The sequence below is a fragment of the Klebsiella sp. CN_Kp113 genome (genome assembly GCF_040064585.1).
Lineage (GTDB): Bacteria > Pseudomonadota > Gammaproteobacteria > Enterobacterales > Enterobacteriaceae > Klebsiella > Klebsiella michiganensis.
This window is the reverse complement of record NZ_JBEAID010000041.1, coordinates 1-50,799: the sequence shown is the minus strand read 5'-3', so window position 1 is coordinate 50,799 and position 50,799 is coordinate 1. Positions and strand designations below refer to the sequence as shown.

At 55.0% G+C, this 50,799-nt stretch carries 49 protein-coding genes and 1 tRNA gene; 22 read left to right on the top strand and 28 right to left on the bottom strand.

The window, feature by feature from the left end; all coding sequences use genetic code 11:
* Positions 1-115 precede the first annotated feature (115 nt).
* Both ABLV30_RS24610 and iolC read right to left on the bottom strand, forming a co-directional pair.
* Entirely contained in the window at positions 116-973 is an 858-nt protein-coding gene (locus ABLV30_RS24610) for a MurR/RpiR family transcriptional regulator (protein WP_004098142.1), read from the bottom strand.
* A gap of 151 nt (positions 974-1,124) precedes the next feature.
* Positions 1,125-3,038: a 5-dehydro-2-deoxygluconokinase gene (gene iolC, locus ABLV30_RS24605; protein ID WP_014227681.1), complete on the bottom strand. Its 1,914-nt coding sequence runs from the start codon at positions 3,036-3,038 to the stop codon at positions 1,125-1,127.
* Between the two features lie 525 nt (positions 3,039-3,563).
* On the opposite strand from iolC, the gene iolD reads away from it, so the two are divergent.
* The 5 genes from iolD to ABLV30_RS24580 all read left to right on the top strand — a co-directional run bounded on the left by iolD (position 3,564) and on the right by ABLV30_RS24580 (position 10,085).
* A complete protein-coding gene (gene iolD / locus ABLV30_RS24600) occupies positions 3,564-5,504 on the top strand; it encodes a 3D-(3,5/4)-trihydroxycyclohexane-1,2-dione acylhydrolase (decyclizing) (protein WP_014227682.1) in 1,941 nt (646 codons plus the stop codon).
* 48 nt (positions 5,505-5,552) lie between these two features.
* A complete protein-coding gene (locus ABLV30_RS24595; protein ID WP_004098145.1) occupies positions 5,553-6,566 on the top strand; it encodes a Gfo/Idh/MocA family oxidoreductase in 1,014 nt (337 codons plus the stop codon).
* A gap of 41 nt (positions 6,567-6,607) precedes the next feature.
* Complete coding sequence (locus ABLV30_RS24590; protein ID WP_004098146.1) at positions 6,608-7,492, top strand: sugar phosphate isomerase/epimerase; 885 nt, start codon at positions 6,608-6,610, stop codon at positions 7,490-7,492.
* A 25-nt stretch (positions 7,493-7,517) separates the two neighbouring features.
* Entirely contained in the window at positions 7,518-8,417 is a 900-nt protein-coding gene (gene iolE / locus ABLV30_RS24585; protein ID WP_004098147.1) for a myo-inosose-2 dehydratase, read from the top strand.
* A gap of 168 nt (positions 8,418-8,585) precedes the next feature.
* Positions 8,586-10,085 carry a sugar porter family MFS transporter gene (locus ABLV30_RS24580; RefSeq protein WP_014837228.1) on the top strand — a complete coding sequence of 500 codons (1,500 nt, stop codon included), beginning with the start codon at positions 8,586-8,588 and terminating at the stop codon, positions 10,083-10,085.
* Between the two features lie 176 nt (positions 10,086-10,261).
* On the opposite strand, the gene ABLV30_RS24575 is transcribed toward ABLV30_RS24580, so the two are convergent.
* The 8 genes from ABLV30_RS24575 to ABLV30_RS24540 all read right to left on the bottom strand — a co-directional run bounded on the left by ABLV30_RS24575 (position 10,262) and on the right by ABLV30_RS24540 (position 18,159).
* Positions 10,262-11,572 (bottom strand): ABC transporter substrate-binding protein, encoded by a 1,311-nt coding sequence (locus ABLV30_RS24575; RefSeq protein WP_064358209.1) that lies wholly within the window; start codon positions 11,570-11,572, stop codon positions 10,262-10,264.
* Complete coding sequence (locus tag ABLV30_RS24570) at positions 11,565-12,638, bottom strand: ABC transporter ATP-binding protein (RefSeq protein ID WP_265800867.1); 1,074 nt, start codon at positions 12,636-12,638, stop codon at positions 11,565-11,567. Before ABLV30_RS24570 ends, ABLV30_RS24575 begins: the two co-directional genes overlap by 8 nt.
* A 5-nt stretch (positions 12,639-12,643) precedes the next feature.
* Positions 12,644-13,468 carry a phosphodiesterase gene (locus tag ABLV30_RS24565; RefSeq protein WP_025107467.1) on the bottom strand — a complete coding sequence of 275 codons (825 nt, stop codon included), beginning with the start codon at positions 13,466-13,468 and terminating at the stop codon, positions 12,644-12,646.
* A 10-nt stretch (positions 13,469-13,478) separates the two neighbouring features.
* The gene (locus tag ABLV30_RS24560) at positions 13,479-14,366 is read right to left on the bottom strand and encodes a carbohydrate ABC transporter permease (RefSeq protein ID WP_265800870.1); all 888 of its coding nucleotides are present in this window, start codon (positions 14,364-14,366) and stop codon (positions 13,479-13,481) included.
* A complete protein-coding gene (locus ABLV30_RS24555; RefSeq protein ID WP_025107468.1) occupies positions 14,356-15,228 on the bottom strand; it encodes a sugar ABC transporter permease in 873 nt (290 codons plus the stop codon). Before ABLV30_RS24555 ends, ABLV30_RS24560 begins: the two co-directional genes overlap by 11 nt.
* Before the next feature lie 190 nt (positions 15,229-15,418).
* Complete coding sequence (locus ABLV30_RS24550; RefSeq protein ID WP_004108819.1) at positions 15,419-16,438, bottom strand: NAD(P)-dependent alcohol dehydrogenase; 1,020 nt, start codon at positions 16,436-16,438, stop codon at positions 15,419-15,421.
* Between the two features lie 129 nt (positions 16,439-16,567).
* Positions 16,568-17,146 (bottom strand): class I SAM-dependent methyltransferase, encoded by a 579-nt coding sequence (locus ABLV30_RS24545; protein WP_265800872.1) that lies wholly within the window; start codon positions 17,144-17,146, stop codon positions 16,568-16,570.
* Positions 17,146-18,159, bottom strand: coding sequence for an HNH endonuclease domain-containing protein (locus tag ABLV30_RS24540; protein WP_004128309.1), 1,014 nt, complete (start codon positions 18,157-18,159; stop codon positions 17,146-17,148). The genes ABLV30_RS24545 and ABLV30_RS24540 overlap by 1 nt, the downstream gene beginning before the upstream one ends.
* Before the next feature lie 307 nt (positions 18,160-18,466).
* On the opposite strand from ABLV30_RS24540, the gene ABLV30_RS24535 reads away from it, so the two are divergent.
* From ABLV30_RS24535 to ABLV30_RS24515, 5 genes are all read left to right on the top strand, one after another.
* Positions 18,467-18,548 (top strand) — tRNA-Leu (locus ABLV30_RS24535).
* Between the two features lie 661 nt (positions 18,549-19,209).
* Positions 19,210-19,362, top strand: coding sequence for a hypothetical protein (locus ABLV30_RS24530; protein ID WP_165370636.1), 153 nt, complete (start codon positions 19,210-19,212; stop codon positions 19,360-19,362).
* A gap of 182 nt (positions 19,363-19,544) precedes the next feature.
* Complete coding sequence (locus tag ABLV30_RS24525) at positions 19,545-20,006, top strand: helix-turn-helix transcriptional regulator (protein WP_227525074.1); 462 nt, start codon at positions 19,545-19,547, stop codon at positions 20,004-20,006.
* Between the two features lie 14 nt (positions 20,007-20,020).
* The gene (locus ABLV30_RS24520; RefSeq protein ID WP_117240041.1) at positions 20,021-20,773 is read left to right on the top strand and encodes a DUF3944 domain-containing protein; all 753 of its coding nucleotides are present in this window, start codon (positions 20,021-20,023) and stop codon (positions 20,771-20,773) included.
* Between the two features lie 54 nt (positions 20,774-20,827).
* Complete coding sequence (locus ABLV30_RS24515) at positions 20,828-21,091, top strand: hypothetical protein (protein ID WP_117240040.1); 264 nt, start codon at positions 20,828-20,830, stop codon at positions 21,089-21,091.
* 79 nt (positions 21,092-21,170) lie between these two features.
* On the opposite strand, the gene ABLV30_RS24510 is transcribed toward ABLV30_RS24515, so the two are convergent.
* The 4 genes from ABLV30_RS24510 to ABLV30_RS24495 all read right to left on the bottom strand — a co-directional run bounded on the left by ABLV30_RS24510 (position 21,171) and on the right by ABLV30_RS24495 (position 23,796).
* Positions 21,171-21,302, bottom strand: a complete 132-nt coding sequence (locus tag ABLV30_RS24510) for a hypothetical protein (protein ID WP_259272493.1) — start codon at positions 21,300-21,302, stop codon at positions 21,171-21,173.
* A 231-nt stretch (positions 21,303-21,533) separates the two neighbouring features.
* The gene (locus ABLV30_RS24505; RefSeq protein WP_040215145.1) at positions 21,534-21,752 is read right to left on the bottom strand and encodes a hypothetical protein; all 219 of its coding nucleotides are present in this window, start codon (positions 21,750-21,752) and stop codon (positions 21,534-21,536) included.
* 2 nt (positions 21,753-21,754) lie between these two features.
* Positions 21,755-22,342, bottom strand: coding sequence for a tyrosine-type recombinase/integrase (locus ABLV30_RS24500; RefSeq protein WP_040215122.1), 588 nt, complete (start codon positions 22,340-22,342; stop codon positions 21,755-21,757).
* A 1,082-nt stretch (positions 22,343-23,424) separates the two neighbouring features.
* A complete protein-coding gene (locus tag ABLV30_RS24495; protein WP_037036838.1) occupies positions 23,425-23,796 on the bottom strand; it encodes a hypothetical protein in 372 nt (123 codons plus the stop codon).
* Between the two features lie 834 nt (positions 23,797-24,630).
* Here ABLV30_RS24495 and ABLV30_RS24490 point away from each other — a divergent pair.
* From ABLV30_RS24490 to ABLV30_RS24455, 8 genes are all read left to right on the top strand, one after another.
* Positions 24,631-25,077, top strand: coding sequence for a hypothetical protein (locus ABLV30_RS24490; RefSeq protein WP_047694300.1), 447 nt, complete (start codon positions 24,631-24,633; stop codon positions 25,075-25,077).
* Positions 25,078-25,377: 300 nt separating this feature from the next.
* Positions 25,378-26,013 (top strand): hypothetical protein, encoded by a 636-nt coding sequence (locus ABLV30_RS24485; RefSeq protein WP_065809794.1) that lies wholly within the window; start codon positions 25,378-25,380, stop codon positions 26,011-26,013.
* Between the two features lie 271 nt (positions 26,014-26,284).
* A complete protein-coding gene (locus ABLV30_RS24480) occupies positions 26,285-26,683 on the top strand; it encodes a hypothetical protein (RefSeq protein WP_117240038.1) in 399 nt (132 codons plus the stop codon).
* A gap of 680 nt (positions 26,684-27,363) precedes the next feature.
* Positions 27,364-27,705 carry a hypothetical protein gene (locus ABLV30_RS24475; protein WP_117240037.1) on the top strand — a complete coding sequence of 114 codons (342 nt, stop codon included), beginning with the start codon at positions 27,364-27,366 and terminating at the stop codon, positions 27,703-27,705.
* A 27-nt stretch (positions 27,706-27,732) separates the two neighbouring features.
* Positions 27,733-28,767 (top strand): major capsid protein, encoded by a 1,035-nt coding sequence (locus ABLV30_RS24470; protein ID WP_117240036.1) that lies wholly within the window; start codon positions 27,733-27,735, stop codon positions 28,765-28,767.
* A 62-nt stretch (positions 28,768-28,829) separates the two neighbouring features.
* Positions 28,830-29,120 carry a hypothetical protein gene (locus ABLV30_RS24465; protein ID WP_117240035.1) on the top strand — a complete coding sequence of 97 codons (291 nt, stop codon included), beginning with the start codon at positions 28,830-28,832 and terminating at the stop codon, positions 29,118-29,120.
* Positions 29,121-29,253: 133 nt separating this feature from the next.
* Complete coding sequence (locus tag ABLV30_RS24460; RefSeq protein ID WP_165370637.1) at positions 29,254-29,412, top strand: hypothetical protein; 159 nt, start codon at positions 29,254-29,256, stop codon at positions 29,410-29,412.
* A gap of 28 nt (positions 29,413-29,440) precedes the next feature.
* Positions 29,441-30,019: a GNAT family N-acetyltransferase gene (locus ABLV30_RS24455; RefSeq protein ID WP_071557275.1), complete on the top strand. Its 579-nt coding sequence runs from the start codon at positions 29,441-29,443 to the stop codon at positions 30,017-30,019.
* Here the strand turns inward: ABLV30_RS24455 and ABLV30_RS24450 are convergent.
* The 5 genes from ABLV30_RS24450 to ABLV30_RS24430 all read right to left on the bottom strand — a co-directional run bounded on the left by ABLV30_RS24450 (position 30,000) and on the right by ABLV30_RS24430 (position 34,351).
* Positions 30,000-31,244 (bottom strand): site-specific integrase, encoded by a 1,245-nt coding sequence (locus ABLV30_RS24450; RefSeq protein WP_071557277.1) that lies wholly within the window; start codon positions 31,242-31,244, stop codon positions 30,000-30,002. The genes ABLV30_RS24455 and ABLV30_RS24450 overlap by 20 nt on opposite strands.
* Before the next feature lie 209 nt (positions 31,245-31,453).
* Positions 31,454-32,197 (bottom strand): hypothetical protein, encoded by a 744-nt coding sequence (locus ABLV30_RS24445; protein ID WP_265802158.1) that lies wholly within the window; start codon positions 32,195-32,197, stop codon positions 31,454-31,456.
* A gap of 165 nt (positions 32,198-32,362) precedes the next feature.
* Positions 32,363-32,797 (bottom strand): VOC family protein, encoded by a 435-nt coding sequence (locus ABLV30_RS24440; RefSeq protein ID WP_004117617.1) that lies wholly within the window; start codon positions 32,795-32,797, stop codon positions 32,363-32,365.
* Between the two features lie 146 nt (positions 32,798-32,943).
* On the bottom strand, positions 32,944-33,267 hold the full coding sequence (symE, locus tag ABLV30_RS24435; protein WP_014837285.1) for an endoribonuclease SymE: 324 nt from the start codon (positions 33,265-33,267) through the stop codon (positions 32,944-32,946).
* A 289-nt stretch (positions 33,268-33,556) separates the two neighbouring features.
* Entirely contained in the window at positions 33,557-34,351 is a 795-nt protein-coding gene (locus tag ABLV30_RS24430) for a DNA/RNA non-specific endonuclease (RefSeq protein WP_057173403.1), read from the bottom strand.
* Between the two features lie 382 nt (positions 34,352-34,733).
* Here ABLV30_RS24430 and ABLV30_RS24425 point away from each other — a divergent pair, with 382 nt between their 5' ends.
* Positions 34,734-35,765 carry a DUF1176 domain-containing protein gene (locus tag ABLV30_RS24425; RefSeq protein WP_265802156.1) on the top strand — a complete coding sequence of 344 codons (1,032 nt, stop codon included), beginning with the start codon at positions 34,734-34,736 and terminating at the stop codon, positions 35,763-35,765.
* Between the two features lie 210 nt (positions 35,766-35,975).
* Positions 35,976-36,989, top strand: coding sequence for a LacI family DNA-binding transcriptional regulator (locus ABLV30_RS24420; protein WP_004117622.1), 1,014 nt, complete (start codon positions 35,976-35,978; stop codon positions 36,987-36,989).
* Positions 36,990-37,125: 136 nt separating this feature from the next.
* Here the strand turns inward: ABLV30_RS24420 and ABLV30_RS24415 are convergent, their stop codons facing one another.
* The 6 genes from ABLV30_RS24415 to ABLV30_RS24390 form a co-directional block, all read right to left on the bottom strand.
* Entirely contained in the window at positions 37,126-37,557 is a 432-nt protein-coding gene (locus ABLV30_RS24415; protein ID WP_202019422.1) for a heme-binding protein, read from the bottom strand.
* Positions 37,544-38,455 (bottom strand): dihydrodipicolinate synthase family protein, encoded by a 912-nt coding sequence (locus tag ABLV30_RS24410; RefSeq protein WP_047724651.1) that lies wholly within the window; start codon positions 38,453-38,455, stop codon positions 37,544-37,546. Before ABLV30_RS24410 ends, ABLV30_RS24415 begins: the two co-directional genes overlap by 14 nt.
* Positions 38,449-39,276 carry an SDR family oxidoreductase gene (locus ABLV30_RS24405; protein WP_016809991.1) on the bottom strand — a complete coding sequence of 276 codons (828 nt, stop codon included), beginning with the start codon at positions 39,274-39,276 and terminating at the stop codon, positions 38,449-38,451. The genes ABLV30_RS24410 and ABLV30_RS24405 overlap by 7 nt, the downstream gene beginning before the upstream one ends.
* Before the next feature lie 23 nt (positions 39,277-39,299).
* Positions 39,300-40,403 (bottom strand): mandelate racemase/muconate lactonizing enzyme family protein, encoded by a 1,104-nt coding sequence (locus ABLV30_RS24400; RefSeq protein WP_064375736.1) that lies wholly within the window; start codon positions 40,401-40,403, stop codon positions 39,300-39,302.
* Between the two features lie 52 nt (positions 40,404-40,455).
* Entirely contained in the window at positions 40,456-41,907 is a 1,452-nt protein-coding gene (locus tag ABLV30_RS24395; RefSeq protein ID WP_265802155.1) for an MFS transporter, read from the bottom strand.
* 144 nt (positions 41,908-42,051) lie between these two features.
* Positions 42,052-43,701, bottom strand: coding sequence for a signal transduction protein (locus ABLV30_RS24390; protein ID WP_102804023.1), 1,650 nt, complete (start codon positions 43,699-43,701; stop codon positions 42,052-42,054).
* A gap of 565 nt (positions 43,702-44,266) precedes the next feature.
* On the opposite strand from ABLV30_RS24390, the gene ABLV30_RS24385 reads away from it, so the two are divergent.
* Positions 44,267-45,631: an MFS transporter gene (locus ABLV30_RS24385; protein WP_014227732.1), complete on the top strand. Its 1,365-nt coding sequence runs from the start codon at positions 44,267-44,269 to the stop codon at positions 45,629-45,631.
* Positions 45,632-45,672: 41 nt separating this feature from the next.
* Here the strand turns inward: ABLV30_RS24385 and ABLV30_RS24380 are convergent, their stop codons facing one another.
* On the bottom strand, positions 45,673-47,016 hold the full coding sequence (locus ABLV30_RS24380; RefSeq protein ID WP_046878216.1) for an OprD family outer membrane porin: 1,344 nt from the start codon (positions 47,014-47,016) through the stop codon (positions 45,673-45,675).
* Between the two features lie 84 nt (positions 47,017-47,100).
* On the bottom strand, positions 47,101-47,880 hold the full coding sequence (locus ABLV30_RS24375) for a histidine phosphatase family protein (RefSeq protein WP_265802154.1): 780 nt from the start codon (positions 47,878-47,880) through the stop codon (positions 47,101-47,103).
* A gap of 495 nt (positions 47,881-48,375) precedes the next feature.
* Here ABLV30_RS24375 and surE point away from each other — a divergent pair, with 495 nt between their 5' ends.
* Positions 48,376-49,251 (top strand): 5'/3'-nucleotidase SurE, encoded by an 876-nt coding sequence (gene surE / locus ABLV30_RS24370; RefSeq protein ID WP_014837294.1) that lies wholly within the window; start codon positions 48,376-48,378, stop codon positions 49,249-49,251.
* Positions 49,252-49,319: 68 nt separating this feature from the next.
* On the opposite strand, the gene ABLV30_RS24365 is transcribed toward surE, so the two are convergent.
* Complete coding sequence (locus tag ABLV30_RS24365) at positions 49,320-50,444, bottom strand: cupin domain-containing protein (protein ID WP_064358187.1); 1,125 nt, start codon at positions 50,442-50,444, stop codon at positions 49,320-49,322.
* Positions 50,445-50,799 lie beyond the last annotated feature (355 nt).

Genomic DNA, 50,799 nt, shown 5'->3' with positions numbered 1-50,799 from the left:
AAGCCAGCTGCACCCCGGCTCGCGCTGCGCTTAGCCGGGCTACGGGTTTACCGTCATCTGCGGACAAGTAGCCCGGATAAGACGTTTACGTCGCAATCCGGGAATAATGAAAAGCTTAAGCCAGCTGCTTCGTCTCTGCATCTTTGCTGCTGTTCAGCGCCAGTGAGACCGCCAGCGTTTGGGCCAGGCACAGCGAGGCCACCTGCGAGCGGAAACCATCAACCTGCGCCTCGCGCACCACAAAGCAGACGTCGCTGAAGGCCGCCAGCGGGCTGACCTGGCTGTCGGTAATCGCTATCTGCCGTGCTTTACGCTGCGCGCCGAGCTCCACCAGTTCAACCACTTCCCGCGCATACGGAGAGAAGCTCACCGCCACCACGACATCTTTCGGCCCGACCAGGCTCAGTTGCTCGGTAAACATGCCGCCCAGACCGTCAATCAGGAACGCTTTACGGTCCAGATGGCGCAGGGCGTAGGTCAGATAGGAGGCGACGCTAAAAGAGCGGCGCAGGCCAATAACGTAGATATTCTCCGCTTCCGCCAGCAGCGCGACCGCGCGCTGCAGATCGTCGCCGGAGGTCTGCATCGCCAGCTGCTGCAGCGCCTGGGTATTGACCATGGTGAACATGTTCAGGATTTCGGTCGGCGTTTCCGGCGGGGTTGCGTCATCCGTCGTGGTCTGGCGGAACAGACGCGCGCGCTCGGTATAGTTAGCCGTCTCTTCCATCAGATGCTGCTTGAACATCTGCTTCATTTCGTTGAAGCCGCTAAAACCAAAGGCGTTAGCGAAGCGGATTAGCGTGGAAGGGGGGACGTCAGCTTGTTGCGCGATAGAGGCCACGGTGTCGAAAGCCACGCTATTGCTGTTATCGAGAATATAGCGGGCTACCTGTTTCAGGCGTTTGCTTAACGTGTCGTAGCGACGCCTGATTTCATCCTGCAAGATGGTAAGTTGGGTCGGATTATTGGCCATAGATTGCGCTCTGAGAAAATGAAAGGAATATAATTTCCAGTGTATCAAATGAAGCGAATTTTTCATTTACTACGATGAAATACGCGATTCATTTCACGAAGATCCAGAAAAAAGCCCGCATCTTCTGAAGAGGATGCGGGCCTGGGCCGAATCAGCCGCGGGCTTCTCGCCAGTAGCCGATGAGCGTGAGGTAGTTGCGTTTCACTTCGTTAATCAGCGCCTCGTCGCTGAGCTCTCCCTGCATCCAGCGCCGTGAAGGCTGGCCAAAAATGGTGCGTCCTACGGCAAAACCTTTGATCATCGGATGCTTCGCCGCTTCGGCAAAACCGGCGCGCAGACGGTCCGAAGGGGCGTCCAGGCCGAGGATTAAGATCCCGCGGCACCAGCTATCTTCGCGCGCGATCAGTTTGCCAATCCTTTCCCATTCCGCGCTCGACAGCGGCGGCAGCTTCCACCAGTCCGGCTGGATGCCCAGCTGATAGAAGTGCTCCAGCATGTCGTGGTAGTGGCGTTCATCTTTATCCGGGCCGTTTTCCGGCAGGATGATTTCCAGCAGCAGCTCATGCCCGGACTTGTTGCACGCCTGCCAGACCTCCAGCAGCAGCGCATCCTGTTCGGCGCGCAGCTCGGCCGGATCGGCCGGATGATAGAAGACCAGGCATTTCACCACGTGCTCCAGCGGCCAGTCGATCAGCTGGGAACCGATGTTGCCATGTTCCAGACGCAGCGGGCGAGAGCTCGGCATTTCAATCGGTCGACCAATCCACCAGCCCTTGCCGGTGATGGCATTGAGCGAGCGCTGGCCGTAGGTGCCATCGGCGAGGATGCCGCTGCGACCGTCAAGACCGGCTTCGTCTGCGGCGGCTTCCGCGGCCGCCAGCAGCAGCAGCTTCAGCTGCGGAATGCAGGATTCATCACGCCCGGTTTCCAGCGCCAGATCTGCCAGCTGTTTACGGTGGTCAAAGGCGAAAATGCACAGCTCCGGCCACGCCTGGCGGCGGCTGGTGACGCGATGGAGATGGTTGAGACGATCGTCGATATCCGGACGCGGCACCGATTCTGCCCGCGACAGATAGTCGTCAAGCTCGGCTTTGGTCGGCATTGCGGGCGCGCAGCCGTGGCGTGAAACCACCAGCGCGCCGCAGGCGTTAGCGTAGCGGCAGGCCTGCTCCCAGCCTTCATCGTTAAGCCAGCCGCGCAGCAGGCCGGACATAAAGGCATCGCCCGCGCCCAGGACGTTAAGCACGTCTACGCGTACGCCCTGCTGCAGCGGCACGCTATCCCAGCTGTCGGGAATAGCGCCTTCCAGCACCACGCAGCCCATCGGACCGCGCTTGCAAACCAGCGTCGCTTTCGTGGCGTTACGCACGTTTTTCAGCGCGGTCAGGGTATCGGTGCTGCCGCCGGCAATATGAAACTCCTCTTCTGTCCCCACCACTAAATCGAACAGATGCAGGACTTCCTGCAGCTGGCTGGTCACCTGGCCGGATTCAATGAAACGCGTTTCACCGTCGCCTAAAGACGTTAACCCCCAAAGTACCGGACGATAGTCGATATCCAGCGCGGTACGCAGGCCGTGGCGGCGGGCGTACTCCAGCGCCTTCAGCACCGCTTCGCGCGTGTTGGCGTGCGAAAGGTGGGTGCCGGTTACCGCCAGCGCCCGGGAAGAGGCGATGTACTCTTCCTTAATATCTTCTGGCGAAAGGGCCATATCGGCGCAGTTATCGCGGTAAAAAATCAGCGGAAACGTCTCCTGATCTTTAATCCCCAGCATCACTAACGCCGTCAGGCGCTGCTTATCGGTGATCAGATATTCGGTATCGACGCCGGCGCGGCTCAGGGTTTCGCGTAGAAAACGACCATTATGCTCATCGCCCACGCGAGCGAGCATTGCCGATTTTAATCCCTGAATGGCGGTGCCGAAGGCGACGTTGCCGGAAGAGCCACCCAGGTATTTAGAAAAACTGGCGACATCTTCCAGCCTCGCGCCAATCTGCTGGGCATAGAGATCGACTGCCACCCGGCCAATACAGATGACGTCGAGTCGCTTTACTGCTGCATTCATAGCTAGGGTTTCCTTTTGCATTTCTGCTGTACGGAAGAGTCGGGATACCGACAGCGTCTCCGAAAACAGCCTGAGGGTTATTGGTTATCTCTAGTTTGAGAAATAAATATTTCATTTGCAAACTAGATCGAAATTAAAAAACCAAAAATGTGAGGGATATACCACTATGCCGCGCTGAGCCTCATTCTGCCTCGGATCCTGGGCTGCGGCTGAAAGTTGAACTGGAGCCCGTTTAGACGCGGTCTTTACCTATGATTTTAAAAGGGATATTAAGAGGTGGGCCGCGTAATTTGCGCGTTATCCCGTATACAGGATGCGAATGAAACGGGTGAAATGCATAGAGAGTTTGATCGCTCTCGCAAAATGAAATATTTCTTCTGTATTTCTATTTAATGAAAAAAATGTTTGCCTATAATCCAGAAGTATTCCAGTGACGTTAACGATTTCCCTGACTCATCGCTGTATCGCTGTGCAGGGCAAAACGCGAACCCACACGCAAATACTGAACAATAAGGATTGGGCAACATGGGCAAACTGAGACTGACAATGGCGCAGGCGCTGGTGAAGTTCCTGGATAACCAGTATCTGGAAGTCGATGGCGAAGAGCATAAGTTCGTCAAAGGCATCTTTGCTATCTTTGGCCACGGCAACGTGCTGGGAATGGGCCAGGCCCTTGAACAAGATAGCGGTGAAATGCGGGTCTATCAGGGGCGTAACGAGCAAGGGATGGCGCATGTCGCCACCGGTTTTGCCAGACAGTCCCTGCGTCGTCAGATTATTGCCTGCACCTCCTCCATTGGCCCCGGCGCGGCGAACATGATTACCGCTGCCGCGACCGCGACCGCCAACCGCATCCCGCTGCTGCTGCTGCCGGGCGATGTGTTTGCGACCCGCCAGCCTGACCCGGTGCTGCAGCAAATCGAACAGAGCCACGATCTCAGCATTACCACTAACGACGCGTTTCGCGCGGTGAGTAAATACTGGGATCGCATCACCCGTCCGGAACAGCTGATGAGCGCCTGCATCAACGCCATGCGCGTGTTGACCGACCCGGCGGAAACCGGTGCGGTCACGCTCTGTCTGCCGCAGGATGTCCAGGGCGAAGCCTGGGATTATCCGGAATCCTTCTTTACCCGCCGGGTACACCGCCTTGATCGCCGCCCGGCCAGCGCCGCGCAGCTGGCGGATGCCGTGGCGGCGATTAAAGCCAGCCGTAAGCCGCTGATCGTCTGCGGCGGCGGGGTGAAATACTCCGGCGCCGGCGAGGCGTTAACCCGTTTTGCCGAGCGCTACGGCGTGCCGTTTGCCGAAACCCAGGCGGGTAAAGGCAGCGTTGTCTCTTCGCATCCGTATAACGTGGGCGGCGTCGGCGAAACCGGCTGCCTGGCGGCGAACCTGCTGGCGAAAGAGGCGGATCTGGTCATCGGTCTCGGCACGCGTTTCAGCGATTTCACCACCTCGTCAAAATGGATTTTCCAGCATCCGGGCGTGCGCTTCCTCAATATTAACGTCAGCAACTTCGACGCCTGGAAGCTGGATGGCATCCCGATGCTGGCGGATGCTCGCGAAGCCCTCACTGCCCTGGACGACGCCCTGTCCGGCGAATCCTGGCAGGCTGGCTGGGGCGAGCAGATTGAAAGCGTGCAGAGCCGCCAGCTGAAAGAGACCCAGCGCGTTTACCAGGCGGTGTGGCAGGAAACCGCTTTCGTCCCGGAAATCGACGACCATCTGGATCGGGAATCGGTGTATCGCGAATTTCGCCAGATAACCGACTCCACCCTGACGCAAAGCAGCGTCCTTGGCGTACTCAACGAAACGCTGCCGGCGGATGCGGTGATTGTAGCGGCGGCGGGGAGCCTGCCGGGAGACCTGCAGCGCGTCTGGCGCAACCGGGCCACCAACACCTATCACGTGGAATACGGCTACTCCTGCATGGGGTACGAAGTCAGCGCCGCGCTGGGCGTGAAGTTAGCCCAACCGCAAAGCGAGGTCTATTCGCTGGTCGGCGACGGCTCGTTCATGATGCTGCACTCCGAGCTGGTGACCTCCCTGCAAGAGCGCGCGAAGATCAATATCGTGCTGCTCGACAACATGGCCAACGGCTGCATTAACAACCTGCAAATGGAGCACGGTATGGACAGCTTCGGCACCGAGTTCCGCTTCCGCTGCGCCGAATCGGGCCAGCTGCAGGGCGGCCTGGTGCCGGTAGATTTCGCCACCGTCGCTGCCGGCTACGGCTGCAAAACCTGGCGCGTCACGACGCTAGAAGAACTACGCCACGCGCTGGACGCCGCGCGCCGCGAAACCGTCAGCACCCTGATAGACATTAAAGTGCTGCCGAAAACCATGGTGCACAAATACGGCAGCTGGTGGAACGTCGGCGTCGCGCAGTCTGCGCTCTCCGAGCGGATCCGCAAGGTGGCGCAAATGATCAATGAAAAACGCGCTCAGGCGCGGGATTACTAAAACAGAACACAAACCCTGAACCCTACAAATCTCGGGAGAAAACCAACTATGTCACTCAAATTAGGTGTCATCGGTGCCGGCGCTATCGGTAAAGAGCATATCCGTCGTTGCACTCAGGTACTGCAGGGAGCCACGGTAGTGGCGGTTTCGGATATCAACGAAGAGAACGCCCGCGCCGCGGTTGCGCTGCCGGGCGTGCATGCCGAAGTGTACGCCGACGGTCATGACGTGATTAAGGCCAGCGACGTGGACGCTATTCTGGTCACCTCATGGGACCCCACCCACGAAGAGTACACCCTGGCCGCCATCGCCGCCGGGAAGCCGGTGTTCTGCGAGAAGCCGCTGGCGATGAGCGCGGAAGGCTGCCGCCGCATCGTTGATGCGGAAATGAAGGCCGGTCGCCGCCTGGTGCAGGTTGGATTTATGCGCCCTTACGACGAAGGCTATCTGGCGCTGAAAAAAGTGATCGATGACGGCGACATCGGCGCGCCGCTGATGCTGCGCTGCGCGCACCGCAACCAGTCGGTGGGCGAGGATTACATCACCAACATGGCGATCACCAACACCCTGATTCACGAACTGGACGTTCTGCGCTGGCTGCTGAATGACGACTATGTTTCCGTACAGGTGCGCTTCCCGCGCTCCACGTCCCACACCCACGCGCGCCTGAAAGACCCGCAGATCGTGTCGTTTGAAACCAAAAAAGGCACGCTGATCGACGTGGAAGTCTTCGTGAACTGCCAGTACGGCTACGACATCCAGTGTGAAGTGGTAGGGGAAACCGGGATTGCCCGCCTGCCTGAGCCGTCGGCTGTGCAGATGCGCAAAGCCGCTAACCTGTCGACCGCTATCCTGACCGACTGGAAGGATCGCTTTATCAAAGCGTATGACGTTGAACTACAGGCCTTTATCAATGATGTTCAGGCCGGCCAGCTGCACGGCCCATCGGCGTGGGATGGCTACGCGGCGTCCGTTGCTGCCGACGCCTGTATCAAAGCCCAGGAAACCAGCGAGCCGGTTGAGGTGACGCTGCCGGAATGCCCGGCATTCTACAAACGCTAATCCCGCTTTGCTGACGGAACTTCTTTGCACAGGTAACGACGATGAAAATTGCTTTTGACGTTGATGTCATTAAAGACCTCGGGGTAACCCGAATGGTCCATCAGGTGGCGGAGTGGGGCTACAAGTACATTGAGCAATCGCCGCATCCGCAGATCAACCCGTTCTACAAGCACCCGCGCGCCAGCCGGGAAATTATGGCTGAGTACAAGCAGGCGCTGCGCGATACCGGCGTGGAGCTCTCCTCGTTTATCTGCGTCTACCGCTGGTCCGGTCCCGATGAGCTGCGCCGTCAGGCGGCAGTGAAAAACTGGAAACGGCTGATCGAAATCGCGGTTGAAATGGGTGTTCAGGTGATCAACACCGAGTTTTCCGGCGATCCTAACCAGCCGGAGATTTGCGATGAGATGTTCTATCGCTCCATGGAAGAGCTGCTGCCGATTTTTGAGCGCGAAGGCATCCGCGTTGAAATTCAGGCACATCCGTGGGACTTCTGCGAAGAGAACAACGAAACCGTCGATATCGTGAAGTCGTTCCGCAGCGATAACGTTAAGTACGTTTACAGCGTCCCGCACACCTTCTTCTATGACAAAGGCGTGGGCGACGTTGAGAAGATGCTGCGCTACGCGGGAAGCGATCTCTCCCATGTGCTGATCGCGGATACCCGCAACCATACAAAACACTGCCGCTATATCGTTAACCCACCGGGCGTAGATGCCGTCGTTCACCAGCACGTGGGCGTCGGAGAAGGGGATGTTGATTTCGACGCGCTGTTCCGCACTCTGCGCGATATGAAATTTGCCGAGCAGACCTTCAAGGTCGGCGGTGAGCCGATTGTGGCCACCTCGCTGTTCGGCTACCCGGAAAAGATGAAATACCAGGCAGTGGAAACCCGTGAACTCATCGAACGTGAATTGCTGCGCCGGTAAGGCGCAGCGGCAGGAGCCCCCTACTATGAACAAAGATAACGTAAAACTGGCTATCGCCCCGATTGGCTGGACTAACGACGATATGCCGGAGCTGGGCAGCGAGAATACTTTCCAGCAAATCGTCAGCGAAATGGCGCTGGCGGGCTTTACCGGCAGCGAAGTCGGCAGCAAATATCCACGCGATCCGGCGGTTCTCAAGCCGATGCTGGATATCCGCGGCATTCAGATTTGCAACGCCTGGTTCAGCACCTTTTTTGCTAACGGCCAGCGGGAAAAGACCATTGATGAATTCGTTAACCACATGAATTTCCTGCATGCTATGGGCGCGAAAGTGATCGGCTGCTCTGAGCAGAGCGGCAGCATCCAGGGGCTGGAAAAGCCCATCCTGGAGAATGCGAAACCGTGCTTTAGCGAAGAAGAGTGGCAGCGGGTGGCGGAAGGCTATAACACCCTCGGTCGTCTGGCGGCGGAAAAGGGCATGCAGGTCTGTCTGCACCACCATATGGGTACCGGTATCCAGACGACGGCAGAGATCGACAAGTTTATGTCGCTGGTGGATGACAAAGTCTTCCTGCTCTACGACACCGGACACGCCTGGTATTCCGAAGGCGGCGAAGAGCCGATGCTGGCGATTCTGAAAAAATATCTGCCGCGCATTAACCACGTGCACCTGAAAGACGTGCGTCCGCCGGTGATCGAGCAGGTGCGTCGCGAAGGGCTCTCCTTCCTGGACGGCGTGAAGAAGGGGACCTTCACCGTGCCGGGCGACGGCGTCATTGATTTCCGTCCGGTGTTCAAGCTGCTGGACGAGCATGGCTATAAAGGCTGGATGGTGGTTGAGGCCGAGCAGGATCCGGCGCTGGCCAACCCATTCGAATACGCCGTAAAAGCGCGCAAATATATCCGCGAGACGGCAGGAATCTAATCGTTGTTTTATTTTCAGGCCATACGTCGTATGGCCTGCTTTTTTTACCCCATCACTCAGCAGTAGCTCAAGACGTAGAACGAAAACAACACGTCGGTGAGGCCTCAGCCTCTGCATTCAGACTAGAGCAAATCTTCCCTCAAACAAGGCGGGTTACTGGAGTCTATTATGTCTAAGGAACAATATCTTACACTCAATAAAGCGTCGGGACCGAATAGCGAGACCCCGACAACGCCCTTTGTAAAAGTTGTCGCCCTGATCGCGACGCTTGGCGGTTTACTTTTTGGCTATGATACCGGGGTGATTTCCGGTGCCTTACTCTTTATGGGCACCGAGCTTCATCTTACTCCCTTTACCACCGGTCTGGTCACCAGCTCGCTGCTATTCGGCGCCGCCTTTGGCGCGCTGCTTTCTGGCAATCTGGCGAATGCGGCGGGCAGAAAGAAAATTATTCTGTGGCTGGCGGTGCTTTTTGCCATCGGCGCGATAGGCACCTCTATGGCGCCGGACGTTAACTGGATGATTTTCTTTCGCCTTATTCTCGGCGTGGCGGTCGGCGGGGCGGCGGCCACCGTTCCGGTCTATATTGCCGAGATAGCTCCCGCGAATAAGCGCGGACAGCTGGTTACTTTACAGGAGCTGATGATCGTATCCGGTCAGCTGCTGGCCTATATTTCTAATGCCACGTTCCATGAAGTCTGGGGCGGGGAAAGCACCTGGCGCTGGATGCTGGCGGTGGCGACGCTACCCGCCGTGCTGCTCTGGTTTGGCATGATGTTTATGCCGGATTCACCGCGCTGGTACGCGATGAAAGGGCGCCTGGCGGAAGCCCGTCGCGTGCTTGAGCGCACCCGGCATAAAGATGATGTTGAGTGGGAGCTGCTGGAGATCACCGAAACGCTGGATGAGCAGCGCAATCTCGGTAAGCCCCGGTTCAGCGAGATTATGACCCCGTGGTTGTTCAAGCTGTTTATGATCGGTATTGGTATAGCGGTTATCCAACAGCTTACCGGTGTAAATACCATTATGTACTATGCCCCCACGGTACTGACCTCGGTTGGTATGACTGATAATGCCGCGCTGTTTGCCACTATCGCCAATGGCGTAGTCTCAGTATTGATGACATTCGTTGGCATCTGGATGCTTGGCAAAATTGGCCGTCGCCCGATGACCATGATTGGTCAGTTTGGCTGCACCGCTTGTCTGGTCTTTATCGGTGCGGTCAGCTATCTGCTGCCGGAGACGGTTAACGGCCAGCCTGATGCGCTGCGTGCTTATATGGTTCTGGCAGGGATGTTACTGTTTCTGAGCTTTCAGCAGGGGGCGCTATCGCCAGTGACCTGGCTACTCATGTCGGAAATATTTCCAACCCGCCTGCGCGGTATTTTTATGGGGGGGGCGGTATTTTCAATGTGGATTGCCAACTTCCTGATCTCCCTGTTCTTCCCGATACTGCTGGCGTGGTTAGGGCTTTCAGGCACCTTCTTTATCTTCGCCGGTATTGGCGTATTTGGCGCGATATTCGTGATTAAATGCGTACCGGAAACCCGCCACCGTAGTCTTGAACAAATCGAGCACTATCTGCGGGATAAGCTGGACACCAGTGAAGAAGGGCAGGCCGCCAGGGCCCGGCGAATAGTGGCTGAATCGCAGGCGGATAAAGTGTAACGCTGATTGCCAACGGTATCTGCAATGCTGGAGCGGTGCTCAGCGGTCTGCACGGACCGGGCTAACGAGCCGTATCGAACGATCCCCTCCCCTTGAAAAGGGGGAGGGGGCACACTGCTTCCGTACGGTATTGCAGAAGATACCTCAGCTATCTGCAGAGATAGTGAGGGAAAGGCCTACTTCACTTCCGCCAGCGCGGTCTTATCGACGTAGGGCTTCATCAGCGCATCGGCTTCCTTCTGCGCCGCCTGCACCGCGGCTTCCGGGGTGACTTTGGCATCGTTCACCACCGCGGCCAGCTGGTTTTCCATAGCTTTACGCACGGCAACGGTCTCCCAGGTGGAGTACCACGGATGGGCATACTTCAGCTGTTCGAGGGCGATCGCCGCGCGCGGATCCTGCTGCAGATACGCCTTCATTTCCGGCGTATCGTAGGCGGCCTTACGCGGGGAGAAGTAGCCGGTAAAGCGGCTCCAGGCGCCGTTGACCTGCGGGCTCACCAGATACGTCAGGAACTGATACGCCGCTTTTTTCTGCGCGTCGTTGATGCCCTTGAAGCTCACCAGGCTGGCGCCGCCGATCGGTACCGCGCGCTGCTCTTTGGCCGGCAGCATCGCCACGCCCAGCTCAAAATCTTTGCTGTTCTCGCGCATAAAGCCCAGCGCGCCGGTGCTCAGCATCGCCATTCCGACTTTGCCGGAGAAGAAACTGGCGCCGATCTGTTTCGAATTCAGCACGCCGGAAGGCATGACTTTGTCTTTATAGACCAGGTTCTGCCAGAAGCGCAGGGCGCCGATGGTGGTTGGCGTGTTGTAATAGACTTCGCCCGGATAGTCCTCGTTAAAGTATTTCCCGCCGTTGGCGCGCACCAGCGCCGAGAAGATCCAGCCGCCGTAATCATCGTTGGTCGACGGCAGCATGATCCCCCACTGGCCTTTGCTTTCGTCGGTCAGCTTTCTGGCGTCCGCCAGCAGCTCGGCCCAGGTTTGCGGCGGCTGTTTGATCCCGGCCCGATCGAACATCGTTTTGTTGTAGTAGAGGATCGGCGTCGAGTTATGGAACGGGATCGCATAGGTGGTGCCCATCACCTGGGCGTTTTTATGCATTGCGGGCCAGAACGCCTTCACCAGAAAATCCCCCGCTTTTTGATCGCCATACTGGAACAGCTCGTCCATCGGCAGGATCTCATCCTTCAGCGCCAGATCGGTGGTGAAGTTAGCGGACATAATCACCAGCGCGGGCGGCTGCCCGGCCTTCTGCGCCGATTCGGCTTTGATCTTGGTGGTGTCGTAGTTGCCGGTAAAGATCCCGCGCACTTCGACATCCTGCTGCGACTCGTTGAATTGCTTAATGACGCGGGTCATCTCCATGGTCAGCTTGCCGTCCACCGGCGCCGGAAACATGAAGTCGATCTTCTCTTTCGCCAGCGCCGTGCCGCTCAGGGCAAGGCTGAGCCCAACCGCGAGAGCGGTGAGAGGTTTAAACATGGTCTGTCTCCATCAGTAAATTATGCTGTTTCTCAGCATGAAAAAGATGCACATCGGCAGGTGAAAAGCCGAGGATCAGCGAATCGCCTTTCTCCGGCACCGCGCCGCGATGGCGACGGCTAAAGCGTAAGGTGCCGATGGGGGTGCTGACGTGGAGCAAATAATCGGCTCCCATCAGTTCTCGTTGCAGCACGGTGGCGGGCAGGCGCAGATGGCTCTCCTCCACGCGGTCGCTGATATGTTCCGGGCGAATGCCTAACCACACCCGGGATTCTTCACGGTAGCGCGGCGGCAGCGGATAGCGCAGCTCACCCAGTAATACCTCACCATCAGCGCAGGGCAGCAAGAGCAGATTCATCGCCGGAGATCCGATAAACCCGGCGACAAACAGGTTGGCCGGGTTGGTGTACAGATACTCCGGTCGCCCGACCTGCTGTACGTGGCCGCCGTTCATCACCACGATGCGGTCGGCCATCGACATCGCTTCCGTCTGGTCATGGGTGACGTAGACGGTGCTGGTTCTGAGCTGCTGGTGGAGGTCCATAATGCTGTCGCGCACCTCGCTACGCAGGCGGGCGTCGAGGTTGGAGAGCGGCTCATCCATCAGGAACAGGCGCGGATTGCGCACAATCGCCCGCGCCATCGCCACCCGCTGCCGCTGGCCGCCGGAGAGCTTCGCCGGTTTTCGATCGAGCAGGGTATCCAGCTGCAGCATCTGCGCGACTTTATCCACCCGCGGCTGCCAGCTGCTTTTCTCTTCCTTGCGCACCTTCATGCCGAAGGTGATGTTGTCGCGCACCGACAGGTGCGGAAACAGCGCATAGTTCTGGAAGATCATCGCGAAGTTGCGCTCTCTGGGCGACATTTCGGTGATGTTCTCATCGTGCAGCCAGATCTCCCCCTCGCTGACCGGCTCCAGCCCGGCGAGCAGGCGCAGCAGGGTGCTTTTACCGCAGCCGGACGGGCCCACCAGCACCACGAATTCCCCTTCGCGAATATCCAGCGACAGGGCGCTGAGGGCCGGTTTACCGTCAAACTGTTTACTGATGTTTTGCAGACTAAGCATGGCGTTTAGCAATCTTCCGTTGGGCAGCTGATATTTTCGTCGTACATCCACGGTCCGGCGTAGTGGGTCAGAGGATGCTGATAGCTCACCCACTGCTCGTCGACCTGGCGATGCATCAGGCACGACGCCGGAGAGAGGTCGTAATACGGACGGGTATCTTCATGAAAATAGGGCACCTGGTGGACGGTTCCCGGGATGGTGGAGATGATGGCCTGGCGATACTGGGTCATGGTCAGACTGTGGTTATGGCCGCAGAAAATGCGCGTCAGCGACGGGAAACGCTCAACCAGCGCCAGCAGACGATGGCCGTTTTCGCAGGCGATAGGGTCCATCTGCGCGTTGCCCAGCGGCAGCGGCGGATGATGCATAAACACCGTCGCCGGTTTATCGCCGCCATCAAACAGCTGAGCCTCCAGCCACTTGATGGTTTCCTCGGTCAGCCAGCCTTTCGACGTACCCGCCCGGCTGGAGTCGATAAACAGCAGGCGAGTGGCAAAATCGTCTACCGCGTAGTGCATGTTTTGCGCATCGCTGCCGAGCTGCGGGCACAGCGGATGCAGATATTCCAGAAACAGCGCTTTATCGTCGTGGTTGCCGGGAATGAGATACAGCGGATAGTTCAGGCTGCCGAGGATCTGGCGGGCGACCTCATACTCTTCCGGGCGGCCGCAGTTGACGATATCGCCGCTCACCACCACCGCGTCCGGACGCTCCTGCAGGGCATTCAGCTGGGAGACGACGTCGGCATTGGCGGCGTTGACGTCAATAAAGCCGTACAGCTTCTGGCCGCGGCTGCGAAAATGGGTATCGGAAATTTGCGCTAACAGCATGAAGAGCTCCTTATTTGATCCCGGAGAAGCCGAAGCTTCGCAGGAACTGTTTCTGGAAGAGGATGAACGCCAGCATCAGCGGCAGGCAGACCATCAGCGTGCCGGCGCCGATGATGCCCCACTGGCCGCCGGATTCGGCGCCCATGGCGAACGAGACCAGCCCCACGGTCAGCACCTGTTTGTCCGGGTCGTTCAGCATCATCAGCGGCCACAGATACTCGTTCCAGTGGTAGGTAATGCTGACGGTGGCGAAGGCCAGCACCGACGGCCAGGACATCGGCAGCAGCACGCGGAACAGCACCTGCCACCAGCGACATCCCTCCATCAGCGCCGCCTCTTCCAGCTCTTTGGGGATGGACAGAAACGCCTGACGCATCAGGAACACGCCGAACGCCGAGGTGAAGTAGGGCATCATCACCCCGGTGAGGGTGTTGAGCAGGCCGAAAGTTTTCAGGGTCAGCATGTTCGGCACCATCATCACCACCGGCATGATCATCAGCTGGACGAGGAACATCAGGAACAGCGTCTTCTTGCCGCGGAACTCGTGGCAGGCGAAGACGTAGCCGGCGGTGGTGATGGTCAACAGCTGCACGAAGAAGGTGCCGAAGGTGAAGATAAGGGTATTGGCGTAGAGGCTCAGCCAGTCGGCGCTGGCCCAGGCATCGCGGAAGTTATCCAGCGTCAGCGGCATACGGGGCAGCAGGGAGGCCATATCCTCGCCGAAGATCGTGGCGCTGAACGAGGTCGCCAGCATCCATAAAAATGGGCTCATCCACAGCAGCGCCAGGCAGCACATTAATACCGTGAGCGTAAAGGGCTGCGAGCGGCGCAGGCGCAGCCAGAGCGGGCGCGATGCGCTGTGCGATCGCAGCGCCAGCGGCGAGATTTCAGCGCTCATAGTGCGCTCCTTTCTCCAGCAGTTTGAGGTTAATCAGCGAGAAGGCAAACAGCCCGGCCAGCGTCAGGAAGGTGGCGGCGGAAGCTTTACCTAAATCATGGGTGTCCCAGGCGAGGTTCTGGATGTAGTAGAGCAGCACGGTAGTGGCGTTATCCGGCCCGCCGCGGGTCATCACCGCCACGTGGTCGATCTGGGTGATGGAGTAGATCAGCGCCGTGGTTATCACGAAGCTCAGGGTCGGGCGCAGCAGCGGCAGCGTGACCTTAAAGAACACCTGCGTGCGGGTGGCGCCTTCCACGATCGCCGCTTCGCGCGTGGAGGCCGGAATGCTTTGCAGCCCGGCGAGGAAAAACAGCATGTAGTAACCGGCGAACTTCCACACCCCAATCAGCGCCAGCGCCAGCAGCGCGCTGTTGCTGCGCCCCAGCCAGTTGTTGTTCATCGGGCCAAACAGCTTCGCCAGATAGTGGTCGAGCAGGCCAAGGCCGGGCATAAAGATAAACAGCCACAGCGCGGCGGCGCTGACCATCGGGATAATCATCGGGAAGAAGAAGGCGGTGCGCAGCCAGCGGTTGACGCGGTGATTCTCGGTCAGGGCGACCGCCAGCAGCAGGGCGAGCGTCACGCCCGGTACCACCGTCAGCAGGATATAAAGCAGGTTATTCACCAGCGACTGCCAGAAGACGCCGTCGGCGAACAGACGACTGAAGTTCTCCAGCCCGACATACTGGCCGCCGTCGCTGACCATGCGGGTATCGAACAGGCTGTCATAAATCGATCGCCCGAGGGGAAACCAGGTAAACAGTAATAAAAACAGCAGGGAAGGCGACAGTATCAGCCAGGGGAGCCAGGTTTTTCTCATGGTGGCGGACGTCTCATTCAGGCGTTTGTAGAAGCCCGGATTGTGAGAAGGATTGACTGCAAACGTATGGCGGGGAGATGACGGTTTAATGACCAGGGAAACAAGCGCCGGGCAGACGGGCCGCCCGGCATCACCCCGGTCAGTGGCGTTCAGGCCGCGCGGCTGCGGCCTGAAGCATGACGAGGAACGATCAGAAGTCGGCTTTCAGCACCACGCGGTAGCGGGCCTTGCCCTCGCGAACGTGCTTCAGCGCCTCGTTGATCTGCGACATCGGGAACAGCTCGGTGGTCGGCGCGACTTTGCTGCGTCCGGCGAATTTCATCAGCTTGCGCAGCTCGGACGGGTTGCCGGTGGCCGAGCCGGAGATGCTGCGGTCGCCGCCAATCAGGGTAAAAGCGGGGACCGGGAACGGCTTCATCACTGCGCCGACGGTGTGGAAGTTGCCGCCGTACGCCAGCGCTTCAAAGTACGGCTGCCAGTCGAGGTCGACGGCGACGGTGTTGATAATCAGGTCGAACTGGCCGGCCAGCGCCTTTAAGGCTTCGGGATCGCGGCTGTTCACTACGCGATCGGCGCCCATTGCCAGCACTTCCTGCTCTTTCGCCGGATTGGAGCTAAAGGCGGTGACTTCCGCGCCCATCGCGTGCAGCAGCTTGATGGCGATATGGCCGAGGCCGCCAATACCGATGACGCCGACGCGGCTGTTCGCCGTGACGTGATGCATCAGCAGCGGTTTGAAGACGGTAATGCCGCCGCAGAGCATCGGCCCGGCAGATTCGAGATCGACGTTTTCCGGCAGCGGGATCACCCATTGCCAGTCGGCGCGCAGCTTATCGGCGAAGCCGCCGCGGTTGATGATGGTGGGCACCGAGCCTTCCAGACAGTTCACGTGGTTGCCGCTGATACAGGCGTCGCAGTGGCCGCAGCTGCGCGCCGTCCAGCCAATGCCGACCTTCTGGCCAACCTTCAGCCCCTTATCCTGCGCCGCGCTGCCCAGCGCCGCCACCCGGCCAATCACCTCGTGACCGGCCACCAGCGGATAGCTCGACATGCCCCATTCGTTGTCGATCATCGACAGGTCGGAGTGGCAGATCCCGCAGTACTCCACCTGCACTTCGACATCTTCCGGCTTAAGGTCGCCGGCATCGTATTCCCACAGCGACAGATCGGCGCCCGCTTCTTTGGCGGCGTAACTTTTAATAGTGCTCATGACAGTTTCCTTGGGTTTGGCGTAGTTAAGAAGGAAGTGTAGAGCATGGGGCGAGGGGACGCTTGGCAGAAGGAGGGGGGAAGCTTGCGCAAGCCGGCTTCTCTGCGAGAGAGAAGCCATCACGACAGTTCAGCTTTTGAGCAACAGCGCGTTGAGCCAGATTTCGCTCCGCTCCGGGCGCTTATCCACCGTCTGCCACATGTTGGCAAGACGGATATCCGCCAGCGGTTCGACCAGCGCCGTCAGCCCTGCTTCGTCGAGATCGGTAAACCGCCGCCCCTCTTTTTCTCGCTCGCCTGAACCGTATTTAAATGAGACGTACCAGACGCCGCCGGGTTTGAGGGCCGTAGCCAGTTTGTGCATTACTCCCGGCATCTCCGCGGCGGGAACGTGCAGCAGCGAAGCGCAGCACCAGATGCCGTCATATCTTGCGCTTTCGCTGATGCTTTGAAAGGTCGCCTGACGCACGGCCAGTCCGCTGTGTTGCGCAGCCCGCTCGACCATGGCCGGTGAGGCGTCAAACGCCTCGACCCGGTAGCCCATATCGGCAAAGGCTTTTGCATCGCGTCCGGAGCCGCATCCTGCATCGAGGATCAGCCCGTTCGGTTCAATTGCCCCGATAAAAGGCGCGTACAGAGAGGTCATATCGACAGCGACGGTTGAAGCCACAAAGCTGTCAGCGTTCTGCTGGTAGTAGTTGATTGTCATCAGAATATATCCGTTCCGGCGGCCTGAGGTTCCCATTCATGAAGGAGCGTAATGCGCGCAGTGTTCCAGATTTTGGCGAGGAAGTCATCGCGGCGGGCGGTCGTGTTGCCGGTCTGACGGATTAAGGTTTCACGCAAGGGAAGGTGGCTGGTAATAAAATATTCGTTTCTGTCGCGCAGGCGGCGCAGCAATTTTGCCGACGGTACCCGCATAAACTTGCCTTTCTCCCCGCGGTTGCAGCTCTTGCAGGCGAGTACCAGGTTCCAGACGCCGTTGATATTCGCCACCTCGCCGCGCGCCGCCCACGGGATAAAGTGGTCAACGTCGGCCAGGTTCTCATCCCCGCTTTCGAGACTGATCGGCGCATAGCAGTAAAAGCAGCGGCCTTTTTGGTAGCCGTTCAGGCTGTCGCGACAGCTGGAGATGGCAACTCGTCGGGTATTCAGGGTGCTGAAGAGCTGCTGTTCGGCGGCATCATATTCCACGGCGATCAGGCTGCTGGCGATGTTCATCGCCCACGCCTGCTCCACCAGTCGCCAGCGGGCGTCCGTTTCGTGGATCAGGTTCTGGTACTGCTGGCGCTCCGTCAGAGAATAAAAGTCGTCGGTCAGACGGATACCCTGATGCGTTTTACGCTCGTCGATAAAAAAGCGCCTGGCGATTTCGCCCTGATTCACGTTATGAAATTTATCCAGCACCACGCTAAAGCCGAGCTTAACCGTTGCCGCGATGAGCTGATCCTGGGTTATCTCCTGGCGATTGAAGCGGCTACAGGCGCTGAGAAACTGGCTTTTTGGTGAAGTGATCTGTTTAGGGGCCTGCTCAAGATGGCGACACAGATGCTGGCTGAACGGCACCGCCAGCTCCTCGAGGCGTATCAGATCGCTACCGTCGCGGCGGATATCGTACAGCGCATGCGCCAGCGCAAACTTATAGGAGGCGACGTTTTTGCCAAAAAGAATAATGCCGCGCCAGTAGTTCTCCAGCGTCGGTTCGATCTGATAGAAGCGCATTGCGGAAATCCTGTTTTGGGAAAGTACCGGCGTTATTACGCGTACTAATAACAGGATCTGATAACAAATTGCCGAAAATGTAAACCGAATTGAGCCGTTTGCAGGATTTTGCGAGCAGGCTCGGAGAAAGAGGAAACCGCGAGTGGGAAAGGTGAGAACGAGGGGGTTATATCTGGAACGTATTGAATGTTGGCCGAAATGCGGCTTGCGCTGTTTTTTTCAACACTTAGCGTGGCGATCGCACTCTGCCGCTTGCGCAGCAGCCAGTGACAGGTATAATCCAGAACGTTTTCCGTATCCTTTCCGTGCCGGAGTGGCGAAATCGGTAGACGCAGTTGATTCAAAATCAACCGTAGAAATACGTGCCGGTTCGAGTCCGGCCTTCGGCATTCAACACAAAGTTTTCATATAAAACAGAGGGTTAGAGTAAAAACTCTGCCTTTCTTGCCTGTGTTTTTTGCTTGAATAATGTCACCAACGATTGCCGCTGTGTTTGGTAGTGGCTTTTGGGATGTTATCACGCAGCGGCAGGTAGTTTCCAGGCTCAACCCTGTACAAAACGTGAACGGTCAGCACTGACGGCTTAATTTTTTGTCGCTGGTCTATTCGTTGCGCTTTTCCTTTGAAGCCGGAAGACGCCGCCAGCGTCTCTAATCCTTTTCCCAAAACCCTTGTCAATGTGGCTCGCGCTTCGTGCGGCGCTCCATGATGCAACACGTCGAGATGACGTTGCAGCGAATAAACAGGCGTAATGTTGGGAAGACTAACCGGATCGGGAAAGAATCCGGCTCTGCCACGGTTTCAGCCACCGGATCACAACGGCTACCTGATAAGAGGCCATGACAAGGCATCATCGTCCCTAAGATGGGATCATACTTACTGCGGAAGTCGCTCCGCTCCGTCTTTCCTTATGTGCCCAACACGGCACGTAATGGTCACCTATTGCCTTCGGCACCATTTGGTAGGGTATTTTGGCATCTGGATTTGTCACTGTGCTTTTCTGTAGCCTGCCCTTATGGCCCCAGTGTGAGGGCCGATCTGGAGGTAATCATGGCGAAGAATGCAGCAGCAACCAAACGCAACAACCGTAAAATTCACGCTCGTAAGTTTCTGGCGACACCAGAGGGCAAAGTATGGCTTGAACGGAAGAAGGCAGAAGAGGCTGAGTTGAAGATGATCGCGGAGGCGAAGAAATTTATCTGATTATAGTCAATTGATTAGGGCCGATTTGGCCCTATCCTACCGATGCCACCGCTGAGGGAATAGATAATACGCCCACGAGGATGAGCGTCAGCTGTATTCACCGTTATGCTCAAAACCTCTCCAGACACCAAAAATAAACTTGCAGTTTTATAAACTGACAGTATCATGCTCATTGAGGTGATATGATGAAAACATCGTTTTTGACTATTCTGGCTTTTCATATTCGTGATCTCCGGGAAGCTCGGGGTATTACTCAAGCAGAGATTGCTGAAAAACTTGGAATGACAAGTGCAGGATGGGGAAAGGTAGAGAATGGCAAATCCTCTTTATCGGTTGAAAATTTAATGAAATTTTGCAAAGTTGCTGGTGTTGGTGCAAATGAGACAGTTTTATTAGCAGAAAAATCAGCGCGCGAATTATTGAATAAAGGATGGGCGGTCTCATACTCCCCGGTTGAAAACGACAATCTTATAGATGGAAAAAATTTGGTTTCTGCTACTTCCTATAAAGTTGACTCTGTAATGCGTAAAATTATAGAGAAAGAAATGGGAAATATCATAGATACTGATTTTCATAGCAACATAATCAAGTATGCATCTGTTTATGCGTCATTAATAAATGTGGTTCCAACTAAATTTAAATAACTACGGAGTGGTGTATGGCCTATCGTGATGATGTTGATTTAGAGTTTCTTTCACAATGCTCAGATGAAGACCTTAACGATCTTGTGCAATGTCTTATTTATGACAAAGATGGCGAAACCCGTTGGACAGAAGAGCTTTCAACGACTGAGGCATACAAAAAATATACACCTAAACACAGCATGTATTGGAAGGAGATTGCAGCAGAAATACAATGCTTTGGTGGTAATACATTTGCTACTCTGGTGAGAGGTGGAAAGGGTGTATTGTATAAGGAAGTTTTGTGTGATGTCTGCGATAAACTTAAAGTAAATTACAATAAAAAATCTTCTGTTGATTTGATAGAGTCAAATTTACTAATGACTATAATGACGAAAGCATTAGAATCCATGTCTCAAGATGAAATTAAAGAATTAGGTGAGAGCCTTGGAGTTAAAAATGTTGCTGGTTTAACAGCTAAGACATTAACAGCAGGTTTTCAAGCTATATTCCGGGCCGGTGGATTCAAGTCTTATCAATTAACTGCAATTATAGTTAACCAAGTATTGAAAGCTCTTATTGGCAGAGGTTTAAGCTTTGCGGCAACTGGGACAATGATGAGAACATTATCAATTCTTACAGGCCCAATAGGGTGGGGGATTACAGGTCTTTGGACTGCAATTGATATCGGAAGCACTGCGTATCGTGTTACTATTCCTGCTGTATTACAGGTTGCATTTTTACGTTCGAAAATCGCAAATGGTATTTCTGACGAGATCACCTTCGATTAACTGTTCAGTGTTTTAAGTTCTTATTTCGAATACAGAGAAGGTCATCTTTTCAAGATGACCTTCGTACATATTTTCTTTTCTTTAGCAGAACATTACGAAGAAATGATGATCAGCCCACTGCTGCCGCGTCGATTAAAAGCCCGTGATGAAATGTTCTTGGAAGTGCCATTCATCAATCGGGCATATCATAACAAGGTACATCATCGTGGCGGGGTATACGTGACCACATCAGACGGGAAGCTGTTCAGTGATGTTAATTGGCTGCGTCGCCGTTGGTGGTGGTTGATGTCTATTATTCTGCGTGATACTAAGCGGTGATTCCTCGTGACTCCTTCATCTTGGAACTGACCAACGAAGACGGGGCCATCATTAGCCACGTTGCATTATTTATGAAGGCCTACCGCAGCGCCTCAAGCCATGCCAGTAACTGGCGTAACTGCTGCCCGGTCATTGCTGGCACTTTAACCGCCTGACCGGCTTCGACGTTGCGAAGCGCGAGCGCTAACGCCATAATGTTGCTGTTCTTCATTCCTGACTCTCCGTCGGTTTTGTTGAATATGGCGCGGGCTGTCTACCGCCAAGCACTCAGCCTGCGCCGCCTTCTCTACTGCTTGATTAACTGCCTGCTGTACTGCGCTCCTTAGGTTCTTCGGTAGCAGATGCCGCTGTATAACCGTCCCGGCAAACGTCACCGTCTTCGTGTAGACCTGAACCACGGCCCCACACCAGACGAAGCTGGCGAGAGCTTCTTCCTTCTTCATTAATTTGAATCCTCGGTGTCGAAGGTTTTGACTGACGCGCAATGCTTGCTCAGCGTCACGTAACTAAATGAATAGATAGAATTTTCATAACGGCAAAGCGTCTTGCCGTTGGCTGTCTCCTCTTGTTCAGTGAGTTGCATCGTGATCCGTCCGGCGTGTGCTGGCTGACATGCCAGCAGGGCCAAAACTGTTAACACTGATGTTGTGCATTTTTTCATCATTACCATTCCTCCCCGAGAGAATATTCTCCCGCTAATGTGTCAGCCGTCTCCTGCGTGAACCCGATGTAAAACAGGGTCGAAGCCGGGTTGGCCTGGCCCAACAACTTTGTGATGTGCTCCAGCGGTGCGCCGTTCTCAAAGAGAATGCGGCCTTTGCTCTTGCGTGGTGTATGACTTCCCACATCCTGGAAACCTGCACGGCGTCCGCACTTGCCGTACTCCGTCAGCACTGCGTTGTGTGAAACTGGCTTACCCTTCGATCTCAGATCAGAAAGGCTGAATATGTAGTCACCGAATTTTGGGCGGTCTGCTGCTTCTTCCCGGCGAGCTTGGACTATGGAGCGCATAGCCGGGGTAATGGCGACCTTATGAATTTTCCCCGTCTTCTCCTGCTTTATAGAAAGATGCGTCTTACCCTCCGCGAACTGATCCCACGTCAATTTGACGGCGTCACCGAACCGAAGAGCGCTTTCAAATTGCATCGCCCAGAGGCAGCGAAACAGGTTCGTCTTTTTGTTCTTTGCTAACTCCGCGCTGACTGCTTTCACTTCGTCGGCGGTTTTCAACGCGACCATTGCGTTACCCATATTCTCCCCTTGCCGCCGTGCGGCTCTGAATCTTGCAATGGATGTATTTTTGATCAAAAACAGTAACATGGAAAGTGCTTTAATTTAATAATCGCACGAAATGATCAAAAAATGGGCGCAGGTTGTACACAAGGAATGTTCATGCAAACACCTACCCGCCCGCCGGGGAGAATCACCAATATGAGGTCATGCCGTAAGCTGGCTGGGAAATATCACGCCCCCTCGCGGGGCGCTGGTCAAAGTGGCCCGTCTTTTGTGTGTCTCGTTCACGAAAATATCCCTGCACACCAACAGATCTGCTTGACGTACACTCACACCCCACGGAAAAAGTCAACAGTCTTTCGCAAATATCTTACTGGTCAGGTTATCGAGTCCCGCCCGAGTCCCGAGCACCAGATCAGAGAAGTGAATAAACCTTGCCTGATCCTGCATAAACGATGCATATAAAGGCTGTCTGATGATGTGAGCAGGCTCATCTACGTATTATCAACCACTTGGAGAGTGGAGACTGTTAGTCTTCACTTTCACGACTTCGCTTTTCCCTCTGCCCTACGGGCCAGGTTTCCCCACCAACAAGAGGCCAGGCGCTGGCGATATGGCCCGACCTCCGGCCCTGGTCGTTGTCTTATCCCACAACAGTTCCGGCCTCAACCCTTCCACCATCCGGCAACCCTTACCACGCTTCACCAGAAACCCTTAGCGGCGTTTGCCGTCACGATCTGAATCACGATAACCGCAATCACAGCGCCCTCCAGAGCGCGTCCCGTGAGCCTGAAAATCGGGCTGAAAAGCGAGGCGATTCTCATCGTTTCTGGTTTTTTGGCGAAGAATTATTTTTTGCAGAGAATGGGGCGTAGTGGGTGAATCTGGTTTAGCACTGCCTTGAAGGGGCGAGCCAGTTTTGAGGCAAACAATTTTAACGAACCCGCGCCAGCCGGGGCGCTCAGACCTGATCATTATGTCTTCCACACCTTCGCGATGGTCGCGATTTGCTCACATCCACACGCTGGCGTAGCACGGACTGGCCCGGATGGGCCGAATTAGCGCGTATTTGATTGCCATTAATGGATATTATTGCGTAATTATTTCCCGCCAAAAATCCAACCGATGGCAGTACCAATTGCAGCACTCCTGGCTTCTCCTGCTACACCTTTGAGTACACTAATAATCGTCTCGCTTGAACTTGGGGCTTTGTGATTGAGAATGCTTGAGCCAAGCGGAGTTAATTTAGCGGTGTAGTCCATATCAGTTACCGAAATGACTTTGATGTACCCCATATCCTTAAGCGTATCGAGGGTATCAACAAGAAGGTCAACCTGACGGTTCGGTGTTCTCGGATTCCAGCCGAAGTCGGAATATTCGAAAGTTGAGTAAGAGGGATAAGCTGCAAACAGTTTCACCAGAATTCCGGTCGCCATCTCGTTGAAGCTGTCTTTGCCTTGAATGATTTCCATGTCGTTTACCTCTGCTTGATGATGGAGATAGATTACTCGGTTGTACAGATAACCACCATTCAGAAGTCATCGGTAATCAGTACAGATGAAAATAAACTTTATCGGTAATGGTTACAGATGAGTCATCGGTAATGGTTACCTACCAATAAGATCAATTCTAAATTAAGATCAACAACACCAATAAGATCAGTAACACCCTATGCGGTCTTCCCTGGCCGTGAAGACCTTACACAGAGTCAACAACCAACACCTTTTCAGATCGCCATTGCGATGGCTATCGTTTTTGCTGACCTTGTTCAGTCGCTACGCTCTGCGCTTCGCGATATTCATTGCCCACGGTGTCCTGCTTATCCTGTTCTGACCGAACAGGGCAAGCCACCTTTTGGGCAGCAAGGGCGACAGCCCGCGCAGTAACTTTGGAACATTGTCACGAGGAGTGTAACCCGCAGAGTCAATGGGGCGGCGAGGGGGGCCGGGCGAAAGTCTGGACTGATAAGCAATCCCCCGTGCCAACTATACGCAACCCCGATAAATCCTTAACGTATGGGGTCTACTCGGCCCTGTAGCACTTCGGGTAATACGATGGTAGCGGGTATGATTAAGAGGCCAGCAGAGCGGCTTATAGAGCGTTTAAAAAGGACTTGACATTGAATCCTTAATTATGACATAGTAAAATTAGGAGGGCAATGTTTGTTTATTTTTTTCTTGCTATTTGCAAGAATCACTGATAACATGGCTTTCAACAATTAAGGTCATCACCGCCCGGTGATAGTCCTGACAAATGGGTACAAATGACCTCCGAGAATAATTTCAATAACTCAACGGAGAACCCAAATGAACAAACCGAAATCCCAACGTATTACCCCAGCCACCATGACTGGCGAGCAGATCGCAGACGTGATCCTTTACGGCACGTACACCAAAACCGCGCTTTGGTCTTTCATCTCCAGAAATGGTGGAGCGGATGCGGCTCACGCGAAGTACCCGCAGCTTGCCGTTGCACTTCATATCCTGAAACAGGAACGGAAGAAAGCAAAAAGTGCTCGTGCGGTCAAGGCGATCCTCAAGCCTTTATCCCGCCAGTACGCTGACGGTCAGTCACTGACTGAGATTCTGACCCCGGTGCTCCAAGGTTACCGTCGTCTGTACCGTGAGAAATTCAATCTGGATATGACGCCGGAACAGGTGATCATGTTCCTGGTTGCCACCAATGGTATAGAGACTCTGGAACAACACGGTTACAGCGTCGCTGGCAACTTCCCGACCGCTACGACAGCCTGATCCTATCCGGCGCAACGCCGAGCCAATCAAATTGCCTCAAATAGGGCAGACCAAATCAAATGCAGGCCATCAAGGCCGCCGAATCCTGATCGCCACCCACGATTGCAGGAGCGAATCCGCATGTCTGACAAACAGGAGAAAACGCCATAAAACTGACGTTTAGCAATTCAACGATGGACGTAATCATGCAGGAGTGCCGCCGCACCGGGACGCCTGTTGCGACGCTCATCAATAAACTCGTGGATGCTGAGGCAGAACGCATCCGAACAAACATGAAGAATCCCATTGAAGGAGAACACTATGAGCAACAGAGCAGCAGAAAATAAACCTGAATTATGGTTTGAAGAGGATCGTCGCCTTTTCTTTGCTGAAAGCGTCGTTATCAAAGCAACTGGCGAATGCTTCAAGGTCGAGGACAAACTTGATCGGATTCATACCTATATGGTGGATCAATACAACAGTTACCGGGCCGATGGTAAGAATTTCTATGAAGATCAGAGGGACATAGCGACTAAATGCAAATGCACACCTAAAACCCTTGGCAAGTGGATGAAAGTTCTTCAAGCACTTGGTTTACTCGTCATTGATGAGAGTCAGAAAAGCCATTCATACACTGTTCGCTCGGTAGTGAGCCAGGAACACAACCTGATTTTTGATTACCCGAAACTGTTAAACGGTTCACCGTCCTACGATCATGAAAAAGCACTGGAGCGGCTGAGGGCAAGCCGTGGAACCGGTGGGGAAACTGACGGTAAGGTTATCCAGGTCGATTTCAAAAAACAGACAAAAACGCCTGAGCCGCAGCCCGTCGTTGTGGAAACTGGCTATAACCCCCCGACTATACAGAGCAAAGGGACGATCTACACTCCCGAGCAGATGGCCCGCTTTGCTGCTGAGGAACGTACAATGTATGCCGATGGCGACACACCTTTTTAAGCTGAGGTAAAATGACTGATGAGAAAAGTAACAGCCTGATGGCTGATCTGAATACAGACCTGAACGAACCAGCGTCACCAGATGACGTTAACGAAGTTAACTCGCGCAAAGCGGGCTGCATAAGAAAAGCCAACAGACCACAACAGTGAGCCAGACCGCGACGGCCTGACCTTGAACCTCATGGATATTTTACCTTACCTGCCCGTTGCGTGGCTGGCGTATCGCTGCGCCCGTGACGGGCTGGTTATCCTATTAAGGAATAAAAACAAAAATGAAAAACTTGCTCAAAACCGTTCGCGATTCCATAGCCGCAGCCATGAACGGGCGCACCATCGAACAGATGGAAACCGAACAGCTCAAACAGAATGTAAAAAACGCCGTGGATGACTATTTAATCCGCCATCCCGATTGGCAACCATCAACGAAGCCAGCGCCAGCAGTCGCGCCAGTTGCCAACACCAAACAAAAGGCCAAACGTATCATGAAGACGCTGGGCGCTGGGGCAGGTGTCTTTACTCCCCATTTTGTGGACGAAGCGGCGTTAGCTCGTGCTCGCTCCAAATGCCGGGAGATCGTTGCCGCCGATCCGGCTGCGTACTCCTACGTGATCCCGTCAGAGCCACTGCCTGACCAAGATAAACCGGGCGGGGCGGGTATAATACAGGGCTAATGATAAAGGGGGCAGGGAAGCCTTCCTTCTTTGTATTCACAGATGAACTTAGAAGTCAACAAATTTAACGTGAATTCTGATTGCACTTTAAATAATAACGTGTTAAAATTATATATAAGGTGATTAATAGATTCGAAAGAGTCTACTGCGAACTACAGCCAATTGAACGTAATTTAATCTCCTCTCAGGCGCTGGCTCCTTGATACCTCGCACGGGCCATCTTTGCTTTCCAGCGCCGCTTATTCCCCTGCCGTGGTATTAGCCTTCCGCGATGGGGTTTGCCAGCGGTCTAACAACCGCAATAAGTCCCGGCTCTCCTCGGGCTGTCTGCCGGACATAAAACGGCATCGAGCGCACGGCGGTGCGATTGGTCTCCTGCCGCCGTTGTAGCTCCTCCTTTCTCAGATCAGAAAACAAACAATAACAAATACCTGTCTATTGTCCTCCGGGGCGGTATCTCCTGCCGCCTTGCTTTTTTCTGACTGATGCAGCCTGAAATTAGTCAGCGGCAAGAACTGCTGTTAACGCGGTGAATCCGGGCTGAATAATCTCCCGTCTGGATTGATACAGAACTACCAAATAAAGAAGGTCGCCACCGCGCGGCCTCTTTTGCACCTGAACACCGTCAAATCTGACGATATGGCCCCAAGGCCGAAAATAAAACTTTATGGAGTGACATTATGAAAATGGGTGAAACCCAACGCACGTATAACGACGTGATTACCTACCACGCAGACGGCAACTTTGATCGCTGTGTCGTGAATATTCCAACCCTCGCCGTCGAGGTTCAGCCGGGTTCTGTCATCAAGTCTGATGGCACCGCGTATGTCTCTGGTCCTGATGCCCTGTTAGTTCTGAGCCATCACCGCGCCGGAACTGATGCAAACATCATCGTTGCTGACCGTGGCGTTTACATTCGCGCTGAAACAGTGATCGCCGTTATGGGTGAGACCGTAGGCGCTGCTGCTATTGCTGCACTGACTGCTAACGGCAATATTCGTATTGCACTGGCTGATAAATAATCCAACTGATAAGGACATCTTAAAAATATGGCTCTTTCTTCCAATTTCGAATACGTAGATTATTCTGCGTCATTTACAAACATCCCGGCGCGTAACCGCATCCTGACCAACCTCGGGATTTTCCAGCGTGATACTACAGACCAGTTTAAAAGCAGCCTGGATATTCTGGCTCAGATGGGTGACACCGTAGCACCAGCGGGTATGCGTTTTAGCTCTCAGTGGGGGGCTACTCCCAAGGCGTCCGCGTCTAACCACTTGATCGAGCTGCCGTTATTCCCAACGCAGGACATCATCACGGCGGCAGACGTGCAACCATACCGTAAAATCGGATCTCCGCTACAGGCCAGCGTGCTGGATGCTGTGACCGCAAAGGGGCTGGCGCACTATGAGCGCTTCGCTGCGACTCGTGAAAAGATGTTCGCCGAAAGTCTCTTCCATCACCGCGTGATCGATATGCAGTACACCCAGGACGGCCCGATCCTCGATTGGTCTGATGAGTTCGACATTGAACAGAGCACCGGAACAATTTACACGGGTGTGGCTGCCGATCCGTTAGAGTCGCTCTCTGATGAGGTTAGCAAGATGAAACGCCGTGCGGGTGGCCTGGCCTCTCAGCTCAAGGGCATTTACCTGTTTGCGGGTTCCAACCTGTTCAAGAAGCTGCGTTTTAACCCAAGTGTGCGCCAGCTTGTGCAGTATGGTGTGCTTGATCCTGATGGTCTGGTATTCAATAAAGAGATCAACCCGGCGTTCAGCTATTTCGTGCTGGATTCCGTCACCGTGGTTGAGATGAGCGACACCGATTTCTACGGCGTCGGCGCGGATCAGGGATATCTGGTGCCAGTGTTCGATAAACCTCTGAGTGGTCAGTCTGGAGCTTGGACAAACATTGTCGGGCCAACCAGCCGCAATCTGGAGCTTGCCTTCGCTGACGTGGTGGATTTCCGAATCTATAGCAGCACCGATGCGTATAAGAATATTACGCTCTCAAGCGAGTTCTCGATGCTCCCGGTGGCATTCCGTCCCGACCTGGTGACCGCCATCACCAACGATGCGTCGTAATCGGCGAGGTAAAGAAGGTGGGCGGCAATTGTCGCCCTCTTTTCATTTGGAGAGGTAAATATATGCAATTGAAAATCCTTGGCGTGGGAAACTCGCCGCTACTGTCGGTCAAGGTTAAGACTCTGGACGATGCCGGGTTGCTAAACGTATCAGCACTCGCCAGGGCGTTGGCGGTAAAGCGCAGCACCTTCTTGTCGAAGATCGCCAGCGTGGGCCTGGAACAGGCCATCATTCATTACGCTGCCATCAAAAAGCAGAAGGACGTGCTCGCCACACTGTCAGAGAAAGACGCTGCTGCATTCCTCGCTTCCTGCAATGCTAATAGTGCAAGCGGCGAGGTATTTTCATTATAAATCAACATCTTATTTATTGGTTTCTGTAACTGTGGTTTAAAACAATTCTTGACGGATTGACGTAGATTGCGTAATCTGTGCTCATAAACAACTAAGTTGCAACTTACTCATATCCCAAAAGCAGGAGGTTAAAATGGCTATTACAAGTAGTATGTTCGGTCGCACCATCCTGACTGGTAAAGACGCTGAGCAAATGCTCAAACAAATGAGTCAATCTAAGCCAAACGAGAACGCTAAACGCTCGTTACAGGATGCTCGTGCGTTACGTCAGAAAATGTCTAAACGCGGCTAATCACAATTAGGGCAGGTTGTTGAGTAAAATGGATGAAGTGATACAACCTGACCTACAAATCCTACCTTTAAACCAATTCCATAATCCAAAACGATTTAGTAGCGGTGCCGAAGAGTTTCAGCCGCTTAAAACGTTCCTCCAACAAGATGCACTGTTGTTTCAGGATGGGTGCATAGCCCAGACTTATGTTGTTGTTGATGACAACACGAGAGTAGATAAAAGTATCCCTCAAGATAGTTTTTCATACAAAATTTTGGGATACATTACACTTACTTGTAGTCAGGTTAACTTAAAAGAGTACGATTTAGGTAACTGTGCCCGCGCAGAAAGGTACGAATTTCTACCCGCTGTAAAAATTGCACGTTTGGCTGTTGACTCAAAATTGAGAGCCAGTGGTATAGGTTCCATGCTATTTGGATATGCTCTTTTAATGGCATTGGACGATATCAGGCCGATGGTTGGGTGTAGGTTTTTAATAACTGATGCAAAACGGGGTGCAATGGATTTTTACCATAAACAAGGGATGGAATTGCTTGATACCGAAGAAAATCAAGTAGCAGACCATCCCATCATGTTCATTGATCTCTTCACGTTACTTGAAAATTAACAATCTCGACATATCTTGATAGCTCCACTGGTGACGCCGCATTTTTTGAGTACGTCTTGAAGGTCTCCGTTTTCCCGCGTTCATGGCCCATTAGAAGGGCTATCCTGTCCTCTGGAACCTGGTTCCGGTCTAACTGCTGGGCTACCTCGTGGCGCAGGCTGTGGAACACCTTTCGTTCTGTTCCAACTTCACCCAGCGCAAGCCGTTTAGCCCGTGTAAAACGCTGCGTATGCCACGTTGAGCGCTTGCCGTCTGCACGGTCAATGATTGACGCACGGTAGAAAAGGAAGCCGTTATGTGGCTTCTGGAGAAGGGACTCCACCAGATCAATAATACGGCTGTGAACCGGGATGATACGCGCTGCTGATTTGGTTTTTCCCTCCGTGACTTCGAAGCAAAGGACGCCCTCAATCTCGCGGATGTTTCCAACACACAAAGAGCAAATTTCATTCAGCCTCATGCCGCTGTACATGCCGATCAGCGTAACCGCTTGCATCTCTTCGTCACCCTCCAGGGCAGTGAAGACCTTCGCCAGTTCCACATGGGTGAAAACCTCATAGCTTACCTTGCTACTTTTCGCTTCCAGGCCATGACCACGCCAGGGGTTATCCTGTGGTGCGTCGTGATATCGGTTACGGGCTAAGTCCCAGATTTGAGCAAGGGCGCTGATGTAGTTTTGAATAGTCTGGGGCGCTCTCTCGCATTTCAGTTTATCCAGCCAGCCAGTAACTATGGTTCGGTTGATATCTTTCAATGGAATATCGCGCTTGCGAAGGTGGGACAATAAGACCTCGACGGCCTTGTTCGTCTTTGACAGGGTGGTCAGTTTACGTTTCTCACTGAATTGCAGAATGTACTGATCCCGCATCGCCAGAAGAGAAGGGCAAGCCTGCACTTGAGCGGGGAAGTTCAATTGTGTGGGCGGTGTGTCCTTTGCTTGTTTGCCAATACCTCGAAGTTCATCAAGGATCTGCTCAACCCGTGAACCTGAACGTACTGGTTTAAGCTGATCGCGCAGCTTGTACCATTCCAACGCTATGGCATCCCTGAATAGACGCGCCTGACGAATATCGCGAGTCGCAGTTGACCTCATGAAGTATGTTTTATTGCCAAAGTGTGCCGCCATGTATGCCGGGACAGCTATGCGTACCATGTACACACCGCACGGATCGAGAATCAGATAACGATCGCGTTTGTCCTTCGGCTTTGCCCTCTTGTGATCCATGTAAACCCCTGCTATTTTGCTGGGGCAATCTGTTGGCGAAATTGGCTGTACGAACCGTAGGTGCGTAACAAGTTAGTGATGATAATCAATGACTTGTTAGACGCAGTTGATTCAAAATCAACCGTAGAAATACGTGCCGGTTCGAGTCCGGCCTTCGCACCAAATCCCCCAATCAGTCTACTAAAATACTTTTTTGTATCTGCATTTCATCATTTGAAAACCTCCTGTTGAGGCCTCTGTTCTTCTGGCTCTGATGCGGCTAGCACAGCACCCTCCCCACTTTCCACCCGCGCTTCCTCCTCACACCATCTTTCAAACAGCCTGGCGAATCTGGCGCTTTGCCAGGTTTCTCCAACCTGGCTCAAGATAAAGCCAGTGACCACAATAGCGGAAATAAAGTAAAACAGTGAAAATGCGATAGCTGAATTTACGCCCCCGCTGGCCATTAACGATTGTATTGTTGTCCACCAGGCGCAGGCAAAAATGACGATTGAAATTAGCCAGAACCCCCCGCTAACGATGTGAAAATTTTTAATTTTTTTAGCATCTACAGAAAAATGATTTTCTTCACAACGATAAAAGGATGGGTTTTTAAGGAAACTCATTAATCGTACATCATATGAGCCGATATTTGTATCAGCGATAAACGCGATCAGCTGATGGGCGTGCCAGACAGGGAGGGTAATCCCGACCTGCTCATACAAAAATTTCATTTGTACCGTCTGATGCGTCCTCGAGAGTTTAGTGTCGGGTATTTCAGCGTTCGCTATCTCAGCGATTTTATTCAGCACCTCTATTTTCGTTTCAATAGGTACCTTTTCGAAGCGGATTTTTCGCTTTGCTGGCGGGCTGGACATCACTTTTCCCGCCCAGTCGATGATCTTTTTAGCCACATATAAAATCGCGGGTAGCAAAACCAGCTTTGCAATATCTATCTCGTTAATGGCTCCCATCGTTATTCCTTTATAAAATGAATACGCAATGAATTTACAACACTGAATTTATTTTATGTAGCCCTCATTATTATGAGGGCTTCGATATGGCTAATTCATGGGCTGGCTCCTGGTCTGACTTAATGCCAACCGCCCAATACGACCCCTGCCCGGAGGCCGTTATACTTAAAGACTGAAGCCAATCTCCACCGATGCCGCACTGCGTTCCCCCTCGCCATGGTAAACCGCTTCGATATTGTTACCATCGGGATCGCGTACAAAGGCCGCGTAGTACCCCGGGTGATAAGTTCGCTCACCGGGTGCGCCGTTATCACTGCCGCCGTGTGCCAGCGCCGCCTGGTAAAAAGCATCCACCGTCTCACGATCCCTGGCCTGGAAAGCCAGGTGATGCCGTCCTGTCGGCTTACCTGCGGAACCGGGGCTATTAATGGATGAAACAACAAGCTCATCAGCCCAAAAATAATCGTCGTAGGTATTCACGACAGGGATCTCAAGGACCGCCAGCACGGCTGTATAAAACGCTTTGCTGGCCTCGAAATCATTTACCACAAGCTGGATATGGTCGATAAGCCTGCCGCGATGTAATCGGTAAGTCTCCATGATGGTTTCCTCATTCAGTCGTATTAACAGGTATTTATCCGTTATCTAAAAGGAGCGTTGTACGGATTTGATGGATGAGTACAGGTCCGGAGTGGCGATATAGAGCATGGCATTAAAATCCTGTCTGTCACCGCAATCCTGACTCCTCAACCCCGTCCCCCAATCACCCCGATAAACTCTCTAACCTGCTTCTGCTTCCTGGCCGACAGCTTCTCCACCCTGCGCATCGCGGCTTCTAGCTCCGGTTCCGGCTCAACCGCCGTCAGCACAATACAGCCCTCCATCACCCGCACCTCCACCCGGGTGCCGGTCGAAAACCCTGCCGCCGCCAGCCACTGGCCCTTCATGATCATCGCCGGAACAAGACGACGATCTGGCAAACGTCTCACATAACTCACCGTCAACTGACGCTTATTTTTCGGCGACACTTCTGGATCAAACGAATCTACAATACAATCATCATTAGTCATGGTTGCTATTCTCGCGAAATAGTAATTGTGATCAGCGGTGCGGGTGTGCGCCAACACATTCGCACCGCGCTAAATAACACCTGTAAACCTAACCAGTAATAAAAATAAAGTCCAGACTTTAATCGGACATAATAAACGTCTTTAACCGCAAATTAAGAATTAACAGAATGCGTGACGCTATTAATTAGCGCCTGTGGAAAATGCCTTTCCTGATATTGCGGAAATAACCGCAAAGCAGATTCAAAAAACAAAAGCGAGATAATGCGCGCAACAGGATGCCCATGCCCAATTACGGGCACCCCATCTCTTTAGCCAGCGTACCCTTCCGGGACTTCAGGCGGCGGGCGATACCTGCCGGCAGGGCGGGCCAGAACGAGAGCGCCGGATGAGTCCGCCGCTCAATCTCCTCCACCGTCACTTGATAATCACAAAAACTGGCGCTTTTTGGCGTCGCCTGATCCAGCAAAAACGCCGCGTATTCGCCTTTATCCGGACTGGAGCCGATAAAAATAATCTTCCAGTAGCCGCTGGGAAGCTCCACCTCGGGCGCGGCGGGCAGGGTAGCGATATGCCGTTCGAACAGCGGCCCGGTAACGGACCACACCGCCGCCACGTCGCGGCGCTCGGCGAGGGCGCGCTCCTTATCCTCCAGCCGCGCCCACGCCCCCTGATTCAGGTCGGAGGCCTGCGGGGTGATATTGGAAAGATAGTTTAACGCCTGCCAGTCTGCGCTGGCGCCGAGCCCGGCGAGAGGCGCCTGATGCCCGCGATCGACCGCCAATGCTGCGCTGGCCCCTTTATATGCCGCGGGGGCAAGGGTATCCGTAGCGGGTAAATCCGGATCGCGCTTCCAGCTGCGCGAACGCCCGCTGGCCAGACTGGCTTTGGTGATTTTATACGCCACCCAATTGGCGAATTTGCGCTGGCTGTTGTTATTGAGCGTATAGGCTTCGCGAACCAGCGTCTGCCCGCTTCCGCCGGTCGGGCAGCCCACTTCACAATGATCCACGCCGGATGATGCGGCAGCGCACGCGACGGCAAAAAATAGCGACGGCAGTACGCTGAATATTCGGGATAGCTTCATATTATTGATGACGTCAAAGAAAAGATGAATCGATGCATAAAAGAACCCCCTGAATAGCCAGAGCGGAATTCAGCTATGAATCGCAAAGATGAAGTGAGAGCGTAAAAAGAGTTAGCCGGTCGCAGCCGCGCGGAATATCACAAGATGATTTAACATCACGGCGGATGTTATTTTGTGAACCCAGAAATGATGTTGAATGAGGTGACCAGACTCTCAAGCTCGCTATTTTCAGCCGGGCTGAACGGGGGGAATATGCCCGACGAAGCGTAAAGCGGTGCGGCATCCATGTCGTTGTCTGAAAAATGTCGCGGCAGGGGAAAACGCTTCTCTCTGAGCGGGGGATTATTCAGACTACGCGGATGACCGATTAAGGAGAGAAGGTATGAAAAAGGAACTCTGGAGAGGCGTGCTGGCACTGGCCGTACTTAGTCTCCCCGCGCTGGCGAAAACAGGCGTTTCATTCAGCCACAAAGACTGGGAAGTGGTGTGTGATAACACGCTGACCTGCCGGGCGGCGGGATACAGCGCTGAAGAAGGAAGCGGAGGTTCGGTGCTGCTGACCCGCCAGGCCGGAGCGGGCACCGCCGTCTCGGGAGAGCTGATGCTGGCGGAGGTGACCGACAGCGACGTTCTGCCGGGCAAACTGACGCTGTGGATCAATGGCCAGCCGGCAGGCGATGTGAAGCCAGCAAAAGAGAGCTGGCCGCTGTCGGAGAAACAGGCCCGGGCGATCATTAACGCCATCAAAGGCAGCGGGAAGGTCGAATTTACAGGCGGGGAGGCGCCATTTGTGCTTTCCGGCGAAGGCGCTTACGCGGTACTGCTGAAAATGGACGATGTTCAGGGGCGAATCGGCACGCCGGGCGCGTTGACCAAAAAAGGCGCCAGGCCGGAAAGCAGCGTCCGGGCAGCGATTCCTGCCCCGGTCATTCACCGGGTCATGCCTGAGAAGGCGCAGGAGAGAGCGTTAACCGCGCCTGAGCTGGCGGTGCTCAAGCCGAAGCTTCTGGCCACGCTAAATAACGATGATTGGTGCGATCGCCTCCAGCCTGAGGAGGGGGAGGAGGCTGAAACCATCAGCCTGACGCCGCTGGATAACGCGCATTCCCTGATTTCGGCCTTGTGCTGGCGGGCGGCCTATAACGAGGGATACGGCTATTGGGTTGTGGATAGTAAACTTGAGGGTAATCCAACGCTTATTACGGTTTTCGGTTCTGAGTATGGCGACGGCGAGATTTTTATGAGCCAGAAAGGGCGAGGGCTCGGCGATTGCTGGGGGACGGCGAGCTGGCTCTGGGATGGCACAACGTTCCGCAAAAGCCGTGAAGCGACCACCGGGATGTGCCGCTACCTTCGCCTCGGCGGAACATGGGATCTCCCCACCTGGGTGACCGAGGTTAAACCGGCAAAGTGAAATCCCGCGGCCAGAATCTCTCCCGGCACACACGCCGACAGAGAGGGCAGGGAAGGATCTTAACGATCGTCCGCGTCGCGGGCTCGCGATCGACAGCGCCAGTGGCGTCAGAAAACTGACGCCTTGTTCAAAATAACAGCGCGGCTAATGTATTGCTAACTCGAATTAGTTTATGATTAAGCCGTTCTGTTCGTTATGGAAAATGAGTTTATGGCCAAAACCGTTGAGCAAGTCGCCAGGGCGCTGGAAATCTCGATTACCACCGTGCGCCTGGTGCTGGGTGGCAAAGCTGAGCAGTATCGCATCAGCGCCAAAACGCAGCAGCGTATTAATGATTACATCGCCGAGAACGGGCTGGTCGTTAACCATATAGCCCGCAGCCTGAAGCTCAATAAAACCGAGACCTTAGGGCTGGTGATCCCGCGTTTATCCAACCTGTTTTTCTCCACCCTGGCGGAAAAGCTCGAAGCCTGCTGCCGTCAGGCGGGGTATCAGCTAATGATTGCCTGCACCTACAGCGACAGCGAGCATGAAAACAGTCTGGTTGAAGGGCTGCTGGCGCGCAACGTTGACGGGCTCTTCGTGGTACCCTCTACCCGGGAAACGCAGCTGCATCATCAGAAGGTGGCGCGCAAGCGGCCGCTGGTGCTGCTCGACCGCGATTTTGGCGAGAGCGACGTGTCGCTGGTGGTGAGCGATAACTACAACGGCAGCAAAAAGCTGGTGCAGGCGATGACCCAGGCGGTGGACGTCTCGCCGATTTTTTTTATCGCCGGGGATACCCAGCAGCCATCGATCCAGCGTCGTCTGCAGGGCTACCTGAGCGAGCTGCCCGCCGGCAAGGAGTGGATATTGTCCGCCAGCCATAACCGTCAGGAAGAGGGCAAACAGCTGATGCTCGATTTTCTCCGTCAGCACCGCGAGCCGCCGAAGGCGTTTATCGCCTCCTCTCTGCCCATTCTGGAAGGGACGCTGAGCGCGCTGCGGGAAACCTACGGCTTTATTCCGTCGGATATTCCCATCGGCACCTTCGATGAACATCAGATGCTGGGATTTCTGCCGAACGCGGTGTGGTCGATGCGCCAGGATGAGGACGCCTGGGCGCAGCACGCGTTTCATTTGATGCAGCAGAAGCTGCAGGGGGAAAATGCCGATGTGAAGATCACCGTGCCGATGACCCTGATTCACCGCCCGCTGTCGGTGGAGAAGCAGCGGAGCCAGTAAATGACACGGCTTGTGTGAACACGTCAATCCCCGGCTGCGCTATGCTGGCCGGGGCTACAGATACCGCATCCTGCGCGCGCTGGTAGCCTGGATAAGGCGCGGGCGCCGCAATCCGGGAACCCTTAACGATCCCTCATCAAGTCAATCGCTGAACAAACTGCGCCGCCAGCCCGGCGTCCAGCTCCGGCGGCAGGCCGCTGATCCCGACGCCGCCAATGGCCAGCCCGTCGACGATCACCGGCTCGCCGCCCGGCATCGCCAGCAGCTGCGGGTCGTTAAATACCGCCAGCTGCAGGGCGCCGGCGCTGACCTCTTGCGCCAGCGTTGCCGTCGGACGGCGAAAGCGCAGGGCGCTCCAGGCCTTGCGCTGTGCCAGCTGGCGCGGTAGCGGCGGGCAGCGAGCGTGCGCGCCAAAGGCGATGAGCTCGCCCTCCTGCCCGACAACCGCCACCGCCAGCCCCCGGGTTCGCGCATCGCTTTCCGTCTCCTGTAAAAACCGCGCGACCTGCTGGCACACGACGCTATCGTTCAGACGGATCTGGGGACAGAGCGCGTCATTGTCCGGCATCGGCGATATACCCCCTTAAGCGCAGATAGAGGTCATCCAGCTCGCCTTTCTGCGCCGCCGTCAGCGCCACAAACGGCTCGCGGGTGGGGCCGGTATCGACGGTCTCTTTCGCGGCAAGATACTTCGCCGACTGGAACACGCCGCGCGCGACCAGCTGCTCCACCACCTCGTTGATCTGCTGCTGCAGGCGCTGCGCCCGGGCGATGTCGCCCTGCTGAAAAGCGCTGCGCAGGGCGAGAAACAGCTCCGGCTGCAGGTTAACCGTGGTGCCAACCGTGGCCGTCGCGCCCGCCGCGAGGCTGGAAAGGAAGATCTCATCGAAACCGTTAAAAAAGACTTTCTCCGGGTAGCGGGCGATCATGCGTTCCAGCGAATAGAGGTTATGCGAAGTATGCTTCACCCCCAGAACCTGCTCATCGCCGAGCAGCGCGTCGGCGCTCTGGGCGTCCAGCTCGACGCCGGTAAACTGCGGAATGTTATACAAAATCACCGGAATCGAAATGGCGTCCAGCACTCGACGGTAGTAGGCGATAATCTCCTCGCGGCTATATTTGTAGTAGTAGGGCGGCACCAGCGACACCGCGCTGGCGCCGTCCTGCTCGGCGTGCTTCGCCAGCTCGACGGCATCCCGGGTGCGCGGCGTCCCCACGTGGGCGATCACCGGCACGCGACCGCCCGCCGACTGCACCAGCGTTGCCAGCACCTGCCGGCGCTCATCGAAACGCAGCAACGGCCCCTCCCCGGAGGAGCCGCAGCAGTAAAAGCCCTCAACCCCGCGCGCCAGCTGGGCGCGGGCGAGCGCGTCCAGCGCCGCGTAGTTCACCGACTCATCGGCGTGCATCGGCGTCACCACGGCGGAGATAATGCCACGAAAAACCTGCCATTTATCGCTTACCATGCGGTCCAGCCTCCATCCACCACCACGTTGGAACCGGTCATATAGACCGAGGCGTCGGAGAGCAAAAACACCACCGCGCCGTTGTACTCGTGGGCTTTCGCCATCCGCCCGATGGGGATACGGTTGGTGTAGTTTTTCTGGAAGCGCGGGTCCTGATCGCTGCGCTCGACGCCGGAGAGGGTCAGAGTATTGACGCGAATGCCGTCGCGCCCCCAGTAGGTGGCGCAGTAGCGGGTAAAGTTATACAGCCCGGACTTTGCCGCCGAATAGGCCACCGGTTTGACGAACGGAATGCCGGTGTCCTCTTTTTTGTAGCTATAGATATCCTGCACAGGGGAGACCACGCCGTAGATCGAACCGACGTTGATGATCGAGCCGCCTTTGCCGGCCTGTTTCATGCGCTTGCCGACCTGCTGGGTCATCAGGAAGGTGCCGACCAGGTTCACTTCCACCACCTCGCGGAACACCTCTTCCGGAAACTCTTCAAACGGGCCGGAGACTTCCGGCGGCGCGCTGGGCTGGGTGTCGACGCCCGCGTTGTTGACCAGGCCATCCGGGACGCCCCACTTCGCTTCAATGCTATCCAGCACCCGGTTAATGCTGGCTTTATCGGTAATATTCACTTCCGCGCACAGCAGGCGGTCGGAGTCCTTAATCGCCCCCAGCACGCGGTCGACGCGCGCGGCATCGACGCGGGTGGCCAGCGCCGCCACCTTCGCGCCGCGGTCGTGTAACGTCTTCACGTACTGCGCCCCCAGCTGTCCCAGGCCGCCGGTCACGATGATGACCTTGTCTTTAACCGAGAATAACGTGTCTTCCATTGTCCTTTCCCCTCACTGCGTGGTTAGATTTTGTGGGTTGCGAGGTAATCACGATCGAGAATAATGCCGTGGCCCGGCCTTTCGCTCGGCACGTAGTAGCCGTCCACCTCTTCGCCCGCTTCGGCGATGATGCGCAGATCTTTCCAGCGCCCGCCGTCGGTCATCTCGGCGTATGAGATATTCGGCACCGTTGCCAGCAGGCTGGCGCTGAGCTCCATGACAAAATGCGGCGTCATTGGCAGGTTGTGCGCGCGGGCGACGGCGGCGATATCCAGATAGCCGGTGATCCCGCCGACGCGGCCGAGATCCGCCTGGATGTAATCCGCGCTGCCGCTCTCGATGTACTGCGTAAACTGGTTTAAGTTATAGACGTTTTCTCCCAGCGCGATAGGCGTGGCGCTGCGTTCGCGCAGCCGCAGGTGGCCGGTGATATCGTCGGAGGGCAGCGGCTCCTCAATCCACAGCAGGTTGAGCGGTTCGAACAGCTTGAACGCGCGCAGCGCCTGCGGGAAGTTCCAGCCCTGGTTGGCGTCCACCGCCAGCGGGAAGCCTGGCACTGCTTCCTGAATCTTACGCAGCCGCTCCACGTCCTCCTCCAGCGTCGGTTTGCCCACTTTCACTTTCGCCGCCAGGTAGCCGGTGCTTTTCCAGCGTTTGACCTGGTCAATCACTTCCTCAATGGACAGATGCAGGTTGATGCCGCTGCCGTACAGCGGAACGCGATCGCGTACGCGGCCAAGAATGTCGATAATCGGCGCATTGAGGGTTTTACCTAACAGATCCCAGTAGGCAATATCCAGCGCCGCCAGGGCATGGGTGGTGACGCCCGCGCCGCCGACGTCGTGTACGTGTTTATACGAGCGATGCCACAGGCCGCGCGGGGAGAGCGGCTGGCCAATAACGTCCGGGATAATCTCGGCAATCAGCGCGGAGATGGTTTTCCCGCACCAGCCGGAAGTGTGGCTAAAGCCGGTCCCGACGTGGCCGTTAGAACCGTAGACGTCAACAATCGCCACTTCGATATCGGTGACGTGGTGAATTTGATCTCCCCACGGGCCTTCCGGCAGCGGAACGCGGGCGGTCATCAGTTCGATATTTTCAATCACGGGCATTTTTGTGCTGTTCATCTGATTCCTTCCTTTATGGGTTCAGCGGGGGCCGCCTCTGCGGCCCGGGCGGTTAATGTTTGGAGGCCGGGGATTCATGACCCTCCAGGGCGATTGCCGGGCTGGCGTCATGCTCTCGATCGTTTTCGTCGCCCACCGCATGGCCGAAGACTTCCGGCAGCAGGAAGATGGAGGCGAGGAAGGCGCAGAACGGCGCGATAGCGATAATCATCGAGGCGACCGGTACGCCGACCGCTTCAAACAGGGCCGGGAAGACCAGGGTGGTAACGAAGGCGGTGACCTTGACGATGGTGTAGCCGATGCCGGAGGCCACCCCGCGATAGCGCGGTTTTGCCACCAGCGAGATCACCGTCATGCCGCTTTCGGAATCCCAGTAGTGGCCCCACAGCATTAGCGCCGCGCCGAAGATGATAAATGCGAAGCTGCTGCTGTAGACGCCCCACGCCGATATCGAAATACCGATGGTGACCAGCAGGAAGCCGTATTTGCTCAGTCCCTTATGCCCAAGCTTCGGCAACAGCAGCGGGCCGACAAATGCCGAGAGCGCGGCGATACAGTTCACCGCCAGCAGGGCGAGGTTATTCTGGATCTGCCCGGAAATCCCGATGGTCACGAGGATCAGCGGCAGGAAGAAGGAGAAGGCGTAGTTTTCAAACGACTGCACGGCGCAGGAGAACCAGCCGAACAGGGTGGTGCGGCGGGTAAACGGACGGCGGAACAGATCGTGCAGCGTCTCTTTGAGCGTCGGGTCGGCGATAGTGACGTTTTCATTGGGCAGAATGTCGTCCAGCAGACGGCCATCCTGTTCGCCGTAATATTCACGGGAGGCTTTTTTCGCTTCGATAAAGCGGCCGCGTTCGACGAACCACGCTGGCGTCTCCGGCAGCTCCCGACGCATAAACAGCAGCAGGCAGGCCGGGATCGCCGGGACCGCCAGCACGATGCGCCAGATCATATCCGGGTGAACATCAAGCGCCACCAGCGTGGTGACCAGCAGAATGGCGGCGATAATCCCCAGCGCGAACATAAACTGCCAGCGGTTAGCCATCACTTCGCGCTTGCCCTTCGGCATCACCTCCATGATGTAGGTAAAGCCGTTAGCCACGTCCGCGCCCACCGGGATCCCGGCGAGGCAGCGAATTATCGCCAGCCAGTACATATTGGGCGCCATGCCCTGAAGAACGGCGAAGATCGCGAACAGGATCATCGACCAGAGGAAAATTTTACGCCGTCCGAGCTTATCGGTCAGCCAGCCGCCGAGCAGCGCGCCGACCACCGCGCCGAGCTGGGTGCCGGCGGCGGTAAAACCAAGCAGCCAGCTGCTGGGCTCATAAATATCTTTCAGGGCGAATAAAATAAACGCCATGGAATAAATATCCCATGACTCAATTAATAATGCGGTGATCATTAGCCATCCCGCTTTGGTGCAGCCAGGGGCCTCCTGCAGATCGAGCCGTTTCTTTGCCTTCTGGATAATAAATTCAATATGTTGCTGCTGATACATATAATCCTCTCTTATCCGGGCAGGCGGAGAGCCCGCCCGGACAGATGCGCGTTGATCCGCTCTTTATGGGCGATAAAGAGACGAATGAAGCGGATGTTTGCCAGGATCGCTAACAACGTAAAAATTACATAAGCGAATCAGTTGTTATTTCATTAATAAATGCGCATCGCCTGCGATAAAGACTTTCATATTTTGCGTCAGCGCCTGGGCAATAAAGGCGTTCAGCACTTCGGATAATACCTCCTCCTCTACATAAGCCAGACTGAGATGGTTGCTCTGGTGGCCCGCCATTAAATCGTCGCGCGAAACCCCGTCGAGAACGGCGTTGAGTAACGGCCACTCGTAGTTGGTCGCCCGGCGGCGGCGTTCGAATTCGTCATGCGGCAGTTCGACGGCGGTGCCGGTGCCGATATGCAGGATCACCTGGGTGCCTTCGTAGTGCGCTCGCGCCCAGATAAAGCGTCCGGCTTTGCCCTGACCGGCAATGGTCGAGCCGCCATAGGGGAAGAACATCGCCGGCTGGCGATAGCCGGTTGCCCCGGCGATCCCGCCTTTCAGATGGGCGAACGGCACCGCGCCGGAGATCTCCAGATCCCAGTAGAACGTGCCGTTGTACTCGCTACCCCAGCGGATATCGTGAAGGGTGGTTTCGCTCGCCATGCCCAGCGCGCCGAGCAGCTTCGCCAGCATCACCTGCGGGATGGCGCTGCCCATATCCACCTCGTTGATGCAGGGGATCGGCGCGTCCGGACAGACGATCTCGCCATTCTCATCCGGGATCGGGAAACGTTCCGCGTTACCGATGGCGCCTTCGGCAAAATCCGAAGCGGCGCAGCTGTCTTTGAGCCCCTGCTGATACTGCACGCCCACTGCCGTCAGCCCGAAGCGCTTCACGAAGCGCGCCATGGCGATCATCATCGCGCACTGTTCCAGCACCTGCTCCCGGGTCAGATCCTTCGCCCCGTCGGCGCCGAACCGGAAGCGCATGCCGCGGGTCTCATACCAGTCGAGACAGGCTTCGCGCAGGGCGATCGGCACCTTGTTCATTTCAACCAGTAGCGCCGATTGCGACAGCGACTCCACCGGCATCCCTACGTCGATCATCGCTTTTTGCGGGAACACGCCGTTGATCATCCCCATACAGAAGGTATCGAACAGCCCGACAATGGCCTTGTGTTTGAGGATCGACTGCCCAACCTTCACGCCAATCTGCCCGGCTTCGCTGGCCAGCAGCGGCGCGCTGGGTGCAACCGGATGCAGATAGCCGAGCTTATGGCTGAGATGGCCGTCGCGCAGCCAGGTGTCTAAGCCACGAATAAACGCCTCGTCGGCGAAGGTTTCCGACCAAAGCCGCGAGTAGCTGCGCTCCAGGCTGGTGAGGCAGCCTGCCATACAGAGCATGCCGACGAGGCCCGGCCAGGTACCGTCAAAATTGGCGAGCAGCAAAATAGGGCCGCGATGATGTACCAGCGAAGGAGCAAGGTGATGGGAGTATTGCCAGGCGGTCAGCAGGACAATAACCGGCGCATCCGGATCGATCCCGGCGAACAGCTCGCTACCCTCTTTCTGGCTGCTGATAAACCCGTGACCGCGCTGCTCGTTGACCGGATGGGCGCGGCGCAGGCGATAGCCTAATGTTTCCAGCGCCGTTTCCAGACGCTGTTCAAACAGCTTCTGCGTGGGCCAGCAGGTGACGTTAGCCGGTTCGCGGAGATCCGCATTGGTCACCATCAACACTTCGCCTGGCTGCGGGGTAATAAGCCCGGCTTCCGCGGGTAACGTTAAATTCAGCATGTGAATTTCTCCTGTAGGGGATAGGTCGCTTGGTTATCGTTGAGCGTGCTGCGCCGGGGTAAGCGCGGCATCAATCGTTCTGTTGCTGGCTAATTTCTTTGGCTAACTCGAATTAGCAAATTAGGATAAAAAAAAGACAGGAACAAACTCTTTACCGGGGATTTGTGATGGCTATCAATGTGCAATTATTAACTTATTAATATTTAACTCTTTATTTTAAACGGTGGGTCGAGGTGACAGGGAACGCTTGCTGAGGCGGCATAAAGGCGGGCAGAAAAGCGGACGGGAAGCGCAGCGGGGACGGTAAATCAGCGTTAAATATATAATTAATTGAATTTAATAAATTATTTACGTTATTCCGTAAGCGATTTGTCTCGCGGCGCTGGCGAGGGTGTTAAAATTTAACCGATCCTGGTCACACTCTTTTAGCATTTACGTTGTGAATCTCCGTATCTTGTTATAATTAGCTAATTCGAGTTAGCTTGCGGGCGATTTTCCCTCGCGACCGCGGTTAGCCAGGCGCTGCCCGACTTAACAATAATGATTCAGGACAGAGGATTTAATGATGACTATGCTTACCTCGCCCGCCATGACCCCTGCAAAAAATGAACAAACATCGCAACAAACGCATGAAAGAAGAAAGCTGCTCACCGTGCTGGGCTCCGGTCTTTCCGGCACAACGATTGAGTTCTATGACTTTTTTATCTACGGCACCGCCGCCGCGCTGGTGTTTCCGTCGCTGTTTTTTCCTAACCTCTCGCCGCTGATGGCGCTGCTGGTGTCCTTCCTGACGCTGTCGATTACCTTCGTCAGCCGGCCCATCGGGGCCATCGTATTTGGCCACTATGGCGATAAGATCGGCCGCAAAAAATCGCTGGTTCTGTCGCTGATGATTATGGGTATTTCGACTTTTTTCATAGGCTTAATCCCCAGCTACGACACCATAGGCAACGCCGCGCCGCTGATACTTATCTTTTTGCGCCTCTGCCAGGGCTTTGCCATCGGCGGCGAATGGGGTGGGGCGACGACGCTGATCACCGAGTATGCGCCGCGCCATCGCCGGGGCTTTTTCGGCACTTTTGTTCAGTTGGGCAACGTGCTTGGCCTGTTTATCGCCACCGGCGTTTTTGCGCTGGTGGTGATGCTGCCGGAGGATGACCTGATGTCCTGGGGCTGGCGCGTGCCTTTCCTGTTAAGCATCGCGCTGTTGTTTGTCGGGATGTTTATCCGCTCAAGGATCGAAGAGACGCCGGTGTTCCAGGAGAATCAGAAACAGCAGCAGAACGCGCCGAAAGCGGCGGAGCAGAAGTTTCCCATTCTCACCGTACTCAAGCATCACCGTAAAGCGGTGTTCCTGGCGATGGGCATGCGCATGGGGGAGATTGTTCTGGGCTGGCTGACGGTGGCGTTCTTTATGTCCTATGTGACAAGGGAACTCAACTTCACTCGCGAAACGGCGCTGAACGGGCTGCTGCTGGCCAGCTTTGTCGGCATTTTTACCTTTCCGTTCTTCGGCTGGCTTTCCGATAAAATTGGCCGCCGACCGGTCTATCTGGCCGGCGCCGCCATCACGCTGATCTTTGCCTTTCCGCTGTTCTGGATGATCGACTCCGGCTCGGTGAAGATGTTTATGTTCGCCACCACCTTCTGCTATTCCGTGGGGCTGGGGATGATGTTCAGCGTTCAGCCAGCCTTCTTTTCGGAGCTTTTTGACACCAGCGTGCGCTACACCGGCGTGTCGCTCGGCTTCCAGCTGGCGAACATCGTCGGCGGCTTAACGCCGATGATTGGTACCTTGCTGCTGGTGTGGTCCGGCGGCGCATCGTGGCCCATCTCGCTGTTTCTCGCCTGCATGGCGCTGATTACCATCCTGTGCGTCTGCGTGACGCGGGAAAGCTATAACGATGAGCTTAATGAGGTGAAGAAGTAGCCGGGGAGGGTTGCCCCGCCATGACCGGCGGGGCGGGCGTATCAGAACAGATTAAATTTATATTCGATAATCACTTCCGAAGAGAGCGAGTTGGCCCGGCTGTAATGGCCGTCGGTAAGCACCGGCGTTTTGCCATTCATCTTATAGGACCAGCCCGGCCCGAACATCGCCCAGACGGTGAGATTTTTCAGTCTTGGGTGCGTTGGCACCCAGCGGCTGAAGGCGTTAATTTCCCCGGTACGGACGTGGTTGCCGCGGTAGTTAAACTGGGCGATGTTGCCGGCGAGACCGATCGCCAGCTCCGGCGTCAGGTTATAGTCCGACATATTAGAGAGAACCAGCTCACCGTCGCGCATATAGTCGTTGCCGGCATAGGCCATTGAGATAAAGGTCCCGCGCGAGTTTTTACTCATATGGCGCGGGTAGAAGCCCACTTCATTGGCCTTGTTCGCATCGGTATAGCCCAGACCCCACTTGGTGCTCCAGTTGTCCGCCTGCCACTTCACATCCATGGCGATGTGCCAGGCGTCGTCGTCAAAGTCACGCTTATTCGCTGGCATCGCTTTATACTCGTCCAGCGCGTGAGTGGCGTAGACCTGAGTACCGATGTTCAGCGCTTTTATCGGCTTAATATTGGTAAACAGAATATGGCGGCGCAGATAGTTATCGCTTTCACCATAGCCGTACTGCATGTTCAGGTGCTCGCTTTGCCACAGAATATCGCCGCTGGCGATATGGTTAATGTACTGTCCGCTGTTGGTCTGGAAGCGTTTCTTATCCGGCGAGTTACGATCCATCGCGCTTTCGATGTACGCGCCGCGCAGCGTGAAGGGGCCGTAGTTCACCGCGCCGGTCCAGCCCAAATAGGTGGTCGGGGAGAGGCGGGTGGAGTTGGAGATGACGCCAAAGTTTTTCATCGTCTGCCAGCCCCAGCGGGCGTTCAGATGAGTGTCCGCCAGGCGATACTGTAGCTTGATGTTGCGTTGACCAAATTTGGAAAAGCCTTCAGCGTTGCTCTTTTTATTCCCGCTGCCGTTGTTATACAGCACGCCGCGGGAGTTAAAGTAATCGCTGGCGCCGAGCTTTACCGCTCCGTAGTAAGTGGCATCAAAGCCAATAATATCGGCAAAATAGCCGGACTGATAATCGACGGCGACGCCCTGACCCCAGGCATTATGGACTTTCTTTGGCTCGGTCTCTTCTTCCTTAAGATATTTCCAGTAGTTTTTAAACGATAAATTCATATGGGACTGGCTGAATAACGGATCGTCGAGCACGGTATCGATATAATCGTGCTCCTTCAGGCTGTTAGTGGTCGAAGCTGACCAGGCGCTGGCGGGAATAGCCAGCAGCATAATGGCGACTGTTGTAGTATTGATTTTCATAATAAACCCCAGAGTAGGGACGCAGCGATCCAGGCGAGGTGTTTTCGCCTGAAGTCTGCCTTAATAAATAATTAAGCGTGGGTATTATTTTTTATCGAGAGCCTGTTTTCCGGCTTCAACATATTTCATGGTGCCAATTTCTGGAACGGTATATTTGCCGTCTTTATAAACAATTTTAACCACCGCGGCATTGGCAAGCGGCTTGTTTTTCGCGTTATCGTTGGTTAAATCGGAAATCATAATCTGCATTGCGGTACCGGATGAAATTGCCAGCACGTTTTTATCGCCCCGGGCCTGCGCGTTTTCAACGATAGTGTGCAGCGCTGCCTGGGTACGGGTTTTTACCTGCTGATAGTTTTCCGCCATACCCTTTGGGTCGGCCGCTGCCAGCGCGTTCTGGTTGGTATCGACGGCCAGGGTGCCCGCTTTCATTTGGCTGAACAGCGCAGCGCCGTCTTTAAGCCCCAGCTGTCTGGCGCCGGCGTCGGCCATATCTTTGTTATAGCCGCCTTCGAAACCGCCGAAGAAGGCTTCTCGCAGGCCGCTGAGTTCAGTAAGTTTGTAATCACTTACTCCGGCTTGCTTAAGGATCACCTGCATGGTTTCACGCTGACGTCCGGCATCGCTGGAATAGAAGCTATCAAACGGAATACCTTTAAGCCCCTCGCCGAGATAACGAGCGACGCGAATGCCGTCTTCGGTAAGCGGTGAGTCCGCCCAACCCTGCACGCGGTCAAACGTATTCAGCAGCGTTTTGCCATGGCGGGCGAAATAGATATTCACGCCGTCATCGTTTTTAACTTCCGCCGCAGAGCAGGTTGCCGCACCTGCCGTCATCATTAATGCTATTAGCCACTTCTTCATATAACGCTCCACCTGAATGGTCTTTTTATAAGCAAAAAAAAACCTACGTCAGATATTCGACGCGAAGCATAAATAAGATTATGTTCGCTCGAACGTCTATAACGTAGGTTTCGCCTGTTCTAAACAGTAACAATCCAACAAGGGCGACGTTAGCACTAATTATGAGAAAAGACATCCTCTATTTATTATGAATGTCAATAAATGTGATCGTCTTCATGGAGGTAATTTTGTCGATTGAGTTGTATCTTAAGTTTAATTTTCAGATTAATTGGCAGTTTTCGGCTTAAATAATTTTAGAGGATTGATCTCCGTCACGGAATAACGATGTCCGGGCTGGACTCTTTTACGCTCTGGCGTTATTTTCGCAGCACTCTGGGATTGTTACTGACCACAGGCAAAACCTAAGACCCCTGTCCGCCAATTTGGCGTGCGGCAGGAGTCTTAGGTTTTTTTTTGCGCCTAAGAAATACCTCTGCTACCCAACAAGGAGTGATGATGAGAACGAAAATCCTGACTGCCGCCATTCTGGCGTTATCTGCCGCTGGCGTACAGGCTGCTGAAAAACCGCTGAAAATACTGCTGGTTAACGATGATGGCTGCCAGTCTGTGGGGACCACTTCGCTGCAGGAAAAACTGGCGGCCAAAGGGTATGACGTCTGGATGGTGGCGCCGGCAACGAATCAGAGCGGTATCGGGTCGGCAATTACCTTTAAAACGGGTAAAGTTTTTGATGTCAAAAAAGCCGCTGACAAACGCTACTGCTTCCCTGGAACTCCTGCCGATGCGCTGGATTTTGGCCTGTGGGGCGTACTGAAAGACGCGCCGCCGGATCTGGTGATTTCGGGCGTCAACGATGGTCCCAATACCGGTATGGCGCAGGTTAACTCCGGCACCGTGAGCGCCGCGGCCCGCGCCGTACGCTACGGTTTCCCGGCGATTGCCGCCAGCATTGGCTACCGCTTCACGGAAGAAGAGATGAAGAACAAATGGCCGAGCACGCATAAGTACTGGCCTGATTCGGTGGATTATGTCGTCTCGTTGGTGGATAAACTTAACGCCGCGCATAAACCGGGAAGCCCGATTATGCCGCAGGGGGCCGGGTTAAGCATTAACTATCCGCCGCTGCCGTCGGCTGAAATTAAGGGCGTTCATTATATTGAGAATGAACAATTCCCTGTGCCGCAGATTGGTTATGAACTTCTGGCGGACGGTACCGCCAAACAGACGATGAATCCGGAGGCGATGAAACCGGCGGAAGGGGATAATGACTCGGGCTGGCTCAACAAAGGATATATTACTTACACCCTGTTTGATGGTTCATGGAACGCGCCGCACTACCAGGCGCAGTTTGAGGCGCTGCTCGGTAAATGATGCTGTAGCGATAGTAAAGAAGAAGGCGCGGGCTCCGCGCCTTCTTTATATGAACCGATGATGAAGCGCTATTCGTCGAAGAACCAGTAGCCCTGGTTAATCAGGCGGGTCAGATCGGCGATAAAAGCCGGATTGCGCAGCGCGGCCTCGCCTAGCTCCTCTTTACCCAGCAGGGTATAGCGGCACAGTGCGTCCAGAGCCGCGGGATCGGTTGGCTCCAGCTGTTCGCTATTCACAAAGAAGCTGTCGCTGATGTGCAGTACACGCAGGCCGCTCAGGCGAGTCAGCATCTCACCGCCCGCCAGCGCGTCGACAATCTCCTCTTCTTCAAAAGGCGGTTCAGCGGGCGCAATATCCAGCTCGTGGCGCGGCGTGGTAGCAAAACGCCCAAACCAGCGGCGGAAATCTTCCGGCTGTCTAATCATCTCGATCATCATGCCGCGCAGGCGTTCCAGTTCATACTCTTCTACCCGTCCCGGATGTTCGCGGCAGGTCAAATCCGGATCGCTGTAGTGCTCGCCGCCGAGATCGTTTTCCAGCGCGTAATCGGCAAAGCTGCTGATCAAATCGCGGCCGTTTGGCCCACGGAAGCCGACGGAGTAGTTCAGCGCCGTTTCGTGAGTGATTCCGTCGTGCGGGAATCCGGGCGGAATGTACAGAATATCGCCAGGTTCCAGATCTTCATCAATGATCGGCGGGAACGGGTCGACGTGCAGCAGCGCCGGATGCGGGCAGAACTGACGCATCGGTAGCTTATCGCCCACGCGCCAGCGGCGGCTGCCCATGCCCTGAATAATAAAGACGTCGTACTGGTCGATATGCGGGCCTACGCCGCCGCCCGGTACGGAAAAGGAGATCATCAGATCGTCTAAACGCCAGTCCGGCAGCACGCGGAAGGGGCGCACCAGTTCAGCGGCGGGCATATGCCAGTGGTTTACCGCCTGAGCCAGTAGCGACCAGCCGGTTTCGCCCAGGCCATCAAAATGTTCAAACGGCCCGTTGCTGGCCTGCCATTGACCGTTCTTGAGGCTCACCAGTCGACTATCGACTTCCGGTTCCATGGCCAGCCCGGCCAGCTCATCCGGCGTAATCGGATCGACGAAATTCGCGAAAGCCTTCTTTAATACGACCGGCTGCTTTTGCCAGTACTTTTCTAAAAACTCGGGCCAGTTAATGTTGAGTTGATAAGCCATAGGTTCATACCAATAAGAAGAAACGGGCCTGATTATAGAAATATGCACCCTCAAGCCGCTTTGTCATGGGTCAAGGCTGGTGCTTAATTCATCATCTGAAGTCACGACGCGGTAAGAGAGGGGGAAACGTAAAGCGGATAACGTTGATTTTCGCAAAATGTCGCTTTTGCCTGAATTCGCTGCAGCCCGCGTGGCATCTGGCTTTCCCCCATTTTTTCCGGCGTGGAGGGAGCGTGAGAAGTTTAAATTATGAGCGTTTGATAAGTTTTTTGTATTTTAAGGGTTGCTATATCCCGGCAGCTCCCTATAATGCGCTCCCACTGACACGGCAGATGTGAATCACTTCACAAACAAC

Excerpts from the sequence above, each read along its gene's own strand:
- ABLV30_RS24610 (WP_004098142.1), bottom strand. The coding sequence starts at position 973 with ATGGCCAATAATCCGACCCAACTTACCATCTTGCAGGATGAAATCAGG.
- iolC (WP_014227681.1), bottom strand. The coding sequence starts at position 3,038 with ATGAATGCAGCAGTAAAGCGACTCGACGTCATCTGTATTGGCCGGGTG.
- iolD (WP_014227682.1), top strand. The coding sequence starts at position 3,564 with ATGGGCAAACTGAGACTGACAATGGCGCAGGCGCTGGTGAAGTTCCTG.
- ABLV30_RS24595 (WP_004098145.1), top strand. The coding sequence starts at position 5,553 with ATGTCACTCAAATTAGGTGTCATCGGTGCCGGCGCTATCGGTAAAGAG.
- ABLV30_RS24590 (WP_004098146.1), top strand. The coding sequence starts at position 6,608 with ATGAAAATTGCTTTTGACGTTGATGTCATTAAAGACCTCGGGGTAACC.
- iolE (WP_004098147.1), top strand. The coding sequence starts at position 7,518 with ATGAACAAAGATAACGTAAAACTGGCTATCGCCCCGATTGGCTGGACT.
- ABLV30_RS24580 (WP_014837228.1), top strand. The coding sequence starts at position 8,586 with ATGTCTAAGGAACAATATCTTACACTCAATAAAGCGTCGGGACCGAAT.
- ABLV30_RS24575 (WP_064358209.1), bottom strand. The coding sequence starts at position 11,572 with ATGTTTAAACCTCTCACCGCTCTCGCGGTTGGGCTCAGCCTTGCCCTG.
- ABLV30_RS24570 (WP_265800867.1), bottom strand. The coding sequence starts at position 12,638 with ATGCTTAGTCTGCAAAACATCAGTAAACAGTTTGACGGTAAACCGGCC.
- ABLV30_RS24565 (WP_025107467.1), bottom strand. The coding sequence starts at position 13,468 with ATGCTGTTAGCGCAAATTTCCGATACCCATTTTCGCAGCCGCGGCCAG.
- ABLV30_RS24560 (WP_265800870.1), bottom strand. The coding sequence starts at position 14,366 with ATGAGCGCTGAAATCTCGCCGCTGGCGCTGCGATCGCACAGCGCATCG.
- ABLV30_RS24555 (WP_025107468.1), bottom strand. The coding sequence starts at position 15,228 with ATGAGAAAAACCTGGCTCCCCTGGCTGATACTGTCGCCTTCCCTGCTG.
- ABLV30_RS24550 (WP_004108819.1), bottom strand. The coding sequence starts at position 16,438 with ATGAGCACTATTAAAAGTTACGCCGCCAAAGAAGCGGGCGCCGATCTG.
- ABLV30_RS24545 (WP_265800872.1), bottom strand. The coding sequence starts at position 17,146 with ATGACAATCAACTACTACCAGCAGAACGCTGACAGCTTTGTGGCTTCA.
- ABLV30_RS24540 (WP_004128309.1), bottom strand. The coding sequence starts at position 18,159 with ATGCGCTTCTATCAGATCGAACCGACGCTGGAGAACTACTGGCGCGGC.
- ABLV30_RS24530 (WP_165370636.1), top strand. The coding sequence starts at position 19,210 with ATGGCGAAGAATGCAGCAGCAACCAAACGCAACAACCGTAAAATTCAC.
- ABLV30_RS24525 (WP_227525074.1), top strand. The coding sequence starts at position 19,545 with ATGATGAAAACATCGTTTTTGACTATTCTGGCTTTTCATATTCGTGAT.
- ABLV30_RS24520 (WP_117240041.1), top strand. The coding sequence starts at position 20,021 with ATGGCCTATCGTGATGATGTTGATTTAGAGTTTCTTTCACAATGCTCA.
- ABLV30_RS24515 (WP_117240040.1), top strand. The coding sequence starts at position 20,828 with ATGACCTTCGTACATATTTTCTTTTCTTTAGCAGAACATTACGAAGAA.
- ABLV30_RS24510 (WP_259272493.1), bottom strand. The coding sequence starts at position 21,302 with ATGAAGAACAGCAACATTATGGCGTTAGCGCTCGCGCTTCGCAACGTC.
- ABLV30_RS24505 (WP_040215145.1), bottom strand. The coding sequence starts at position 21,752 with ATGAAAAAATGCACAACATCAGTGTTAACAGTTTTGGCCCTGCTGGCA.
- ABLV30_RS24500 (WP_040215122.1), bottom strand. The coding sequence starts at position 22,342 with ATGGGTAACGCAATGGTCGCGTTGAAAACCGCCGACGAAGTGAAAGCA.
- ABLV30_RS24495 (WP_037036838.1), bottom strand. The coding sequence starts at position 23,796 with ATGGAAATCATTCAAGGCAAAGACAGCTTCAACGAGATGGCGACCGGA.
- ABLV30_RS24490 (WP_047694300.1), top strand. The coding sequence starts at position 24,631 with ATGAACAAACCGAAATCCCAACGTATTACCCCAGCCACCATGACTGGC.
- ABLV30_RS24485 (WP_065809794.1), top strand. The coding sequence starts at position 25,378 with ATGAGCAACAGAGCAGCAGAAAATAAACCTGAATTATGGTTTGAAGAG.
- ABLV30_RS24480 (WP_117240038.1), top strand. The coding sequence starts at position 26,285 with ATGAAAAACTTGCTCAAAACCGTTCGCGATTCCATAGCCGCAGCCATG.
- ABLV30_RS24475 (WP_117240037.1), top strand. The coding sequence starts at position 27,364 with ATGAAAATGGGTGAAACCCAACGCACGTATAACGACGTGATTACCTAC.
- ABLV30_RS24470 (WP_117240036.1), top strand. The coding sequence starts at position 27,733 with ATGGCTCTTTCTTCCAATTTCGAATACGTAGATTATTCTGCGTCATTT.
- ABLV30_RS24465 (WP_117240035.1), top strand. The coding sequence starts at position 28,830 with ATGCAATTGAAAATCCTTGGCGTGGGAAACTCGCCGCTACTGTCGGTC.
- ABLV30_RS24460 (WP_165370637.1), top strand. The coding sequence starts at position 29,254 with ATGGCTATTACAAGTAGTATGTTCGGTCGCACCATCCTGACTGGTAAA.
- ABLV30_RS24455 (WP_071557275.1), top strand. The coding sequence starts at position 29,441 with ATGGATGAAGTGATACAACCTGACCTACAAATCCTACCTTTAAACCAA.
- ABLV30_RS24450 (WP_071557277.1), bottom strand. The coding sequence starts at position 31,244 with ATGGATCACAAGAGGGCAAAGCCGAAGGACAAACGCGATCGTTATCTG.
- ABLV30_RS24445 (WP_265802158.1), bottom strand. The coding sequence starts at position 32,197 with ATGGGAGCCATTAACGAGATAGATATTGCAAAGCTGGTTTTGCTACCC.
- ABLV30_RS24440 (WP_004117617.1), bottom strand. The coding sequence starts at position 32,797 with ATGGAGACTTACCGATTACATCGCGGCAGGCTTATCGACCATATCCAG.
- symE (WP_014837285.1), bottom strand. The coding sequence starts at position 33,267 with ATGACTAATGATGATTGTATTGTAGATTCGTTTGATCCAGAAGTGTCG.
- ABLV30_RS24430 (WP_057173403.1), bottom strand. The coding sequence starts at position 34,351 with ATGAAGCTATCCCGAATATTCAGCGTACTGCCGTCGCTATTTTTTGCC.
- ABLV30_RS24425 (WP_265802156.1), top strand. The coding sequence starts at position 34,734 with ATGAAAAAGGAACTCTGGAGAGGCGTGCTGGCACTGGCCGTACTTAGT.
- ABLV30_RS24420 (WP_004117622.1), top strand. The coding sequence starts at position 35,976 with ATGGCCAAAACCGTTGAGCAAGTCGCCAGGGCGCTGGAAATCTCGATT.
- ABLV30_RS24415 (WP_202019422.1), bottom strand. The coding sequence starts at position 37,557 with ATGCCGGACAATGACGCGCTCTGTCCCCAGATCCGTCTGAACGATAGC.
- ABLV30_RS24410 (WP_047724651.1), bottom strand. The coding sequence starts at position 38,455 with ATGGTAAGCGATAAATGGCAGGTTTTTCGTGGCATTATCTCCGCCGTG.
- ABLV30_RS24405 (WP_016809991.1), bottom strand. The coding sequence starts at position 39,276 with ATGGAAGACACGTTATTCTCGGTTAAAGACAAGGTCATCATCGTGACC.
- ABLV30_RS24400 (WP_064375736.1), bottom strand. The coding sequence starts at position 40,403 with ATGAACAGCACAAAAATGCCCGTGATTGAAAATATCGAACTGATGACC.
- ABLV30_RS24395 (WP_265802155.1), bottom strand. The coding sequence starts at position 41,907 with ATGTATCAGCAGCAACATATTGAATTTATTATCCAGAAGGCAAAGAAA.
- ABLV30_RS24390 (WP_102804023.1), bottom strand. The coding sequence starts at position 43,701 with ATGCTGAATTTAACGTTACCCGCGGAAGCCGGGCTTATTACCCCGCAG.
- ABLV30_RS24385 (WP_014227732.1), top strand. The coding sequence starts at position 44,267 with ATGACTATGCTTACCTCGCCCGCCATGACCCCTGCAAAAAATGAACAA.
- ABLV30_RS24380 (WP_046878216.1), bottom strand. The coding sequence starts at position 47,016 with ATGAAAATCAATACTACAACAGTCGCCATTATGCTGCTGGCTATTCCC.
- ABLV30_RS24375 (WP_265802154.1), bottom strand. The coding sequence starts at position 47,880 with ATGAAGAAGTGGCTAATAGCATTAATGATGACGGCAGGTGCGGCAACC.
- surE (WP_014837294.1), top strand. The coding sequence starts at position 48,376 with ATGAGAACGAAAATCCTGACTGCCGCCATTCTGGCGTTATCTGCCGCT.
- ABLV30_RS24365 (WP_064358187.1), bottom strand. The coding sequence starts at position 50,444 with ATGGCTTATCAACTCAACATTAACTGGCCCGAGTTTTTAGAAAAGTAC.